The organism is Mariniflexile sp. AS56 (assembly GCF_030552475.1).
Taxonomy (GTDB): domain Bacteria; phylum Bacteroidota; class Bacteroidia; order Flavobacteriales; family Flavobacteriaceae; genus Mariniflexile.
Genome location: NZ_JAUPED010000009.1, coordinates 1 through 57,671, shown reverse-complemented (window position 1 = coordinate 57,671; position 57,671 = coordinate 1). Strand labels below are relative to the sequence as shown.

53 protein-coding genes and 2 tRNA genes (1 of these 55 running past the window's edge) are annotated in these 57,671 nt (G+C 34.1%); 23 read left to right on the top strand and 32 right to left on the bottom strand.

Translation table 11 applies throughout. The features are described from left to right. From Q5N74_RS12145 to mutS, 5 genes are all read right to left on the bottom strand, one after another. Positions 1–2,234, bottom strand: the 5' portion of a protein-coding gene (locus Q5N74_RS12145; RefSeq protein ID WP_304389104.1) for a TonB-dependent receptor. Its footprint begins 781 nt before the window's first position; the window shows 2,234 of its 3,015 coding nt (coding positions 1–2,234); the start codon lies at positions 2,232–2,234; its stop codon lies beyond the left edge, outside the window. A 170-nt stretch (positions 2,235–2,404) separates the two neighbouring features. Next, the gene (locus Q5N74_RS12140; protein WP_304389103.1) at positions 2,405–3,421 is read right to left on the bottom strand and encodes a GntR family transcriptional regulator; all 1,017 of its coding nucleotides are present in this window, start codon (positions 3,419–3,421) and stop codon (positions 2,405–2,407) included. Between the two features lie 364 nt (positions 3,422–3,785). Then, positions 3,786–3,869 (bottom strand) — tRNA-Leu (locus Q5N74_RS12135). Between the two features lie 29 nt (positions 3,870–3,898). Beyond that, a tRNA-Gly gene (locus tag Q5N74_RS12130) sits at positions 3,899–3,970 on the bottom strand. Positions 3,971–4,064: 94 nt separating this feature from the next. Beyond that, positions 4,065–6,677, bottom strand: a complete 2,613-nt coding sequence (gene mutS / locus Q5N74_RS12125) for a DNA mismatch repair protein MutS (protein WP_304389102.1) — start codon at positions 6,675–6,677, stop codon at positions 4,065–4,067. 247 nt (positions 6,678–6,924) lie between these two features. On the opposite strand from mutS, the gene Q5N74_RS12120 reads away from it, so the two are divergent. Further along, entirely contained in the window at positions 6,925–7,461 is a 537-nt protein-coding gene (locus Q5N74_RS12120; RefSeq protein ID WP_304389100.1) for an RNA methyltransferase, read from the top strand. A 49-nt stretch (positions 7,462–7,510) separates the two neighbouring features. Further along, positions 7,511–8,059 (top strand): GNAT family N-acetyltransferase, encoded by a 549-nt coding sequence (locus Q5N74_RS12115; protein ID WP_304389098.1) that lies wholly within the window; start codon positions 7,511–7,513, stop codon positions 8,057–8,059. Positions 8,060–8,112: 53 nt separating this feature from the next. Here Q5N74_RS12115 and Q5N74_RS12110 read toward each other — a convergent pair whose 3' ends face one another. Beyond that, positions 8,113–8,532, bottom strand: coding sequence for a hypothetical protein (locus Q5N74_RS12110; protein WP_304389097.1), 420 nt, complete (start codon positions 8,530–8,532; stop codon positions 8,113–8,115). Positions 8,533–8,882: 350 nt separating this feature from the next. On the opposite strand from Q5N74_RS12110, the gene Q5N74_RS12105 reads away from it, so the two are divergent. Both Q5N74_RS12105 and Q5N74_RS12100 read left to right on the top strand, forming a co-directional pair. Further along, positions 8,883–9,800, top strand: coding sequence for a hypothetical protein (locus tag Q5N74_RS12105; protein ID WP_304389096.1), 918 nt, complete (start codon positions 8,883–8,885; stop codon positions 9,798–9,800). A gap of 151 nt (positions 9,801–9,951) precedes the next feature. Further along, positions 9,952–11,145, top strand: coding sequence for a tRNA modification GTPase (locus Q5N74_RS12100; protein ID WP_304389095.1), 1,194 nt, complete (start codon positions 9,952–9,954; stop codon positions 11,143–11,145). Positions 11,146–11,151: 6 nt separating this feature from the next. On the opposite strand, the gene folK is transcribed toward Q5N74_RS12100, so the two are convergent. Beyond that, positions 11,152–12,282 (bottom strand): 2-amino-4-hydroxy-6-hydroxymethyldihydropteridine diphosphokinase, encoded by a 1,131-nt coding sequence (gene folK / locus Q5N74_RS12095; protein WP_304389092.1) that lies wholly within the window; start codon positions 12,280–12,282, stop codon positions 11,152–11,154. Between the two features lie 72 nt (positions 12,283–12,354). On the opposite strand from folK, the gene Q5N74_RS12090 reads away from it, so the two are divergent. From Q5N74_RS12090 to rpsU, 4 genes are all read left to right on the top strand, one after another. Continuing rightward, complete coding sequence (locus tag Q5N74_RS12090) at positions 12,355–13,059, top strand: queuosine precursor transporter (RefSeq protein WP_304389091.1); 705 nt, start codon at positions 12,355–12,357, stop codon at positions 13,057–13,059. Between the two features lie 80 nt (positions 13,060–13,139). Beyond that, positions 13,140–15,833, top strand: a complete 2,694-nt coding sequence (locus Q5N74_RS12085; protein ID WP_304389089.1) for an AsmA-like C-terminal region-containing protein — start codon at positions 13,140–13,142, stop codon at positions 15,831–15,833. Positions 15,834–15,945: 112 nt separating this feature from the next. Next, positions 15,946–16,809 carry an RNA polymerase sigma factor RpoD/SigA gene (locus Q5N74_RS12080; RefSeq protein ID WP_304389088.1) on the top strand — a complete coding sequence of 288 codons (864 nt, stop codon included), beginning with the start codon at positions 15,946–15,948 and terminating at the stop codon, positions 16,807–16,809. A 30-nt stretch (positions 16,810–16,839) separates the two neighbouring features. Beyond that, on the top strand, positions 16,840–17,034 hold the full coding sequence (rpsU, locus tag Q5N74_RS12075; RefSeq protein ID WP_117174857.1) for a 30S ribosomal protein S21: 195 nt from the start codon (positions 16,840–16,842) through the stop codon (positions 17,032–17,034). A 103-nt stretch (positions 17,035–17,137) separates the two neighbouring features. Here the strand turns inward: rpsU and Q5N74_RS12070 are convergent, their stop codons facing one another. Then, complete coding sequence (locus Q5N74_RS12070; RefSeq protein ID WP_304389087.1) at positions 17,138–17,929, bottom strand: DUF2797 domain-containing protein; 792 nt, start codon at positions 17,927–17,929, stop codon at positions 17,138–17,140. A 43-nt stretch (positions 17,930–17,972) separates the two neighbouring features. On the opposite strand from Q5N74_RS12070, the gene Q5N74_RS12065 reads away from it, so the two are divergent. Together Q5N74_RS12065 and Q5N74_RS12060 are read left to right on the top strand one after the other, a co-directional pair. Beyond that, positions 17,973–19,487, top strand: coding sequence for a GH3 auxin-responsive promoter family protein (locus Q5N74_RS12065; RefSeq protein ID WP_304389086.1), 1,515 nt, complete (start codon positions 17,973–17,975; stop codon positions 19,485–19,487). 145 nt (positions 19,488–19,632) lie between these two features. Continuing rightward, positions 19,633–21,231, top strand: a complete 1,599-nt coding sequence (locus Q5N74_RS12060; RefSeq protein WP_304389085.1) for an OmpA family protein — start codon at positions 19,633–19,635, stop codon at positions 21,229–21,231. Positions 21,232–21,459: 228 nt separating this feature from the next. Here Q5N74_RS12060 and clpX read toward each other — a convergent pair whose 3' ends face one another. The 6 genes from clpX to Q5N74_RS12030 form a co-directional block, all read right to left on the bottom strand. Then, positions 21,460–22,692, bottom strand: a complete 1,233-nt coding sequence (gene clpX, locus Q5N74_RS12055; protein ID WP_304389084.1) for an ATP-dependent Clp protease ATP-binding subunit ClpX — start codon at positions 22,690–22,692, stop codon at positions 21,460–21,462. Positions 22,693–22,765: 73 nt separating this feature from the next. Further along, positions 22,766–23,440 (bottom strand): ATP-dependent Clp endopeptidase proteolytic subunit ClpP, encoded by a 675-nt coding sequence (clpP, locus tag Q5N74_RS12050; protein ID WP_304389083.1) that lies wholly within the window; start codon positions 23,438–23,440, stop codon positions 22,766–22,768. Positions 23,441–23,616: 176 nt separating this feature from the next. After that, the gene (tig, locus tag Q5N74_RS12045; protein ID WP_304389082.1) at positions 23,617–24,945 is read right to left on the bottom strand and encodes a trigger factor; all 1,329 of its coding nucleotides are present in this window, start codon (positions 24,943–24,945) and stop codon (positions 23,617–23,619) included. A gap of 138 nt (positions 24,946–25,083) precedes the next feature. After that, positions 25,084–25,437 (bottom strand): phage holin family protein, encoded by a 354-nt coding sequence (locus Q5N74_RS12040; protein WP_304389081.1) that lies wholly within the window; start codon positions 25,435–25,437, stop codon positions 25,084–25,086. A gap of 36 nt (positions 25,438–25,473) precedes the next feature. Further along, a complete protein-coding gene (locus Q5N74_RS12035) occupies positions 25,474–26,235 on the bottom strand; it encodes an alpha/beta fold hydrolase (protein ID WP_304389080.1) in 762 nt (253 codons plus the stop codon). Between the two features lie 28 nt (positions 26,236–26,263). Then, positions 26,264–26,977 carry a pyridoxine 5'-phosphate synthase gene (locus tag Q5N74_RS12030; RefSeq protein ID WP_304389078.1) on the bottom strand — a complete coding sequence of 238 codons (714 nt, stop codon included), beginning with the start codon at positions 26,975–26,977 and terminating at the stop codon, positions 26,264–26,266. A gap of 176 nt (positions 26,978–27,153) precedes the next feature. On the opposite strand from Q5N74_RS12030, the gene Q5N74_RS12025 reads away from it, so the two are divergent. The 8 genes from Q5N74_RS12025 (at position 27,154) to murI (ending at position 35,492) form a co-directional block, all read left to right on the top strand. After that, on the top strand, positions 27,154–27,813 hold the full coding sequence (locus tag Q5N74_RS12025; protein ID WP_304389077.1) for an acetoin utilization protein acuB: 660 nt from the start codon (positions 27,154–27,156) through the stop codon (positions 27,811–27,813). A gap of 90 nt (positions 27,814–27,903) precedes the next feature. Next, the gene (locus tag Q5N74_RS12020) at positions 27,904–28,788 is read left to right on the top strand and encodes an NAD kinase (RefSeq protein WP_304389076.1); all 885 of its coding nucleotides are present in this window, start codon (positions 27,904–27,906) and stop codon (positions 28,786–28,788) included. A gap of 99 nt (positions 28,789–28,887) precedes the next feature. Beyond that, a complete protein-coding gene (locus tag Q5N74_RS12015) occupies positions 28,888–29,574 on the top strand; it encodes a DUF6089 family protein (protein ID WP_304389074.1) in 687 nt (228 codons plus the stop codon). A 1-nt stretch (position 29,575) separates the two neighbouring features. Then, positions 29,576–30,316, top strand: a complete 741-nt coding sequence (locus tag Q5N74_RS12010; RefSeq protein WP_304389073.1) for an isoprenyl transferase — start codon at positions 29,576–29,578, stop codon at positions 30,314–30,316. Next, complete coding sequence (locus Q5N74_RS12005; protein WP_304389072.1) at positions 30,249–32,870, top strand: outer membrane protein assembly factor; 2,622 nt, start codon at positions 30,249–30,251, stop codon at positions 32,868–32,870. Before Q5N74_RS12010 ends, Q5N74_RS12005 begins: the two co-directional genes overlap by 68 nt. Before the next feature lie 168 nt (positions 32,871–33,038). Further along, positions 33,039–34,058 (top strand): OmpH family outer membrane protein, encoded by a 1,020-nt coding sequence (locus Q5N74_RS12000; RefSeq protein WP_304389071.1) that lies wholly within the window; start codon positions 33,039–33,041, stop codon positions 34,056–34,058. Between the two features lie 30 nt (positions 34,059–34,088). Continuing rightward, a complete protein-coding gene (locus Q5N74_RS11995; protein WP_304389070.1) occupies positions 34,089–34,595 on the top strand; it encodes an OmpH family outer membrane protein in 507 nt (168 codons plus the stop codon). Positions 34,596–34,712: 117 nt separating this feature from the next. Further along, positions 34,713–35,492 (top strand): glutamate racemase, encoded by a 780-nt coding sequence (murI, locus tag Q5N74_RS11990; RefSeq protein ID WP_304389069.1) that lies wholly within the window; start codon positions 34,713–34,715, stop codon positions 35,490–35,492. A gap of 136 nt (positions 35,493–35,628) precedes the next feature. On the opposite strand, the gene Q5N74_RS11985 is transcribed toward murI, so the two are convergent. Together Q5N74_RS11985 and Q5N74_RS11980 are read right to left on the bottom strand one after the other, a co-directional pair. After that, positions 35,629–36,144 (bottom strand): gamma carbonic anhydrase family protein, encoded by a 516-nt coding sequence (locus Q5N74_RS11985; RefSeq protein ID WP_304389068.1) that lies wholly within the window; start codon positions 36,142–36,144, stop codon positions 35,629–35,631. 74 nt (positions 36,145–36,218) lie between these two features. Continuing rightward, positions 36,219–37,220, bottom strand: a complete 1,002-nt coding sequence (locus Q5N74_RS11980) for a type IX secretion system membrane protein PorP/SprF (RefSeq protein ID WP_304389067.1) — start codon at positions 37,218–37,220, stop codon at positions 36,219–36,221. A 171-nt stretch (positions 37,221–37,391) separates the two neighbouring features. Here Q5N74_RS11980 and Q5N74_RS11975 point away from each other — a divergent pair, with 171 nt between their 5' ends. From Q5N74_RS11975 to Q5N74_RS11955, 5 genes are all read left to right on the top strand, one after another. Continuing rightward, entirely contained in the window at positions 37,392–38,294 is a 903-nt protein-coding gene (locus Q5N74_RS11975; protein ID WP_304389066.1) for a NifU family protein, read from the top strand. Positions 38,295–38,341: 47 nt separating this feature from the next. Next, complete coding sequence (locus Q5N74_RS11970) at positions 38,342–38,542, top strand: dodecin family protein (RefSeq protein ID WP_304389065.1); 201 nt, start codon at positions 38,342–38,344, stop codon at positions 38,540–38,542. 140 nt (positions 38,543–38,682) lie between these two features. After that, positions 38,683–40,716 (top strand): thioredoxin domain-containing protein, encoded by a 2,034-nt coding sequence (locus Q5N74_RS11965; protein WP_304389271.1) that lies wholly within the window; start codon positions 38,683–38,685, stop codon positions 40,714–40,716. Further along, a complete protein-coding gene (locus Q5N74_RS11960) occupies positions 40,716–41,069 on the top strand; it encodes a DUF1304 domain-containing protein (protein ID WP_304389064.1) in 354 nt (117 codons plus the stop codon). The genes Q5N74_RS11965 and Q5N74_RS11960 overlap by 1 nt, the downstream gene beginning before the upstream one ends. Positions 41,070–41,153: 84 nt before the next feature. Further along, the gene (locus tag Q5N74_RS11955; protein ID WP_304389063.1) at positions 41,154–41,975 is read left to right on the top strand and encodes a mechanosensitive ion channel family protein; all 822 of its coding nucleotides are present in this window, start codon (positions 41,154–41,156) and stop codon (positions 41,973–41,975) included. On the opposite strand, the gene tsaB is transcribed toward Q5N74_RS11955, so the two are convergent. The 16 genes from tsaB to Q5N74_RS11875 form a co-directional block, all read right to left on the bottom strand. Next, positions 41,972–42,649 (bottom strand): tRNA (adenosine(37)-N6)-threonylcarbamoyltransferase complex dimerization subunit type 1 TsaB, encoded by a 678-nt coding sequence (gene tsaB, locus Q5N74_RS11950; protein ID WP_304389062.1) that lies wholly within the window; start codon positions 42,647–42,649, stop codon positions 41,972–41,974. The genes Q5N74_RS11955 and tsaB overlap by 4 nt on opposite strands. A gap of 63 nt (positions 42,650–42,712) precedes the next feature. After that, positions 42,713–44,080: a TolC family protein gene (locus tag Q5N74_RS11945; protein WP_304389061.1), complete on the bottom strand. Its 1,368-nt coding sequence runs from the start codon at positions 44,078–44,080 to the stop codon at positions 42,713–42,715. 25 nt (positions 44,081–44,105) lie between these two features. Next, the gene (locus Q5N74_RS11940) at positions 44,106–45,230 is read right to left on the bottom strand and encodes an efflux RND transporter periplasmic adaptor subunit (RefSeq protein ID WP_304389060.1); all 1,125 of its coding nucleotides are present in this window, start codon (positions 45,228–45,230) and stop codon (positions 44,106–44,108) included. 17 nt (positions 45,231–45,247) lie between these two features. Continuing rightward, positions 45,248–46,492: an ABC transporter permease gene (locus Q5N74_RS11935; protein WP_304389059.1), complete on the bottom strand. Its 1,245-nt coding sequence runs from the start codon at positions 46,490–46,492 to the stop codon at positions 45,248–45,250. A 2-nt stretch (positions 46,493–46,494) separates the two neighbouring features. Further along, complete coding sequence (locus Q5N74_RS11930) at positions 46,495–47,724, bottom strand: ABC transporter permease (protein ID WP_304389058.1); 1,230 nt, start codon at positions 47,722–47,724, stop codon at positions 46,495–46,497. After that, positions 47,717–48,418 carry an ABC transporter ATP-binding protein gene (locus Q5N74_RS11925; protein WP_304389057.1) on the bottom strand — a complete coding sequence of 234 codons (702 nt, stop codon included), beginning with the start codon at positions 48,416–48,418 and terminating at the stop codon, positions 47,717–47,719. The genes Q5N74_RS11930 and Q5N74_RS11925 overlap by 8 nt, the downstream gene beginning before the upstream one ends. Positions 48,419–48,509: 91 nt before the next feature. Further along, the gene (locus Q5N74_RS11920; protein WP_304389056.1) at positions 48,510–48,728 is read right to left on the bottom strand and encodes a hypothetical protein; all 219 of its coding nucleotides are present in this window, start codon (positions 48,726–48,728) and stop codon (positions 48,510–48,512) included. 31 nt (positions 48,729–48,759) lie between these two features. Then, the gene (locus tag Q5N74_RS11915) at positions 48,760–49,299 is read right to left on the bottom strand and encodes a DUF420 domain-containing protein (protein WP_304389055.1); all 540 of its coding nucleotides are present in this window, start codon (positions 49,297–49,299) and stop codon (positions 48,760–48,762) included. A gap of 48 nt (positions 49,300–49,347) precedes the next feature. After that, the gene (locus tag Q5N74_RS11910; protein WP_304389054.1) at positions 49,348–50,091 is read right to left on the bottom strand and encodes an SCO family protein; all 744 of its coding nucleotides are present in this window, start codon (positions 50,089–50,091) and stop codon (positions 49,348–49,350) included. Between the two features lie 53 nt (positions 50,092–50,144). Next, positions 50,145–50,861, bottom strand: a complete 717-nt coding sequence (locus Q5N74_RS11905; RefSeq protein ID WP_304389053.1) for a hypothetical protein — start codon at positions 50,859–50,861, stop codon at positions 50,145–50,147. Positions 50,862–50,949: 88 nt separating this feature from the next. Further along, positions 50,950–51,330 carry a cytochrome C oxidase subunit IV family protein gene (locus tag Q5N74_RS11900; RefSeq protein ID WP_304389052.1) on the bottom strand — a complete coding sequence of 127 codons (381 nt, stop codon included), beginning with the start codon at positions 51,328–51,330 and terminating at the stop codon, positions 50,950–50,952. Between the two features lie 54 nt (positions 51,331–51,384). Next, positions 51,385–52,365: a cytochrome c oxidase subunit 3 gene (locus tag Q5N74_RS11895; RefSeq protein WP_304389051.1), complete on the bottom strand. Its 981-nt coding sequence runs from the start codon at positions 52,363–52,365 to the stop codon at positions 51,385–51,387. Positions 52,366–52,411: 46 nt separating this feature from the next. Continuing rightward, positions 52,412–52,993 carry a cytochrome c oxidase subunit 3 gene (locus Q5N74_RS11890; RefSeq protein ID WP_304389049.1) on the bottom strand — a complete coding sequence of 194 codons (582 nt, stop codon included), beginning with the start codon at positions 52,991–52,993 and terminating at the stop codon, positions 52,412–52,414. Between the two features lie 2 nt (positions 52,994–52,995). Further along, complete coding sequence (gene cyoE, locus Q5N74_RS11885) at positions 52,996–53,850, bottom strand: heme o synthase (protein ID WP_304389048.1); 855 nt, start codon at positions 53,848–53,850, stop codon at positions 52,996–52,998. Between the two features lie 336 nt (positions 53,851–54,186). Next, the gene (locus Q5N74_RS11880; protein WP_304389047.1) at positions 54,187–55,998 is read right to left on the bottom strand and encodes a M1 family metallopeptidase; all 1,812 of its coding nucleotides are present in this window, start codon (positions 55,996–55,998) and stop codon (positions 54,187–54,189) included. Positions 55,999–56,554: 556 nt separating this feature from the next. Next, the gene (locus Q5N74_RS11875) at positions 56,555–57,343 is read right to left on the bottom strand and encodes a hypothetical protein (RefSeq protein ID WP_304389046.1); all 789 of its coding nucleotides are present in this window, start codon (positions 57,341–57,343) and stop codon (positions 56,555–56,557) included. Between the last annotated feature and the right edge of the window lie 328 nt (positions 57,344–57,671).

The following is a 57,671-nucleotide window of genomic DNA, read 5'->3' as shown; positions in this document are numbered from 1 at the left end:
GAAAAGTTTGTTCCCACACTGTAAGTGAAGTCGCCTTCAGATTTTCTGTAAGTGACATCAAATTCAAATCCATTATTTATTAATGTTCCAGCATTTCTTGTTACAGGCAAACTAACACCTGCAGTTGAAGGAATACTAATTGGAACAAGCGCATCTTCAACATCTTTCGAATAATAATCTGCTGAAAATGTAAGTGCGCTATTTAGTAAAGACATATCAACACCTATATCGAATGTTTTTGTAGTTTCCCATACTAAATTTTCATCAGCTAAAGTTGTTTGTGCTAAACCATTAGCAGTTCCCCCTCCAAAACTTGTGTTAGATTGGTTGGCAAGAAATACCGCTTGAGTTGGGTAAAACACATCTGGATAAGACCCTAATTCACCATAAGACACTCTTAACTTGAAGAAGTTAATCATTTCAGACTTCCAGAAATCTTCATTAGAAATATTCCATCCCGCAGAAATAGCAGGGAAGTAACCTACTTGATTTGCTTTAGCAAACCTTGAGGAAGCATCACGTCTTAAGGTCCCAGAGAACAAATATTTATCATTATAACCGTAGTTTAATCTTCCAAAATAAGATATTAAACCAGCCTCGTTATCTTGACCTAACAATATGTTTTGATCATTTGAAGGTAAAGCACCAACAACTCTAATACTATTTGCGGGCGTACCTTGACCGTAAATACCACTACTTTTTTGATTTTCGATAAAACGTGTATAACCAACTACTGCTGATACTTTGTGAGCTTCATCAATTGTTTTGCTGTAAGACAGCGTCGGCTCAAATAATAAATTAATATCTTCTTGGTTAAATTCAGTAAGATCATTTAAATCATTCACGTTTCTTACAGCATCAACCGTACTCATAAAGTATGTTGGCGTAAATTGAAAACGTTTTTGAGTTGTATAATCTACACCTAAATTAATGCCAGCTGTTAATTCTTCAGTAATTTCATAGTCTAATTTTAAACTTGCAAAAAGTGTACGCGTAGTTTCTAAATTATCTTCTAATGTTGCTAATCCGAATTGATTAACTCCTCCAGGTCCATGAATATTTGTTGATGGCGCTTCAAAACCACCATCGTTAGTCTCATTTCTTAAAGCTACAGTTGGTGCTGTTGTACCATCAAAACCATACCAGTTATTATCTTGTAATTTTCCTTCAGCTAAACCTAAAGATTGAGATACTTTAAATTTTCCAAATTCATGCTCGCTATTCAATCTTGCATTCAATCTTTTAAAGCCTGAACCTACAAGAATACCATCTTGATTAAAGTAGTTTATTGATGAATAGAAAGATGATTTTTCACCACCTCCAGATAAAGAGATTCCATAATCTTCAATAATTCCACTTTGTAAGTTTTCATCCTGCCAATCTGTATCCACACCATTAAATGAAACTGCTGAAGAACTTCCATCATTCACAAAACGTTGATTTAAATAATCGGTGTATTGTTGTCCGTTTATAAAATCTAATTTTTTACTTGGTGTATCAAAACCTATTCTAGAATTGAAAGTAACTTCTAAATCTCTATTTTTTCTACCGTGATTTGTTTTTATTAAAACCACACCATTGGCAGCTCTAGAACCATAAATTGCAGCAGCAGCAGCGTCTTTAAGTACCGAAATATTTTCGATGTCTAGCGGATTTACATAACTCATGTCATCAACAAACAAACCATCAATAATATATAAAGGGTCTGCGTTACTTAATGAGTTTACCCCTCTAATAAAAACGTTTCCTTTAGCGCCAGGTTTACCTCCAGGATTTTCAACTTGAATACCTGTTAATTTACCTTGTAAAGCTGAGGCTGGATTACCAGCTACGGTCGTTGCAATAGCATCTCCTTTTATAGTACCAATAGAACCAGTAAGTTCTCTTTTGTTTGTTGTACCATAACCAACAATTACTACCTCATCTAAAGAAGCAGCAGCTTCTATTAACCTGACGTTAATTGTGGTTTGATTTCCAACCGTGATTTCTTGTGTTTTATAGCCCACATAGCTAAAAACAACAATATCTGTCGCGCTTAAATCACTTAAACTATAGTTACCATCAAAATCTGTAGTTGCTCCCTTTGCAGAGTTTTTTACAATAATGTTAACTCCAGGGAGGGGGAATTGACTATCTGAAACTATTCCTGAAACAGATTGAGTCTGGGCACTAGCACTAATTCCTGTTAAGAATAGGACTAAGCAAAATAATAGTCGTAGTACGTTTTTTTTCATAAGTTATTAATTAAAGTTAGTTTAGTTGTGATACAGTATGCTACTTTTAAAAACAAGTATGCTACAGTATGCTACTTTACAAATATATAAAAAAAATCAATATCACATCAGAATTTAAAAAAAATACTGTGATTTACTTAAAATTCGCTTTGAAATTGACGTTTATTTGACTATAATGATTTTCTATGGATGAGTTCTGAAGGTATAATTTTTCGAGTATGCTCCTTTAATTTCACGTAGTAGGCAGATTCTTTTGCCATTTTCTTAAAGTCGATAGAAATAGTGGTAATCCCTCCAAATATTATTTCTTTAATGGCATTATCGTTATGGGCTAATAACCCAATATCCTTACCAATAATATAGTTTTTAGGTTTACTATCTTTAAGAATCCCCCATAAATCGCTATCATTAATAAAAAAGTATAATCTATCTTTTTTTATACTGCCCGGTTTATATTGAGCCTCTACTTTTCCATTAATATTGAATTCTTTTATAAATCTATTAAAGGCACGTAATATCCCAATAGGATAATCCGAATCGTTTGTAAAGAATAAAACAAATTGTTTGTATTTTTTTATTTCGGTCAGTATTTTTTTTAATTGTTCGAACGTTGAACTTTCAAATTCTTGAGTTATAAACGAATAGTCTTCAGGCAATGAAACTTGTCTATCTATAACTAATAACTTATCTGAAGGAATTTTTTTTAGTAATAAACTGACTTCTGGGAGTTGTATTGGAGCAATAACATACATACCATATCTGCCAGAAATTCTAGCAAGTATATCTGTAAACACATCTAAATTATTATGATGAAAGAATACATTAATAATGTATTTTTTACCTAACTCCTTTCTAAAGGTATTATAAAAATCTTCTTGAAATGTATGAAACGCGTAGAGCACAAGCGCTACCCTTAATTTTGTACCCGTATTAACATCTGCTATATAATAGCCTTTAAAGTTTTTAGATTCTACAATTCCTCTGTCTTTTAACTCTTCGTAGGCCTTAACAATCGTTTTTCTTGCAAAACCAATTTCAGCAACCATTTTATTAATGGAAGGTAGGCGATCTCCTTTTTTCAAATACTTAGCCTCAATTACAGTCTCTATCGCCTTAATTAATTTTTCGTGCTTAGTAAAGCTCGAGTTTTTTTTTAAGTCGTTTATTTTTTCAAAGAGAAATTCCATCAATATATCTATAATTCGTTATGCAAAATACATTATAATTTTTAAGGCTCGCAAATCAATAAAAGAAAAAAGACCCAAACCCGACATACTTAAGAAGGCTACACACAACTTTTTACATAATCCTTCCTTTTTTTAAATTAAGAAATTAGCAATATATCGTCTTACAACTAGTATAAGTATTTAAACAAACCCAGAAGATATGTGAAATTTTTAAAGCAACCACATATTTCAATTACTGTTAATCTGTATGCAGTAATACTAGACAAAAACTTTTATCCTGGTCGGTTAAATGAAGCTTAAGCACACAAACCTTATAAGGTGCCTAAATAAAAAAAGCCTTATCTAATAAAAGATAAGGCTTTAGTACTGAAGACGGGACTTGAACCCGTACGTCCTAATGGACATTGGATTTTAAGTCCAACGTGTCTACCAATTCCACCACTTCAGCAACTTGGTATATTTTTAAGAAAGTTTCAGAGCGAAAGACGGGATTTGAACCCGCGACCCCCACCTTGGCAAGGTGATGCTCTACCCCTGAGCTACTTTCGCAATTTTAATGAACGTGCAACATTGCTATTGCGGATGCAAATTTAGAACTTTTCTAGAAACTGCAAAGCCTTTTCGTAAAAAAAATGAAAAAAATTTAAACTTGCTTTTTCTTGACCAACATTCGCTTAATTTCATTCAATTTCATAAGCGCTTCTACCGGCGTAAGTGTATCAATATCAATATGTAATATTTCCTCTTTTATATTTTCCAATAATGGGTCGTCTAAATTAAAAAAACTAAGCTGCATATCGTCCGTGAGTGTTTTTACCTTATCGGTAAGCTCTTCGCTGGAATGTGACTTCTCTAATTTCTTTAAAATAGCGTTAGCACGATGCAAAACTTGTTGCGGCATTCCCGCCATTTTTGCGACATGAATACCAAAACTATGCGCACTACCGCCTTCAACCAGTTTTCTAATAAAAAGCACATTGTCTTTCAACTCTTTTACCGATACATTATAGTTTTTTATACGACCGAAGGTTTCTGTCATTTCATTAAGTTCGTGGTAATGGGTTGCGAACAGGGTTTTAGGTTTTGCAGGATGCTCGTGTAAATATTCACTAATAGCCCATGCAATAGAAATACCATCATACGTACTAGTACCACGACCAATTTCATCTAACAACACCAAACTTCTTTCTGAAATATTATTCAAAATAGAAGCCGTTTCATTCATCTCCACCATAAAGGTCGATTCACCCATCGAAATATTATCACTCGCACCTACTCTAGTGAAAATTTTATCAACCAACCCAATTCTAGCCTCTTTTGCAGGCACAAAGCTTCCTATTTGGGCTAACAACACAATTAAGGCCGTTTGACGCAAAATAGCCGACTTACCAGACATATTAGGCCCCGTAATCATAATGATTTGTTGGTTGGTTCTATCTAAAAACACATCATTAGCAATATAAGCCTCACCAATAGGTAGCTGCTTTTCTATAACAGGGTGTCGCCCATCTTTAATCTCTAAATCGTTCGACTCATCAAGAACTGGATACACGTAATTATTATCGTTTGCCAATTGCGCAAAACCACATAAACAATCTAACTGCCCAATTAAAAAGGCATTTTGTTGCACTGGTTTTATGTATTGGTTCATCCAAGTGACCAATTCGGCAAACAATTGCTGTTCGATGGCTAAAATTTTATCTTCAGCACCTAGAATTTTAGTTTCATATTCTTTTAATTCTTCAGTAATGTAACGTTCTGCATTCACTAAAGTTTGCTTACGTATCCATTCCTGCGGTACTTTATCTTTATGTGTATTGCGCACCTCAATATAATACCCAAATACATTATTCGAATCTATTTTTAAAGATGTGATGCCGGTACGCTCGCTTTCACGTTGCAACATCTTATCTAAATAATCTTTTCCAGATTTTGACAAACCGCGTAATTCATCCAATTCAGATGAAAAACCTGAAGCAATGGTATGCCCTTTTAAAACATTAACAGGCGCATCTTCATTAAGCATTTCCTTAATTTTCGCACGCAATATGTCGCAACTTTGAAGTGTATCGCCTATAATTTTCAGCGATTCATTATTACAATTACTTGCCAAAGATTTTATGGGCACAATAGCTTCTAATGAATTTTTAAGCTGAATAACCTCGCGCGGATTCACCTTAGCCGTGGCCACTTTAGATATTAAGCGTTCTAAATCGCCAATATGTTTTATATGATTCTGCGTTTTTTGAAGCGTTGTGTTTTCATTTTTTAAATAATGAACGACTTCATGACGCTGTTTTATATTATCAATGCTTTTTAGCGGCAATGCCAACCAACGTTTTAGCAAGCGACCACCCATGGGAGAAATCGTTCTATCAATAATATTCAAAAGCGTTACCGCATTATTATTGGTAGAATTATAAAGTTCTAAATTCCTGATGGTAAATTTATCCATCCACACATAAGCGTCTTCAGAAATTCTAGAAATGGCCGTTATATGCTGAAGTTTATTATGCTGTGTTTCACCCAAATAATGTAGAATGGAACCCGAGGCAATAATACCTTCATCCAAATCTTCAACACCAAAGCCTTTTAACGTTTTTGTCTTGAAATGTTTTATCAGTGTTTCATAGGCATAATCTGTTTGATATACCCAATCTTCCATATAAAACGTATGAAAATCTTTGCCGAAGGTTTCATTAAAGAGCGTGCGTTTTTGCTTAGAAACGAGCACTTCACTTGGGCTGAAATTTTGTAATAATTTATCAATGTATTCCGCATTTCCTTGAGATGTTAAAAATTCACCTGTAGAAATATCTAAAAAGGAAACACCTATATATTTTTTATCAAAATACACCGAACATAAAAAGTTGTTCGATTTCGACACCAACACCTCATCATTAAATGCTACACCAGGTGTCACCAACTCTGTAACCCCACGTTTTACGATGGTTTTAGTTTGCTTTGGATCTTCCAACTGGTCGCAAATAGCAACACGCTCGCCCGCTTTAACCAATTTTGGTAAATAAGTATTTACAGAATGATGCGGAAAACCTGCCAACTCAATTTCACTCTCGCTACCAGCCCCACGCTTTGTGAGCGTAATACCTAAAATACCGGCTGCTTTAATAGCATCTTCGCCAAAGGTTTCATAAAAATCGCCCACACGAAACAACAGCAAAGCATCGGGATACTTAGCTTTAATAGCGTTATATTGTTTCATTAAAGGGGTTTCTTTTTTTGCTTTTTTAGCCAAGGGTAAGTGGTTTTTTAGTGTTATTTTTGCCTCAATAGTTATTGAGTTTGCAAGATTGCTAATGTACTTATTATTTAGTTTTTTATAAAAGAGATAACTAATAAGTTATTTACAATTGTTCACAACTGTTATATTGAAAATGTGCCACAAATACACCAATAAAGGATTGTTGTACGCCAAGCCATTTCTGGATAGAAAGTAAAGCAAATTATTTCGCTACACACATTGACATAAAACAAATAAAAACGTGAGAAAACTAAAAAACAGCGAGTTAGACCGATTAAGTGTTGAAGATTTTAAGGATGTAAAAAAAACACCCATCATTGTGGTATTGGATAACATTAGAAGTCTCAATAATATTGGATCGGTTTTTAGAACCAGCGATGCTTTTTTAGTTGAAAAAATATACCTCTGCGGTATAACGGCGACACCACCACACAAAGACATACATAAAACCGCTTTAGGAAGCACGGACACCGTAGACTGGGAATACGCAGAAAACACCCTAGAATTAATTGAAAAACTGAAGACTGAACAGGTGAAAATCATTTCTATTGAACAAGCCGAAAATGCCACCATGTTAGACCAATTTATACCCGAAACAGACACAACTTATGCTTTAATTTTTGGTAACGAAGTTAAAGGTGTTGCACAAAATGTGGTTAGCGCTAGCGATGTGGTATTGGAAATTCCGCAATTTGGAACAAAGCACTCCTTGAATATATCAGTAAGTTGTGGTGTGGCTGTTTGGGATGTGTTTTGTAAACTGAAAAACCTAAATTAGTAACACAACCATTCGGCACTAAAAAAACCTTTTTCAAACCAGTACAGCCATGGAAATAAAACGTGCCGAAACCAATAACGAACTTCACCAAATATTAGCTTTACAGAAAGAGAATCATTTAGACAACCTATCCGCCAATTCGAAAGCAAACAAAGGCTTTCTAACGGTTATGCATAGTTTCGAGATGCTAATTACAATGAATACTAAAGCTTCACAAATTATTGCAAAAGACGGCGATAAAGTGGTTGCCTATGCTCTTGTTATGCTTAAAGAATTTAAAAATTTAGTACCAGTGCTTATTCCCATGTTTGAAAATTTTGAACAAATAATATTTAAAGGAAGCAAACTAAGTAACTTCAACTATTATGTAATGGGACAAATTTGTGTAGATGATGCCTATAAACGACAAGGTGTTTTAAACAAACTATACTTAAAACATAAAGAAGTTTACTCAAAAATGTTTGATTACTGCGTTACAGAAGTATCATCAAGCAATATTCCGTCTATGTTGGCACATGAAAAAACGGGCTTTAAAACCATTCACACCTTTAAAGATGCGACCGATGAATGGAATATTTTAGTATGGGATTGGAACTAAAAAAAGCCCAAACAGCATTTTACCATTTGAGCTTATTATAGTTTTAAAGTATTTTAATTGCCTTCACTTAGTGAAAAACTTCCATCACCAGTAAAAGACGTTAAAGTTATAGTTACCGTCCAAAGTCCAGGAGCTCCACCTGTGGTTACGCCCGAAATAGAATCTGGAGCTGTAGCACCACTTAAAGACCTGTCCAACACAACACCGCCATTAGCATCTTGAACAACCATTCTAAAAGAACCTTCTACCGAGGTAGAAATATCCGCATTATAATCAGCTGTTGCTAAAGCATTTTGCCACATAAAACTTTTAGTAGCCGTTCCTCCGTTGCTGGAAAAATCGCCATCAATATCTCCATTAAACTCATCAGTATTATTAAACACAACGGTTCCGTTTACAGATACTAACACTGCCGGGGCATCATCATCACTACAACCAACTAAGGTTACAGATGATACGATTAAGACAAGCATAAGTAGGTTTTTAAATAATTTCATTTGAAACATCATTTTTTAATTTTAAGTTATTAATTTAGGGTGCTATAAATTTCCGTAGATAATCAAAAAAAGTAGTAAATTACCCATTCAAACTCAATAGCACAGGCTAAAATACAATTTTTATCGATGAATTGCAACTTTATTATTATTTCATCCTACTATAGATCAAGGAGTAAAGCGAATAATCACCCCCATCTAGATTATAGTTCCCAATATATTTAAAGGCAACATCAACTTCATTCTAATCCTAAAAATCACAACTTCTTTCTTAGTCAGCCTAAAACCAAAACGGCATCTAATTACCATCTAAAATAATCAAATTTTCAATGAACAAACTTTTACTACTTGGAATCGCTCTACTACTTTCAGCTAAACTTTCTGCTCAAATAAACGTAAAAGATTCTACCGTTCAAGTTATTGGATACTGGGAAAAACAAGAAACACAATCTTACACCGTTTCTTACGAAAAAATTAAAGTCAAAAGCAACGACACACTTTCGAGAGACTTAATAACCTACGAAGTGGACATTAAAATACTAGACTCTACCCAGAATTCATATACAATAGAATGGTTTTACAAAAACTATGCTATTGATACAGAGAATGCATTAGCACAAAAACTAGCAACCATATCAAGCGACCTATCTGTAATAATAAAAACAGATGAACTTGGAGCTTTCCTAGAGATCATAAATGCAGATGATATTAAAACCCACTTAGAAAAAGTGACCAAAACATTAAAAGAAGAATTAAAAAACATCCCTAATTCTGAAAAACTAATCACTAATGCCATGAATATTTATACATCAAAGGAATCTATTCAAGCTAATGCCATTAAAGATGTGATGCAATTTTATCAATTTCATGGTGTAAAATATAAACTAGGCGAAGAGCTAGAAGGACTTCTAGAAACCGCTAATAATTATGGGGACAAACCTTTTGACACAAACGTTCGATTTAGCTTAGATGAAATAAACGAAGTGGATGGTAATTCAATTTTTAGATCGAACCATATTATAAACTCAAATCAATTAACAGATGCCACCTATAATTATTTAAAAAACTCCGGGAATTTTGGCGACAATTTTCCGCAGAGAGATAAATTCCCATCATTAACAAACATAACAAATACAGCATCAAGAATACACGGAGAAACTGGCTGGTTAATTTACAGTATCGAAACAAAAGAGATTAGTGCCGAAGCATCTACAAACATTGAAGAACGAATCATTGAGATAATATAACACTACTCACCTTTTAATAAACCACTTATGGCGAACCTAATTTTAATCAATCAAAACCACAAATCTTTCCCAAAATCCATAAATAATCAATTCTATTTTCAATAAAAACTCTAACAGTAACAACCTCACACCAATTTAAGCAACCATAAAAATGAAAAAACAACTATTATTAATTTTAACCGTAATTATAACCACACACTGTTTCTCACAAATTAATTTTGAAAAAGGATACTATATAGATAACAATAACAAAAAAACAGAATGCCTAATTAAAAACATTGATTGGAAAAACAACCCAACAGAGTTCGAATACAAAATATCTGAAAATTCAGACCAATCCAAGGCGACCATAAAACAAGTAAAAGAATTTGGAGTTTATAATTTTTCAAAATATATACGACAAATCGTAAATATGGATAGATCTAGCAGCTCACTAAATAAATTAAGCACTGATAGAAACCCTATATTTCAAGAAGAAGAACTTTTTTTAAACGTATTAATAGATGGACATTCTAACTTATACCAATATGAGGAAGGAAATTTAGTGAGATATTTTTATTCTAAAGAAAGTAGTGAAGATATTGAACAGCTCATTTTTAAAAAACATAAAGTTTCAGGAAGCTTCATAGCTGAAAACAACAGCTTCAGACAACAATTATGGAATGACTTAAAATGCCAAAAAATTTCACTTAATGATATTAAAAAAATTAACTACACTAAGAATGACCTTATAGGTTTCTTCACCCTTTATAACCAATGCCAGAATCCAGAATTACTAGTTACTTTTACAGAAAAACAAAAGAAAGATCTTTTTAATTTAAACTTACGTTTAGGTACAAATAGCTCCTCACTTTCTGTACAAAACGAAGTGAGCACCTCTAGAAACGTAGATTTCGAAAACAAATTAGGGTTTCGCTTAGGAATTGAGACAGAATTCATACTTGGGTTCAATAAAAACAAATGGGCTATAATTATAGAACCAACCTATCAGTATTTTAAATCTATAAAGAAACAAACTAATTCAACGGCTAAAGTAGACTACAAATCAGTTGAATTACCTATTGGAATAAGACATTACTTGTTTATAAATAATAACTCCAAGTTATTCATTAATGGCTCATACATACTTGATTTTTTAGGCAGCTCAACCATATCATACAGCACAGGAGCCGAATTAGAACTAACAAAATCGTCCAACATCGGTCTAGGAATAGGGTTTAAACAAAATGACACATACAGCATTGAGTTTAGGTACCACACAACTAGAGATCTACTAAACACTTATACAGCATATTATTCCGATTACAAAACAGTATCTTTAATATTAAGTTACACTGTTTTTTAAACACAATTATTCACCACAAATCTCACCCAAAATCCATAAATAATCATTTCTATTTTCAATAAAATCTCTATCAGAAATATCAATAATTTTCACGTTAAATTCGTTTTGGGTTTTTAGGAAATCTAAATAGCCTGTATTAATTTTTTCAAGATAGTCGTTATCGATACTTTGTTCGTAATCGCGTCCGCGTTTCTTTATATTCGCCTGCAATCGTTCGGTATTTTGATATAAATACACATACAAATCAGGTTTACGCAATTCTTTGTACATGAGGTAAAACAGCTTTCTGTACAGTTTGAATTCATCTTCTTGCAAAGTCACCTTAGAGAATATAAGCGATTTAAACACATCATAATCACTCACAATAAAATCTTTAAACAAATCGAGCTGAGATAAATCGTCGCTAATTTGCTGGTACCTTTCAGCAAGAAAAGACATTTCGAGCGGAAACGCATAACGCGCAGCATCTTGATAGAACTTAGGTAAAAACGGATTATCAGCAAAACGCTCCAAAATAAGGCGCGCATTAAAATCGTGAGCAATTTTATTAGCTAAACTGGTTTTTCCAGCACCAATATTACCCTCAATCGCTACGTAACCCAGCTTAGAAAAATCGAAAGTTTTATTCGGGTTTTTCAACCAAATATTAATAGGCTCCACAAGGCTATCATCTTCACATTCTTGCAACAACACAGCTACTTCTTTATTTAGTTTAACATGTTTCACTTTCGCTGCAACATCATTAAGTGGCAATAACACAAACTTGCGCTTTTGCATTTCTGGATGTGGTATTTGGAGGCTTTCAGTATTAATAATAGCATCTTCAACAAATACTATATCCAAATCGATACTGCGCGATTCGTAGCTCGATTTATCAGTACGCACACGTCCTAAAACCGTTTCAATAACTAGCAATTCTTGAAGCAATATTTCAGGGTCTAAATAGCTCTCTAACACCAAACAGGCGTTAAAGAAATCGTCGCTTTCAAAGCCAAATGCAGGCGATTTATAAACTTTAGAAATTTGGGTTACGCTTCCAATTCGAATATATATTAAATCGATAGCGTCTTGAAGGTTCTTAAATTTATCCCCTTTATTACTTCCTAATGCGATGTAAAACGTTTTTGCTTGTATCATAAGTATCGGCAAAATAACTAAAACAAATTTTATTCTTTTATATTTACAAGACCTATTTATTCACAATTATAAATGACTTTAAAAGACAAACTTGCTGCTCAACAAATTTACATGCTTTTAGGAGCCCTTTTTATAACATCGTTGGTGGTTTCAAACCTTATTTTTCAGAAATTTTTTTACTGGCATCCCTTTGATATCGAGATTTTTGGAAGTAAATTATTTGTTGTATCCGTAGGAATCCTGCCCTATCCTATCACCTTTTTAATTACCGATTTAATAAGTGAAATTTACGGTAAAAAACGCGCTAACCAAGTGGTAGTCGCTGGTATTTTCGCATCGCTTTTCTCTGTTTTAATTGTTTTTGTAGCAGATATGGTTCCTGCAATTTCAAGTTCCCCCATAGACGACGGCATGTTTTCGCATGTTTTCGGGCGCACCATTTTAGCTGTAGGCGCTAGCATGACGGCCTATTTATTTGCGCAATTTATCGATATTCAAATTTATCATTTCTGGAAACGAATAACCAAAGGCAAACATTTATGGTTACGCAATAACTTCTCAACCTTTTTATCTCAGTTTGTAGATACCTTTTCGGTGGTATTTTTACTATGTTTTTTCGAAGTATTGCCTTGGCACATGTTTAAAGGCTTATTAATTAGCGGTTTTCTTTTTAAAGTACTTATAGCCGTTTGCGACACCCCTTTTTTGTATTTAGGCGTGTTTTTATTTAGAAAACGTTTCAAACTGAAAGAAAACGAAGAAATTAGCCTTATTTAAAACCATAAATGGTTGTTAAATATTCGGTTAACGCTTAGCTTTTGGCTATTTTTGCCAGTAAATTTTTATAAAATTAGGCAATGAAAAAAGCTCTTAAAATCACCGGAATATCCCTACTTATTATTTTAGCCGCCTTAATAGCTAGCCCGTTTGTGTTTCAATCGCAAATAAAAGGCATGGTTAAGCGCTTCATCAACGAAAATTTAAATGCTCAAGTAGAGTTTAGCGACGTCGATTTAAGTTTCATAAAAAGTTTTCCGCAAGCACATGTAAGCGTAAGCGATTTGGCCATAACTAATTTTGAACCTTTTAAAGGCGATACCTTGGTAAGTGCAAAAAACATCGCCTTTACCATATCTATAAAAGAACTATTTAAAAAAGCAGACGAAGCCATTATCGTAAATTCTATAAATGCTGATACCGTTTTGCTAAATTTAATAATCAACGCAGAAGGCGCTACTAATTACGACATCACCAAAGAAAAAGAGAATGCTTCCACCGAAGCGAGTAGTTTTGCTTTTGATATTCAAGATTACAAAATATCAAACAGTAACATTAACTATATAAGTGAAGAGTCTAAAATGATCTTTAAAATTTCTAAATTTAACCATGAAGGTACAGGAACTTTTTCAGCTGAAAAATCAGAATTAGACACAAAAAGTGATGCCAAAGTAAGTTTCTCCATGGATGGCACCAACTATTTAAACAACAACCCCATTAAGCTAGACGCCTTAATTGGTTTAGACTTAGCAAACAGCAAATACACGTTTAAAGAAAACAAAGGCTTTATTAATCAATTACCTATTGAATTTCACGGGTTTGTGCAACTGCTAGAAAACGGACAAGATGTTGATATCACCTTTGAAAATCCAGAATCATCGTTCAAAAACTTTTTGGCTGTAATGCCAGAAGCCTACTCTAAAAACATTGAAAACGTAGAAACTACGGGCGACTTTAAAGTAAAAGGTATTATTAAAGGTATGGTAACCGATGCTACAATCCCAACATTAGATATTAGCATCAAATCGAACAACGCCTCCTTTAAATACCCCGATTTACCAAAACGTGTTGAAAGCATCGTGATTGATACCGAAATTAAAAACACCACCGGAAAAACGGAAGACACCTACGTTGCTATAAACACCTTAAACTTTAAGATAGATCAAGACATTTTCAAATCGAAGGCAACCATAAAAAACATTACCGGTAATATGCTGGTTGATGCAGATATTGATGGGGTACTGAATTTAGCAAACATCGCCAAAGTGTACCCAATCGATTTAAAAACACAATTAAGTGGTGTTTTAAAAGCCAAAGTAAATACCGCTTTTGATATGGAAGCTATTGAAAAAAACGCCTACGAACGTATTAAAAACACAGGAAGTATGGCTTTAAGTGGTTTTAAATATGTGTCCGATGGTTTCAAAAACCCATTAATAATTTCTGATGCTGCCATTACTTTTAATCCGCAAACAGTTTCGTTAAACACCTTCAAAGCACAAACCGGTAAAACCGATTTAAACGCGACCGGTACCATTCAAAATTTATTAGGGTTTATGTTTAGTAACAAAACCTTACAAGGCAACTTCAACTTAACATCGAACACCTTTGCTGTAAACGATTTTATGAGTGATGATGTGCCTGCCTCCACAGAAAACAAAACGGAAGGCGCGAAAAAAACAACCGCCCCCAAAGAGTCTTTAAAAATCCCAGCCTTTTTAGATTGTACCATTAATGCGCAAGCCAATACCGTTCTTTACGATAATTTACAGCTTAAAAATGCCAAAGGCGCTTTAATTATTAAAGATGAGCAAGTACAATTGCAAAATTTCACCACCAATTTATTTGACGGGCAATTAGCCGTTTCTGGTTTGGTTTCTACAAAAACAGATACACCTAGCTTTAACATGGACTTAGGTATTAATGGTTTTGACATTGCCAAATCGTTTCAAGGGATGGAGTTATTCCAAAAACTAGCACCTTTAGCGAAGGTTATTCAAGGAAAATTAAATACAACCCTTAATTTAAAAGGAAATTTGACTGATGATTTTACGCCTAATTTAAATAGTTTGTCGGGTGGCGCTTTAGCGGAAATTCTATCATCAACCTTAGATCCTTCAAATGCTGAATTATTAAGCAAACTTGGAAACTCTTTAAGTTTTATAGATTTCAAGAAACTAAACCTAAACGACTTAAAAACGAAATTTGAGTTTAGTGATGGTAAAGTAAGCGTGAAACCTTTCAAAATAAAATACCAGGATATTGAAATTGAAATTGCGGGCTCGCATGGTTTCGATAAAACTCTAGCGTATAATGCGGTATTTAATGTACCTGCAAAATATTTAGGAAGTGAAATTACCAGTCTTATTGCAAAAATAAACGATCCGGCAGCAAACAACATTACCATCCCTATTACTGCAGCCATTGGCGGTAGCTACACAAGCCCAACGGTTAAAACAGATTTAACAAGCGGTGTTTCTAGCTTAACAAAGCAGCTGGTAGAAATTCAAAAACAAAAATTACTGAATCAAGGTAAAGACAAAGTAAATAATATGCTTGGAGATTTAATTACGGGCAACAAGGCAAAGAAAGATTCGGCCACTACAAAACAAAATAATACTGTTAAAGATGTTCTTGGAGGTATTGTAGGCGGAACTAAAACCACCACGCCTACCGATTCTACTAAAACAAATACCCCAACTACTAAAGATGCAGTTAAAAATGTTTTAGGTGGATTATTAAACAAGAAAAAGCAAAAAGATACAGTAAAATAGACTAAAATAAACTTTTTTGATTGTTTTTACAAGAAAAAACCTTAAAAATTAGGTTCTTCCAATAAAAATACTATATTGGGAATAGTAAGAATTATTAATTTAAAAATAATATATGAGGCAATTAAAAATCACGAAACAAGTTACCAACCGCGAGTCAAAATCACTTGACAAATACCTTCAAGACATTAGTAAAATACCGTTAATCACTGCCGAGGAAGAGGTAGAATTAGCGCAACGCATTCGACAAGGAGATCAAGTGGCTTTAGATAAACTCACGACTTCTAACTTACGTTTTGTAGTTTCAGTCTCAAAACAATATCAAAATCAAGGTCTAACATTACCCGATTTAATTAACGAAGGTAATGCTGGTTTAGTGAAAGCAGCCAAGCGTTTTGATGAAACAAGGGGGTTTAAATTCATTTCTTATGCTGTTTGGTGGATTAGACAAGCTATTCTTCAAGCTTTAGCAGAACAATCTCGAATAGTTAGACTACCTTTGAACAAAATTGGTTCTATTAATAAAATTAATAAAGCTTATTCATTCTTGGAACAGACGCATGAGCGTCCGCCAAGTGCTGAAGAAATTGCCAATACGTTAGAGCTAACCATTAGCGACGTTAAGCAATCAATGAAAATATCGAGCAGACATGTATCCATGGATGCTCCATTAAAGGATGGTGAAACATCGACGCTTTACGACGTTGTAAATTCGAATGAATCGCCAAGACCTGATATGGATTTAATGAAAGATTCCTTAAATTTGGAAATTAATCGCGCATTAAACACATTATCAGACAAAGAAGCCGAAGTAATTAGAAATTATTACGGCATAAGTAACAACCAACCCATGAGCCTTGAAGAAATAGGTGAAGCATTTGGGTTAACACGTGAGCGTGTAAGACAAATAAAAGAAAAAGGCATACGCCGATTGAGACATACATCAAAAAGTAAAGTATTAAAAACGTATTTAGGATAATCCTAAAACACAAACAATTAAAAACCATTTATGTTAAAAATTATTATTAAAGATGGCGAAAACATAGAACGCGCCCTAAAACGTTACAAGAGAAAGCACCGTAACATTAAAGTGATGCAAAATTTAAGAGAGGCTCAGTTTTTCACAAAACCTTCTGTTAAAAGAAGACGCCAAGTACAAAAAGCATCTTATATTCAAAACTTAAGAGATCAAGAAGATATTTAGTAGACACTAAGTCTTTAGATAACACATAAAAAAAGTCCCATTTGCACGATACTGCGAATGGGACTTTTTTAGCTTGACCTCATTAAAGGTCTATATATTCAGGTTACAAACTAATAGTAACCACCAAACCTTCATTAGAACGTACATTAAAAACCGTATCATCTTCAAAAATAAGATACTGTCCCTTTATACCTGTAAGTTTACCTGTATAGCTCTGACTCTTTATCAAATTTAAACTTTTAGGTTTTATAGGATATTTTTCTACAGGGAATTCCAAATTGGTCTCGGTATTCGATTCAATAAAATACGCCTTAGCTTCATCTGGAATGTATTGCTTCAACTTATCACGCCATTGCACCAAATTTTCATCTACAATTTCATTTTTAAGCATGGTTCTCCAATTGGTTTTATCACCAACGTAGTCTTTTAAAGCCACCTCTGTAATACCCGCTAAATAACGGTTTGGCACTTCTACAATCTCAATAGCTTCATGCGCTCCTTGATCTATCCAACGTGTTGGCACTTGGGTTTTCCTGGTTACCCCTACTTTTACGTTACTCGAGTTGGCCAAATAAACAATATGTGGTTGTAGTTGCACTTTCTTTTCATAAGCCAAATCGCGATCTTCTTTATCTAAATGCGCCGTACTTAATTCTGGTCGCATTATCCAATCTGCAGCCTGTGGTATTTCAAAAAAACAATTTTTACAGAATCCTTGACGGTAAATAGGCCTATCTAAACCACAGTTTAAACATTGGTATTTCACAAATTGAATCGTTATGGTTTTATTAAGCAACTGGTTCATATTTATGAAGTCACTTTCAAACACTAAATAATATGCAATGGGAGCAGAAAATTCTGTTTCCATTTTTGTTAAAACACCTTGGTAGGTCATAAAAAAAAGTATTATTTTTAAAAAAAATAAAGATAAAATAAATATGCCAATCCCTATAGTAAATTCCATTGCTTCTTGGTTTCTAAAAAAGCGTTTTCACCAAATTGAATTGTTTTTAAAATACCCCAACGAAGTACAAAACGAATTGCTATTAAGCCTTTTAGACATCGCAAAAGACACTGAAATTGGCAAACAATACGATTTTGCGTCTATTAAAAATTATAAAACTTTTGCTGAACGTATCCCAATCAAAAATTATGATGGTTGGCAAGATGTGATTGAACGCTCTATGAAAGGTGAAACCAACCTTTTTTGGCCTACTCCTATAAAATGGTTTGCAAAATCTAGCGGCACTACACGTGCTAAAAGTAAATTTATTCCCGTAAGTGAAGATTCTCTGGAAGACTGCCACTACGCTGCCAGTAAAGATTTGCTATGCATGTACCTAAACAACAACGAAAACTCCCAATTATTTACCGGCAAGAGTTTGCGTTTGGGTGGTAGTAAAGAATTATCGAGGCAAAACGGAACTGCTTTTGGTGATTTATCAGCCATCTTAATTGATAATATGCCTTTTTGGGCAGAATTCAGCAGTACTCCCAGCAACAAAGTATCTTTAATGAGCGACTGGGAACATAAAATGCAGGCTATTGTAAATGAAACTATAAATGAAAACGTAACAAGTCTAGCCGGCGTACCTTCTTGGATGCTTGTGTTACTTAATAATGTTTTAGAAACTACAGGTAAGCGAAATTTACACGATGTTTGGCCAAATTTAGAAGTCTATTTTCATGGCGGCGTCAGCTTCACTCCTTATAAAGACCAATACAAAAAAATTCTACCTAAAAAAGACTTTAGGTATTATGAGATTTACAATGCTTCGGAAGGCTTTTTTGCCATTCAAGACCAAAACGATTCAAACGAATTGCTACTAATGCTCGATTACGGTATTTTCTATGAATTTATCCCCATGGACATTTACGCGACTGAAGCTGAACAAGCCATCCCATTAAGCAATGTAAAACTAAACCAAAATTACGCAGTTATCATAACTACAAATGCTGGCTTATGGCGTTATAAAATTGGAGACACCGTTAAATTCACCTCCTTAAGTCCTTATAGAATTAAAGTATCAGGCAGAACGAAGCATTTTTTAAATGTTTTTGGCGAGGAACTTATTATAGAAAACGCAGAAGAAGCCTTAAAAAAAGTATGTAAACGTACCAAAGCAGAAATTGTAGATTACACAGCTGCTCCTATTTTTATGGAAGGCAGAGAAAAAGGCGGCCATGAGTGGTTAATAGAATTTAAAACACCCCCGAAAGACATTAATTATTTCATTGAATTATTTGATAATGCATTGAAAGCCCTAAATTCCGATTACGAAGCCAAACGTTATAACAATATCACACTAAACAAACCAAAAATTAATATAGCTCGTAAAAACTTGTTTTACGACTGGTTAAAACAGAACAATAAACTTGGTGGACAGCACAAAGTACCAAGGCTATCGAATACACGTTTATATATAGACGAATTAATTGCTTTAAACTCTTAAGTGAGATTTAATCTCTCGTGAATAATAATTCCCTATAAAACAGATAATTAACGAATATTCACGTTGTTAGTCTAAGAAATTTTAATACATCTGTACTCCGTAATATATTTAGTGACTAAATAACTTTTAATCACTTTTTATCAGAATGAAATCTACTCTCACTATTTTCATTTTCCTTATTACGAATACTATATTTAGCCAAGGTCCTTCAAACTTTGCAGCAAATAATTTTTCATATGAAAACATCTTGTCTACAGCGAAAGCTATAGGCACTAACGGTTTTAATTTTGAACTTTTAGATGCAGGTGTAAATACGGCATATTCTGAATTCGGCTCTAATTTTTTTAGAAACAAACTTATAATGATCTCTTCTAAAAAATTAGGTGCCTTCGCAAAAATAGACCCCAATACACGCGAAGCCTTTAAAGACTTATTTTGTTTAGATATTGCCCCAGATGGACAGTTAAGTTTGCCACTACTTTTTTCTAGAATTCTAAACACTACAGATAGTGAAGATTTATTAAGTTTCTCACCAGATCAAAACACCGTTTACTTTACAAGAAGTCACCATAAAAGCTCATTAGAATTTAAATTATATAAAGCAGTTTTAGAAAGTGATTCCCACGGAAACTGGGTAAGTCAAGAATTATTAGACATCAACAAAACAGGTGTTTCTATTGAAACTCCTTGGGTAAGTCCAGACGGTAAAAAACTATATTTTTCATCGAACATGCCAGGTTCACTAGGAGGTTTCGATCTTTTTGTTTCTGATATAAATACAGATGGAAGTTTAAGTACACCTGAAAATTTAGGAGCTACTATAAACACTACTTTAGACGAAAAATACCCATCACTTTCAAAAGATGGAAAATATTTATATTTCTCTTCTCAAGGACATGAAAACATAGGTGGTTTCGATTTATTTAAGAGTCGCATTCTATCAAGTAAATACAAAGAACCTATAAACCTAGGAAACACAATAAACACATCATACGATGAAGTTGCCTATTTTTTAGCAACGCGAAAGGATGGTTACATATCATCTAACAGACCAAACGGGAAAGGTGGTTTCGATATATATACGGTAACTACCGAAGACGTTGTTCAAAGTTTAAAAGGTAAAATACTGGATTTAGAAACACAGATAAAAATACCCAATGCCATTGTTATTTTAAAGGATGAAGAAGGCATCGAAATCGCAAGAACAACAACACAAAGTGATGCTAGCTACAAATTTGATGTCACACCCTATGAATCATACCGTATTTCTACACTGAAAGACGGATTTGAAAATCATGATTTTGAGTTTATTGCTGATAGAAATTACAGTAGTGCCTATACTAAAAATATCGAGTTATTAACTTCAGCTCCAGTTATCACCAAAGTAGACGAAGAATTAAGACTAGTTGTTGAAAATATTTATTTTGAGTCGGCCAAATACAGCGTAAAAGAAGAATCTCAAATTCCATTAAACAAAATAGTACACTTCCTTAAGGAGCATCCAGATATGAGACTTGCTATTAATGCACATACTGATAACGTAGGTGCGGCTGCTTACAATTTAAACTTATCTGAAAACAGAGCAGCCTCTGCTGTTCGCTATTTAATTAGTAAAGGCATTAGCAAAGACCGACTCGAATCGAAAGGATTTGGAGAAAGCAAACCCTTAGTAGATTGTAAAGACGCTTGTACCAACGAAGACTTACAAACAAATAGACGTGTTGAATTTGTTGTCTTAAACTAACACCATCGACTAAATACACTTCTAAAAGTTTTTGAACGAGTATTTCGTCTTATCGTCTAAAAGCATACAAAACGGTATTGTGAGGTATTAAATTAAGTCTATTTTTAACTAAGTTTAAAAAACTAATTGGAATTCCTCATAATGTCCATTATTAATTAAAATCCATAATAAATAAAAAACCACGCTAATTAGCGTGGTTTTTTTATAGTATAAAATCTAGTTTTTTTTTTAAGAAACTGCTTTCAACTTTTTTAAAGTAGTTTTAACCAACTTCTCTTCAACATACGCTTTAGTAACCTCTAATTTCTTATCCGTACTACTTGGTAGTTCAAACATTGCGTCAGTTAATATTTCTTCACAAAGTGAACGCAACCCTCTAGCACCTAACTTGTACTCAATAGCTTTTTCTACAATATGATCTAAAGCACCATCAGTAATAGTAAAATCAACATCATCCATAGAGAATAATTTTTGATACTGTTTAATGATCGCATTTTTAGGTTCTGTAAGAATCGCTCTTAAGGTTTCAGCATCTAACGGATCCATATGAGTAAGCACTGGTAAACGACCAATAATCTCAGGTATTAAACCAAAATCTTTTAAATCTTTTGGTATAATATACTGAAGTAAATTACTTTGATCTACAACATCATCAGACATAGAAGCACTGTAACCTACTGCTTGCATATTCAATCGTTTAGAAATATGACGATCTATACCATCAAAAGCACCACCTGCAATAAATAAAATATTTTCTGTATTTACTTCAATGAATTTTTGATCTGGGTGCTTACGCCCACCTTTTGGCGGAACATTTACAACAGTACCTTCTAAAAGCTTTAAAAGTGCTTGTTGCACCCCTTCACCAGAGACATCTCTGGTAATAGATGGATTATCACTTTTACGAGCAATTTTATCAATTTCATCAATAAAAACAATACCCTTTTCTGCTTTCTCTAAGTTATAATCTGCCGCTTGTAATAAACGTGTTAAAATGCTTTCTACATCTTCACCTACATAACCTGCTTCTGTTAAAACAGTTGCATCTACTATGGCCAAAGGCACATTAAGCATTTTTGCAATGGTTTTAGCGACTAAGGTTTTCCCCGTACCTGTTTGTCCAACCATAATGATATTACTTTTTTGAATATCAATATCGTCTTTAGTTACAGGTTGTAACAAACGTTTATAATGATTATAAACCGCAACAGACATCACTTTTTTAGTCATGTTTTGCCCAATTATATAATCATCAAGAAACTCTTTTATTTGTTTTGGTTTACGCAGTTTTAGTTCCGCAGATAAATCGCTACTATCACTTTGTTTCGATTCTTCTAGAACAATACCATGAGCCTGCTCAATACATCTATCACAGATGTGAGCATCTAATCCTGCTATTAATAAGCTTGTTTCTGGTTTTTTACGACCACAAAACGAACATTCTAATTCTTCTTTTGCCATTAATCTTTACTTTTTAAGGAATAATTCATATAAATCCCTCTGCAACAATCCTTTAAAGTTACAAATTTTTTATTTAATTACGGGCTAAAATCTCATCAATCATACCGTATTCTTTAGCTTTATCGGCCTTCATCCAGTAATCTCTATCACTATCAGCATACACTTTGTCGTAATCTTGACCAGAGTGTTTACTAATGATTTTGTAAAGCTCTTCTTTTAAAATTAAGATTTCTCTTGCTGTAATTTCAATATCACTCGCTTGTCCTTGAGCACCTCCTAATGGTTGATGAATCATAACACGTGAATGCGTTAAACCACTACGTTTCCCCTTAGCACCTGCACATAATAATACGGCACCCATAGATGCTGCCATACCTGTACAAATAGTAGCTACGTCTGGTTTTATAAACTGCATAGTATCATAAATACCTAAACCTGCATATACACTTCCTCCTGGAGAGTTGATGTAGATTTGAATGTCTTTATTAGCATCTGTACTTTCTAAAAACAAAAGTTGTGCTTGAATAATATTTGCCACTTGATCATTAATGGCGGTTCCCATAAAAATAATACGGTCCATCATTAAACGAGAAAACACATCAAAAATAGCGATGTTCATTTGGCGTTCTTCAATAATATTCGGAGTTAAGCTTGATGGATACATGCTACTCATGATTTTATTGTAGTACGTACTGCTTATTCCTTGATCTTTTATCGCGAATTTTTCAAATTCTTTTGCGTAATCCATAATTGTTTCTTGTTGTTGTTTTAGGTTAAACACCTAATTATCAATTGAATGATTTTAAATTGAAGACTTAAAAACTCCTTTTAATCTTTAAAGCTAAATGTACTCAACAAATTAGGCGCTATAATTAACTAATTATAACGCCTAAATATAATGAATTATTCTTTAAAGGCACTCTATTATTTATCTCCGTAAACTTCTTTTACGAAATTTTCGTAACTTAATTCTTTCACGTTAAGGTTTGCTTTTTCTTTGTAAAGAACCAATAATTTTTGACTAATTAACTGTTCTGAAATACGACGCGCCTCTTCTTGGTTTGATAAAATACGTGCAGCAATATCATCCAATTCTTTATCTGAAGGATTCATTTGACCAAATTGAGCCATTTGAGCCTTAATCATTTCTCTTGAATGATCTCTAATATCATCCATTGTTACTTGAATGTTATTCTCTGTAATTAACTTACCTTCAATCAATTGGTAACGCAAGCTTTTTTCAGACTTCTCGTATTCTTCTTTTGCTTGGTCACTATCTAAAGGTTGTTCACCAGCAGTACGCATCCATTTTTGTAAAAACTCTGCAGGTAAATCGAACTTCGTGTTTTCAACTAAATATTCGGTTACATCGTTTAAAAATTTCTGATCTGCTTGTTGTGTAAACTGCTTTTCAGCATCTTCTTTGATCTTCTCTTTTAATTCAGAAACGGAGCTCACAGTATCTTTACCAAATAATTTATCAAATAATTCTTGATCTAAATCAGCAAGTTCACGTGTGTTAACTTCTTCAATTGTAAAGTTTACTTCTATATCTAAACCATGTATATCATCATGTTCTAGTTTTAGAGCATTCATTAATTCATGATCATCATCATAAAGACCTTTAGTTTGTAATGCAATAACATCACCAGCTTTAGCTCCTATAAATTGCTTTTCTGTAGCTTCTCCTTTAAATTTATCTAAAGTTAAGGTTACTTTATTTTCTATTTCGCGCTCTTCATTTTTAAAGGTACCAGTAATTTCGCTATCCTTTTCTACAGCCGTTTGAGAAACTAATTTCCCATATTGCTTTTGAATGCGCTCTACTTGCTCGTTAATCATTTTCTCATCAGCAACGATATGGTATTGTGTAATAGCATCTTTTGCTTGTAAACTAACTTCAAATTCTGGAGCTAGACCTAATTCAAATTCAAATGAAAGTGTTTCAGCATCCCAGTTTATTCCGTCTTGAGCCTTAGGTAATGGTTGCCCTAAAACATCCAATTTCTCTTCAGTAAGGTATTTATTTAGTGCATCTTGTAATAATTTATTTACTTCATCAACCAACACCGCTTTTCCGTATTGCTTTTTAACCATTCCCATTGGCACTTGGCCTTTTCTAAAACCAGGAATGTTTGCTGTTTTACGGTAATCAATTAAGATTTTCTCCACTTTAGCGCTGTAATCTTCTTTAGCGATATCCACTTTTACTACAGCATTTAATGCATCAACGTTTTCTCTTGTAATATTCATTTTAAATGATATAAAGCCTTTTATAAGGCATTTAACAAATACTATTAATTTTTAAACCCAAATTTTTACCTAAAATTTGGGTTGCAAAAATATAACATTTTTGCAACCCAACAAAGTTTTTAATAGCTTGATTGTAAGCTATTTTTTGCCTTCATTTAAAAGCGAATGCAGAAAGGATTGTAGTATGGAAAGCAAGATACTAAATAGGATCGCTGTCCAGATACTACTTACCGAAAAACCGTCAATTAATTTATCGGCCAATAGAATAATTAATGCGTTAATTACCAGTAAAAACAGACCCAATGTTACAATGGTTATTGGCAATGTTAGAATGACCAAAATTGGTTTTACTAATAAATTTAAAACAGCTAATACAACTGCCACAATAATAGCATTTACATAAACATCTCCCGATAAAGTGACTCCTGGTAAAAAATATGATAAAACAAATACGGCGAATGCGGTTAAAAGTAATTTGAGAAGTAAGCTCATAATATGTGGTTTTTAATAAAAATACAAAATAAATAACTAAACAAACTGCATCACAGCTTCAAAAAAGGCTGTTGGGTTTTCGGCATGCAGCCAATGCCCTGCATTTGAAATCGTAATTATTTCTGCTTTCGGGAAGTGGTTTAAAATAATATTTTCATCACCAACCCCTATATATTCTGAGCGATCACCACGTAAAAACAAAGTGTCTTTTTCAAAAGTTGCTTGCGATGGTAAAGGCTCGCCAACTTCAGCTACTTCTTCCTTTAAAACTTTTAAATTCATACGCAAACCCAATTTTCCTTTTTCAACCCAGTATAGGTTTTTAAGTAAAAATTGACGGGTTCCCATATCGGTAATATACGTGCTTAAAACTTTATCGGCCTCACCTCTGCTTTTTAAAACATCAAAATTCAAGGCACTTAACCCGTTTAAAATAGCATCGTGATGCACCGGGTAAAAACGTGGTGAAATATCGGCAATCATTAATTTTGAAACCAGTTCTGGATATTTCGTAGCAAACAACATGGCTGTTTTTCCTCCCATAGAATGGCCAAGCAATACGATATTTTCAAGTTGATGTGAATCGCAATATTGCTTTAAATCTTCCACTAAAACTTCATAACTAAAAGCATCGTGATGAAAACTATGGCCGTGGTTACGTTGATCGACCAAATGCACTTGATAATTTTGCTCACTAAATTGCATCCCAAGGGTTTTCCAGTTGTCACTCATCCCTAAAAAACCATGAAGAATAACAAAAGGTTGGCCTTCGCCTATAATATTTGAATGTAAAAGCATTTCGATTTTTGATTTACTATTTTTAGACTCACTTAAGTTTTTGAAGATACATTTGGATAACGTTCTCAACACCCAAATACAAACTTTCTGCAATTAAAGCGTGCCCTATGGAAACCTCTAATAAACTCGGAATGTTCTCTTTAAAAAACTTGATGTTCTCCAGTGACAAATCATGCCCTGCATTCACACCTAAACCTAAATTATGTGCTAATTCGGCCGTTTCAACATAAGGCTTTATTGCATCCTTATTTCCCAAACCGTATTGATGAGCGAAGGCTTCTGTATACAACTCAATTCTATCGGCTCCTGTTGCTTTAGCACCTTCAATCTGTTTTAAAATAGGATCGACAAAAATGGAAGTCCTAATGCCGTTTAATTGAAATTCCTTAATCACATCTACCAAAAAATCTTTATGCTTTATGGTATCCCAACCTGCATTACTTGTAATCGCATCTTCCGCATCGGGTACTAAAGTCACCTGTGTAGGTTTTACTTCTAAAACTAATTTCAAAAAAGAATCGACAGGATTTCCTTCAACATTATATTCCGTATAAACAACAGGTTTTAAGTCGCGTGCATCTTGATATCGAATGTGGCGTTCGTCTGGTCTGGGGTGTATTGTCACACCTTCGGCACCAAATCGTTGCACATCTTTTGCAAATTGCACCACATTTGGCACATCACCGCCTCTAGAATTCCTTAAAGTTGCTATCTTGTTAATATTTACACTTAACTTTGTCATGTATCACTGTTTTAAAAGACAAAAATACAAAGTAGAACAGCCATATATGCTTTTTTTTTGATTAATTTGCATTCATATAAATAGGATATTGAAACATGCATAGCTAAATTTTATGACGAAGTAAAATTGACTATATGTATGTAACATCTGAAAAATTAACCCCTAAAAAAGAACAGATGAAACTATCAGAATTTATTATTAACGACATAAAGCCATTAAATAGTGATAGCAAAATAAGCGATTTGCAACAACTATTTAATCAGCTAACCTATTCACATATTCCTATTCAAGATGAAAACAAAATCTATTTAGGAAGTTTTTCTGAAAACGATGCGCATTGCTTCGAAAGTCACAAAACGGTTAGCGACTATAAATATGCTATTGAAAACTTTTTTGTACGCGACTCCACCATGTGGCTCGATGTTTTAGAAGCTTTTGCGGTAAATTCCACCAATATTATGCCCGTTTTAAACCAACAAAACGTGTATTTGGGGTATTACGAATTAAAAGAAGTGATTAGTTTATTTAGCGATTCACCATTTTTCTCCGAGCCAGGAGGCATTTTAGTTATTGAAAAGGGCATTAATGATTATTCTTTTAGTGAAATTAGCCAAATAGTAGAATCTAACAATGGTAGGCTATTAGGTGCTTTTGTATCTAAAATGCAACCCGATTTAGCACAAATAACCCTGAAAATAGGAAATATTGGGCTTAATGATATTATTCAAACCTTCCGCCGTTACAGTTACAATATTGTGTCTGGCCATGAGGAAGACAGTTATATAGAAAGCTTAAAAGAGCGCTCAGATTATTTAAATAAATATTTGAACATCTAATACAGAAACCTCCTATTACAAAAAGTTGGTTTTATTTAAAATGAGTATTGGGAGGTATTAAACATCCCAAAAAACAATAAAAATTCACATATGAAGGTTGCCGTTTTTGGACGATTTTACAATAAAACCACTACAGATTCTGTAGAACGGTTATTTGATTATTTATTAAAGAAGGATGCCGATGCCTATATTGAATCGGAATTCTTCCATTTAATAAAGAAAGAATCTCCAAATTTTGACGCCTACAAATCGTTTAAAACATTCGATACGTTAGACAAATCGTTCGATTTCCTTGTTAGTGTTGGTGGCGACGGTACTATTTTACGCGCCATTACTTTCGTAAAAGACATAGACATTCCTATTATAGGTATAAACACAGGTCGATTGGGCTTTCTAGCGACTATTCAAGTCAATGAGATAGAAAATGCCATTCAAAATATCATAGACGGTAAGTATAAAATTTCAGAACGTAGTTTATTATCTATTGAAACATCCCCAGAAAATGAAGATGTTAAATCGTTAAATTTCGCATTAAATGAAATTGCAGTAAGCAGAAAAAATACTACTTCAATGATTACTGTAGAAACCCATTTAAACGGGGAATACCTCACCTCGTATTGGAGTGACGGCCTTATTGTTTCGACACCAACAGGCTCTACCGGTTACTCACTTAGTTGTGGAGGACCTGTGATAACACCAGACACCAATAGTTTTGTTTTAGCACCTATTGCACCTCATAATTTAAGTGCTCGACCACTAATAATTCCAGATTCAACCGAAATACAATTACGAGTTGAAGGTCGTGAAGAAAGCCATTTAATTTCTTTGGACTCTAGAATCGCCACTCTAGAAAATGGCACCATTATCAAAATTAAGAAAGCCGATTTTAAAATTAAAATGATTGATCTATTAAATGAAAGCTTTCTAGATACGCTTCGTAAAAAGCTCCTTTGGGGCGAAGACAAACGTAATTAGGCAATATTTTTAAAGAAATGCTGTTTTACACTCATACAATTTAGCTCAAATTGTATTAGACATTTCTTATTTATTATATTTGCAAACTTTTGAATATTTATGAGGCATTTAACCATATTAATATTAAGCATTTTAACCATACAACTAAGCCACTCTCAAATTAACGAATTAGGTATCTTTTTAGGGGGCAGTAATTTTATTGGAGATGTAGGTGCAACCGATTATATTTCACCCAATCAATTAGCTATTGGAGGTGTTTATAAATGGAACAGAAGTAAAAGACACTCATACCGTGCCTCATTAATTTTTAGCGAGTTAGAAGGTATCGATGTTAATTCAGACGATCCCAGACGCATTCAACGCGGTTATGAATTTTCTAGCAAAATCATGGAAGTTTCAGCAGGAATGGAATTCACCTTTATGGATTTCAACTTGCATTCAGGAGAAAAAGTAGCAACACCCTATTTATATACAGGAATAAGTATCGCACATCATGACAACCATTATTTTTTAAATGGTCAACAAACCAGCGAAAACAATTCTAGTTGGGCTTATGGCATCCCAATGGCTTTAGGTTTTAAATCAAACTTTTTAGGCCGACTTATTTTAGCTGTAGAAGTGGGCGCACGCCTTACTTTTTCAGATGAACTTGATGGAAGCATCCCAGATGATGCTAGCCATATGCCATACAGATTTGGCAATATAAATAATAACGATTGGTATGTGTTTTCGGGCATTACCTTAACCTATACATTTGGTGAAAACCCATGTTATTGTGTAAATTAAAATGGATTTAAAGGAAACTCTACAAAGCAAAGGCTTACCAAAACACATTGCCATTATTATGGATGGTAATGGGCGCTGGGCAAAACAACAAGGCATGTTACGTGCTTTTGGTCACGAGAATGGCACAAAATCAGTAAAACAAACAGTGGAAGCTTGCGCGGAACTTGGTGTTGAGAACTTAACATTGTACGCCTTTTCTACCGAAAATTGGAACCGTCCAAAACTAGAAGTACAAACCCTCATGAAACTTTTAGTTTCTTCATTAAAAAAAGAAATAAAAACCCTTCAAGAAAACAACATCAAACTAGCTGCTATTGGTAATTTAAGCAGCTTACCCAAAAAAGTTTTTAAAGAACTTCACGAAGTAATCGAGCAAACAAGCGCCAATACTAGGATGACATTAACCCTAGCTTTAAGCTATGGCTCTCGCGAAGAATTGCTAAATACTGTTAAAGAGATTAGTATTAAAGTTAAAAATAATATAATTTCGGCGGAAAAAATTGATGAATCAATTATAAATGAGCATCTTTACACGCGAAATTTACCAGACGTAGATTTGCTTATTAGAACCAGTGGAGAACAACGAATAAGCAACTTTTTACTTTGGCAAATAGCTTATGCTGAATTATATTTTACGAGCGTATTATGGCCCGATTTTACAAAACAGCATTTGTATGAAGCTATTATTGAATATCAAAAAAGAGAACGACGATTTGGGAAAACAAGTGAACAACTTAGCTAATATTTTATCTTTGACAACATTTTTAAAACACGGTATTGCTTTTCTACTAATAATAAGTAGCATTAGTATTCAAGCACAAGAATTACCACACAGCAACGGTAAAAAATACATTCTAGGAGATGTTTCTGTTTCTGGAAATACTTCTTTTAGCGAACAAACCATTATAACTTATTCTGGATTAAGCAAAGGAAAAGAAATGGCTATTCCTGGTGAAGATATTGGTGATGCTATTAAAAAACTTTGGAATTCAAAATTATTTAGTGATATCGAAGTATACATTACTCGTATAGAAGGTGATGTTGCTTACCTAGAAATTAGACTATCCGACCTTCCACAACTTAACGAGTTAAAAATTAATGGTGTTAAAAAGGGAAAACACGAAGGTATTATTAAGGACAGTAAGTTAAACAAAGGTGTAAAAGTTACCGAAAACCTCATTACTACCACAAAAAACTTCCTTACTAAGAAATATAAAAAAGAAGGTTATCTAAACTCTAAAGTACATATCAATACTATTGAGGTTAAAGATTCTACACCAACAGCCAGAGTTAATATGGTTCTTAATATTGACAAAGGTGAAAAAGTAAAAATAAAAGACATTGTATTTACAGGCAACGAGGTGTTAAATGACAAATACCTTCGTAAAAGCATGAAAGGCACCAAGAAAATTAACCGCCTTCGTATATTAAAACGTTCTAAATTTATTGACTCGGCTTATCAGGCAGATTTAGGTCATATTGTAGAAAAATATAAAGAGAATGGTTATAGAGATGCTCGTGTTTTATCAGATAGTATTATTTATAATGATGATAAAAATATCTCTTTACAAATAACGGTTAATGAAGGGCAACAATACACCTTTGGAGACATTACATTTATTGGAAACACTGTTTATTCAAACGAGCAGTTAGCTCGCATGGTGCGTATTAAAAAAGGAGATACCTATAATGGGGTTCTTTTACAAAAACGTATTGCAGACAACTCAAAACCAGATGGCGATGATATTACGAATCTGTATCAAAACAGTGGTTATTTGTTCTCAAGTATCAATCCTGTTGAAGTAAGTGCAGATAATAATGTTATTGATATGGAGATTAGAATTTCCGAAGGAAAGCCTGCCTATTTCAATAACGTATCTGTAGTAGGAAACGATAAAACAAACGATCACGTGGTATATCGTGAAATTAGAACACGCCCAGGGCAACTTTATAGTAAAGCCAATGTGGTACGTACGGTGCGAGAACTTGGTCAATTAGGCTTTTTCGATGCCCAAGAGATATCGCCTAACTTTAACAACCCAAACCCTAACGAAGGTACTATTGATATGGAATACTCGGTGAAAGAAACGGGTTCTAGTCAAATAGAATTACAAGGTGGTTACGGTGGTGGTGGCTTTATTGGTACTTTAGGTTTATCATTCAATAACTTCTCTATTAAAGATATCTTTAAAAAAGACGCTTACAAACCAATACCAATGGGTGATGGTCAAAAATTAGCACTGCGTTTACAAGCCAGTCGTTTTTACCAAACCTATAGTTTTTCATTCTCTGAGCCTTGGTTAGGAGGAAAACGTCCGGTACAATTTTCAACTTCTATATCGCATACCAAACAGTTTTTATATGATTATACGACTGGAAATGCTGATAAATCTAAAAGTTTTAACATCACAGGTATCACCTTTGGTTTAGCGAAACGCTTACAAGTACCAGATGATTTCTTTGTACTATCGCAAGCCGTAAGTTTTCAACGTTACGATTTAAACAATTACAACACTGGTTTATTTACCTTTGGAAATGGGTATGCTAACAACTTATCATACACGGTAGGTTTAAGCAGAGACAACACCAATGTAGACCCAATATACCCAACAGGAGGTTCAAAATTTTCTGCGACAGCAAAATTATCAATTCCTTATTCTATGTTTGATGGTGTAGATTACACCCAATTAAAAGAAGATAGAGAGCAAGCCGTATTAGATCAAGATGCTACAGCATTAGCCGTTATTGATCAAGAGCGTTACAAATGGTTAGAATTTTACAAAGTAAACTTTAAAGGTGATTGGTACACACAAATCACTAAAGACTTAGTTTTAAAACCAAGTGTAGAATTTGGCTACTTAGGCGCTTATAATAATGATAGAGGTGTTATTCCTTTCGAACGTTTCTTCTTAGGTGGAGATGGTTTAGGTAGTTATAGTTTAGATGGTAGAGAGGCTGTTGCCTTACGTGGATACCCGAACCAATCATTATCTGATAATGATGGTGGAACTATTTATAACAAATTCTCGTTAGAGTTACGTTACCCTATTACCTTAAAAGCATCGGCAAAAATTTATGCCCTTGGTTTTATTGAAGGAGGTGCTTCATATAACAGCTTTAGAGATTATAATCCTTTTGATATTAAACGTTCTGCCGGTTTAGGTATTCGCATCTTTATGCCAGCCTTCGGATTGTTAGGTATTGACTTTGGTCATGGGTTTGACCCTATTGAATCACTGGGTGAAACTGGTAGCCATGGATGGGAAACACACTTCATAATTGGACAACAATTTTAATTTGGCACGATTTTTTCTATTAACACTTTGATGATTTAAATGAGAATTAAAATTTTTAAGATTATATTTCGTTAATTTTGAAGATCTAATTCAAAAAAGTGGCAGAATCAGAAAAATCATCTGTCGATTTTTAGAATTTAAAAACAATTAAATATTAAAAACAGACACATGAAAAATAACGTTCTTTTTTTACTGACATTAGTTTTTATGATAAGCTTTTCGGTTAACGCGCAACGCGGTGTTCGAATTGGTTATATCGACACCGAGTTTATTTTAGAAAACATTCCGGAATACCAGGAAGCTACTTCGCAATTAAACACGAAAGCAAATAAATGGAAAAGCGACATCGATGCCCAATTAAGTGCTGTGGAACAAAAACGAAAAGATCTAAGCAACGAAAAAGCACTTTTAACAAAAGAACTTATTGACGAACGCGAAGAAGATATTGCTTTTGAAGAAAAGGAAATTTTAGACTATCAGCAAAAACGTTTTGGACCTAATGGCGATTTGTTTATTCAAAAGAAACAACTGATGCAGCCTATCCAAGATCAAATTTTTGCAGCAGTTCAAGATATGGCCACCACAAAACAGTATGATTTTATTTTTGATAAATCATCAGATGCTGTGATGTTGTATTCAGCAAAACAATATGATTTAAGCGATCAAATTATAAGAAGTATTACGAGAACAGCCAAACGTACACAGGCTCAAAGTAAATCGGAACGGAAAGCTGCTGAAGCAGAAGAATTAGTGCCAGAAATTAATTATGATTTAGAAGCACGTGAAAAAGCCTTGGAGGAGAAAAAAGCAGAACGCGATAGCGCTGTTGAAAAACGCCGACAAGAAATACTAGATGCTCGTGCAGCAAAAGTAAAAGAAGCTGAAGACAAGCGTCAAAAAATATTAGACGAGCGTGAAAAAGCAAAACAGGATAAATTAGATGCCAAAACAACATCTGATACACCTGAAGTAAAAGCAGAAGACACTGCTAAATCTGTTGCAACACCAACGGAAACAGTACAAAAAGTGGAGGCAGTTGAAGAAGTAAAAACACAAGCCCAACTTATTGAAGATAATAGACAGAAAAAATTGGCCGAAAGAGAAGCTCGAAAAAAAGAATTAGAAGATAGAAAAAATAAAATTCTTGAAGAGCGCCAAAAGGCTAAGGATAGTACCGACAACAAATAACAATTTATAACACATTAACACAAATTAAAAATGAAACAATTTAAGACTTTATTATTAGCAACTGCATTATGTATTGGAACCGTAAGTTTCACTAACGCTCAAGGCAAAATTGCTCATATAAATACGCAAGATTTAATTACTGCAATGCCAGAGATGAAAGAAGCACAAAAGCAACTGGAAACTTTAAGCAAAACGTACCAAACAGATATTCAAAGTTCTATTACTGAATTTCAAGCTTTATTAAAACAATACGAAGCAGATGCTGTTAACAAAACAGAAGACGAAAACGCTAAAAGAGGTCAAGAAATTCAAGAAAAACAACAACGTATCCAACAATTCCAAGCTGATGCTCAAAAAGATCTTCAGAAAAAAGAATTAGACTTGTTACAACCTATTACTGAAAAAGCAAAAGCAGCTATTTTAAAAGTTGGTAGAGCTCAAGGTTTTGATTACGTTTTAGATTCATCTCAAGGTGTTACTATCTTAGCTGATGGTAAAAACTTATTAGACGATGTTAAAAAAGCATTAGGTATCTAATCATTTTTACTCTAAATAAAATTTACGAAAAGCTGCCTTTTAAAAGGCAGCTTTTTTATTTTTGTTATACACCCACTCGAACCCATTCGACGGGACAACCGTATTAATATTTAGTTTATGAGCAAACAACCTATTGGTATTTTCGATTCTGGTGTTGGAGGCACTTCTATTTGGAGAGAAATTAATAATCTTTTACCAAATGAAAACACCATCTATTTAGCCGATAGTGCCAATGCGCCTTACGGTTTAAAAACGAAAGAGGCTATTACTAATTTGAGTATTAAAAATGTTGAACATCTTATAAAACAAGATTGTAAACTTATAGTCGTAGCTTGTAACACCGCCACAACTAATGCTATTTCTTTGCTTAGAGACCAATTCAGTATTCCCATTATTGGTATTGAACCCGCTATAAAACCTGCTGCTTTGAATACCCAAACCAAGGCCATTGGTATTTTGGCAACCAAAGGAACGCTTTCTAGCGAGTTGTTTCACAAAACCACAGATTTATTCGCCAGTAACATTAAAGTGGTTGAGCGTATTGGAGAAGGCATTGTAGAGCTTATTGAAAGCGGTCAATTACAATCAGAAGCCATGCGAAGTGTGTTAAAACGCTATTTACAACCCATGATAGATGTTAACATTGATTATTTAGTATTAGGTTGTACGCATTACCCCTATTTAATGCCTTTATTGATAGAATTACTTCCAAACCATGTTAAAATAATTGATTCTGGTCAAGCGGTGGCGCGACAAACCAAAGTGATTTTAGAAAAGCACGATTTATTAAATAGTACGGTAGCAAAAGGTGATTATCAATTTTTTACGAACGGAAAAACCGAGGTGTTAGCGTCTCTTTTAGATAATAAATTTGATGTAGAGTATCTGAATTTTTAAGCTTAAACTATTCACTTGCGTTAGGGATAGTAGTGGAAAGCCCACAGCGACGGAGGAGCGAGGACTTGCAACGTATAGCCCGACCCCTTTTTCGGGGTAACGCCCAAAATAAAAAGATTCCTTTTTTCAAAGGAATTTACTCTTTAAACCAGCTGGAATATTTTATGTAATTATTAGCAATACGGTCTATTTGCCCAGAGATCAACTCTTCACTAACATCTTTAATTTTAACAGCCGGCACACCTGCATAAATACTACCAGATTCCACCCGTGTGTTTTGTGTTAATACCGCACCTGCAGCAATAATACTGTTGCTTTCAATAACACAATTGTCCATAATAATACTTCCCATACCCACCAAAACATTATCATGGATGGTACACCCGTGTACAATCGCGTTATGACCAATAGAAACGTTATTACCAATATTTGTAGGTGCAGTCTGGTAAGTTGCATGTATAATGGCACCATCCTGCACGTTTACTTTATCACCCATTTTTATGTAGTTTACATCCCCGCGAATAACGGCATTAAACCATATACTACACTGAGTACCAGCAACAACATCGCCTACAATAGTCGCGTTTTCGGCTATATAACAATCGTCTGGTAATTGTGGTGCTTTTCCGTTAACAGCTTTTATAATTGGCATCTGCTTAAGTTTTAAAGTTGAAGGTTTTAATGAAATTATGACTTTAAACGGTGTAAGACATCGTACTTGCCTTTTTAATTTACTGCAGGACAGTTACAATCGTAACGCTCTCTTCTACAATTAAAGTTATACCCAAGTGTTAATTGGTGAAAGCCACCATTAGCAAACACAATTGAATTAGATTGGTAGGTATAGTTATAAGCAAACATGAATTCGTTATAATTAACCCCTAGAATAGGCGTAATTTGTTGTAAACGTTGGCTTTTAGTACTTCCTGAGCTGGTATATTCTGCACCATCAAAACTATTTCTGAACGATAAACCTGCCCAAATTTTACCAAATTCCATTTGCTTATAGGCCTTCCCATTCACATCGATTGACGCTTCACCAGTACCGTCTCTGTACTGAAACAAGATTGAAGGTTCGTAACTCCATTCGCTTCCATATTTACTAAACACGTTTCCTACAGATAGTAAATAGCGTCTTAAGTTACTTGTTATATTAGTGTCTTTATTAACTCCTGAATTTTTCAACACATTCTTAATAGTACCATGGGCGTAAAAATCTAAGAAATGATAAGAAAACCCTAAGTCCAAATTAAAATTGGTTTCATTTTGAACAACACCGTCAATAATAGGATCGGGACCATCAAACAGAAAAGAAGTTTCATCTAGCTTATATTGAATAAACCCTGCGCTTAACCCGAAGGAAAGCATGTTTAAATCGGTTTCCGTTCTAGAAAACATCAAGTGATGCGCGTAGGTAACATAAGCACCGGTTTGCGAATGGTATCCATTACTATCAGAATACAAAATACCACCAATAGCAGAGGGCGTATCGCCTATTCGACCATTCATACTTAAAGTGGTTAGTTTCGGGGCATCTTCATGCCCAAACCATTGTTGGCGCGTGGTTAACCTAACCTTTGAACAGTTAGCAATTCCAGCCATAGATGGGTGAATTAAATAATAATTATCGGTAAGATAATCGGTATAGATAGGTAAGCCTTCTTGCGAATTTGTAATATGAGCGCACAACACGCTTACTGCTACCATGAAAATATTTTTTAGCTTCATAAGTTCACTCAGGTTGGTTTGCTAGTATACAAACGCCTTAATTATTAAAAAATTACACAAAAAAGACAGAGCATTAACCACATCCTTTCATCCCTAAAAAAGAGGCAACAAAACTCAAATATATGGATATCTAAAGTTTTCTTTTAGTATTTTTGTAAAAAATTAGCTGAAATGAATACTTTCAAGGTTTCTGTGCAAGAAACATCAAATAACGCCATAATTAAATTCGAACTTAATGAGTTTATTACCAAACATCAAAGTTTTGAATTCAACAATATAGATGAGGCTAAAGCATCGCCTTTAGCACAACAATTATTTTATTTACCCTTTGTAAAAAAGGTTTATATCTCTGGAAATTTCATTGCTGTGGAACGCTTTAGTATTGTAGAGTGGTCTGAAGTTCAAGATGAAGTAGCTGAACAAATAGAAGCTTACTTAAACGATGGTGGCTTGGTGATTGAAGAAACAGCTCAATCAAAAAAAGTACCTGTTACCATTTATGCTGAAAGCACGCCGAACCCATCGGTTATGAAGTTTGTAGCCAATAAAAAAATAGTAACGGCTCTTTTTGAATTCACATCCATTGACGAAGCTAAATTATCGCCATTAGCTACTGAATTATTTCATTTTCCGTTTGTAAAAAGTGTTTTTATTGACGAAAATTATGTGTCTATCACAAAATTTGATATGGCCGAATGGCAAGACATCACTATTGAATTACGTGAATTTATAAGAGGTTATATTGAAGACGGCAAAGATGTTGTATTACCAAATGCGGCTGAAACTTTAAAAAAATCGACACCTCAATTAGATTCTCACTATGAATCTTTAGATGATACGTCTAAAGAAATCATCAACATTCTAGAAGAATATGTAAAACCTGCGGTAGCAAGCGATGGTGGTAACATTCAATTTATATCTTATGATGCCGAAACTAAAAATGTAAGTGTGATGTTGCAAGGTGCATGTAGCGGTTGCCCATCTTCAACTTACACCTTAAAAAGTGGTATTGAAAATATGCTAAAAGAAATGCTAAAAGGCAGAGTTGAAACTGTTGAAGCGATAAACGGATAATTACATAAATTTTATTAACTTTAGTTTTCACTTAAAGTTTTAAAATTATGTCTGTATTAAAAGTTATTGAAATTTTAGCCAACTCAGATAAAAGTTGGGAAGACGCAGCTAGAAAAGCGGTTAAACATGCTTCGAAAAGCGTAAAAAATATTCGATCGGTGTATGTACAAGACCAAAGTGCAAGCGTTACAAATGGTGAAATAACCGAATTTAGGGTAAACCTAAAAATTTCTTTTGAAGTCCATTAACTTTAAACAAAATGATATAAGCGTTCTAAATACAGAACGCTTTTTTTGTGCTTAATTTTCTCTAACTTTGAGTTATGAAACAAATATTACTCCTAGCATTTATTTATATAGTAAGTTGTAAAGGTCAAAACGAAGACGTTATGAGCCACCAATACACCAACGATTTAATACACGAAACCAGTCCCTATTTGCTACAACACGCCCATAACCCCGTAAATTGGAATGCGTGGAATAACAAAACTCTAGCAAAAGCTAAAGATGGAAATAAACTCATACTTATTAGTATTGGTTATGCTGCCTGCCATTGGTGCCATGTTATGGAACATGAAAGTTTTGAAGATAGTTTGGTGGCGCAAGTAATGAACAAACATTTCATAAACATAAAAGTAGATAGAGAAGAACGTCCAGATGTAGATCAAGTATACATGAATGCCGTACAATTAATGACTGGCAGTGGTGGCTGGCCCATGAATGTTATTGCCCTTCCTGATGGGCGACCAGTTTGGGGCGGTACGTACTTTAAAAAAGACCAATGGCTTAGTGCCCTTGAGCAAATTTCAAAACTATATAAAGACGATCCTAAAAAGCTTTATGAGTATGCTGATAAGTTGGAACAAGGCATTAAATCTATAGACGTTGTTGATTTAAATACAGATGAACCCGTTTTTGAAAAATCGTTTCTTGAAACAGCTGTTAAAAACTGGTCTGAGAATTTTGATAATAAAGAAGGCAGCATAGGTTCCGCACCCAAATTTATGATGCCCAATAACTACCATTTTTTATTGCGCTATGCCTGCCAAAACAAGGACGAAAACCTACTCAATTTTGTAAATTTAACGCTTACTAAAATGGCGTATGGCGGTGTTTTTGATCATGTTGGAGGTGGTTTTTCAAGATATTCCACAGATAGCAAATGGCATGTACCCCACTTCGAGAAAATGCTGTATGACAATGCGCAATTGGTGAGTCTATATTCCGATGCCTATCTTGTTACAAAAAACGAATTGTACAAAAATGTAGTAACCCAAACATTAGAACACATAAACCGAGATATGACCACCAAAAATGGTGCCTTCTATTCTTCTTTAGATGCTGATAGTACCAACCCCAAAGGAGAATTGGAAGAGGGTGCTTTTTACGTTTGGCAAAAGGATGAACTTAAAACTCTTTTAAAAGCAGATTTTGAATTGTTCTCGGATTATTACAACATAAACAATTACGGGCTGTGGGAATATGGCAATTACGTACTTATTAGAAACGATGATGATGCTTCCTTTATTGAAAAACATAAGATTTCAGAAGAAACGCTAAACACTAAAGTAAAACATTGGAAAAAAACTTTATTAGAAATTAGAAACAAGCGTTCAAAACCTAGATTAGATGATAAAACACTAACTTCATGGAACGCCCTAATGCTTAAAGCCTATGTGAATGCCTATAGCGCCTTTAACACAACCGAATATTTACAAGCTGCAGAAAAAAACGCCATTTTTATAAAAGAAAATCAACTTCGGAAAGATGGCGGATTAAACCATAGCTATAAAAACGGAAAGAGCACTATAAATGGTTATTTGGAAGATTATGCAGCAACAATCGAAGCCTATATAGCGCTCTATGAAGTCACTCTTAATGAAACATGGCTCACTACAGCTAAAACATTAACCGATTATACCTTCACCCACTTTTTTGATAATTCTAGTAAAATGTTCTTTTTTACATCCAATTCCGATACTGATTTAGTTTCAAGAAGTATAGAATATCGAGATAATGTGATTCCCGCGAGCAACTCCATCATGGCCAAAAACCTGTTTAAATTATCGCATTATTTTGATGATGAACACTATAAAATCACAGCTACAACCATTTTAAATAATGTAAAACCCGAAATACAAGACTACCCTTCAAGCTATTCGAATTGGTTAGATTTAATGATGAATTACACCAACCCATATTACGAAGTGGCTATTGTGGGTAAAGATGCTAAACAAAAAATAGTCGCATTAAACAAAACATACTTACCTAATAAACTAATTGCTGGTAGTACAACAGAAAATAATTTACCCCTATTAGAAAACAGATACGCCCCCAATAGAACCTTAATTTACGTATGTGTAAACAAAGCTTGTAAACTTCCTGTATCTGAAGTAGATCAAGCTATTAAATTCTTAAAATAATGACTTATTTAACTAATCTTTTAGTTGCCTTTGTTTCCCTAGAACACACGTATTTCTTAATTCTAGAAATGTTTTTATGGACAAAACCCAAAACAATGAAAGCCTTCGGATTAAAATCTAAAGAGTTTGCAGAAGAAACCAAAGTACTTGCCGCCAACCAAGGTTTATACAACGGGTTTCTAGCTGCTGGTTTGGTGTTTTCAATCATTCAAGAAAACATACAAACGGCTTCATTTTTTCTAATCTGTGTTATTATTGCTGGTATTTATGGCGCATATTCTACCAAGAAAACAAAATTGTTTTATGTACAAGCAGTACCTGCTATTCTGGCATTATTAAGTAGCTTTTTATAGAATTTTAACGATTATTTCACTATAAGAACTAGTAAAAAGGCTATAATAGCTTTAGTTTTGCATTTTAAAAATTTAAAAACACATATGAATTTAGAAAACATCGACGCAGAAAAATGGCTTGAATTAGCTTTAGAATATGGACTAAAAATTCTTGGAGCTATAGCCATTTGGATTATTGGTTCTTGGGTTATTAAAAACCTATTAAAAAGCGCAAAAAAAGTAATGACTAAAGGAAGTTATGATGAAAGCCTTAAAAAGTTTTTATTAAACTTAACTAATTGGACTTTAAAGATCATTTTAATTATAGTTGTTTTAGGAACTGTTGGCGTAGAAACCACATCTTTTGCAGCCATTTTAGCCGCTTTAGGATTGGCTATTGGTTTAGCGCTTCAAGGTTCTTTAGCAAATTTTGCTGGTGGTGTCCTTATTTTAATAATCAAACCATTTAAAGTTGGAGATTTTATTAAAGGTCAAGGCATTGAAGGTACCGTAAAGGAAATTAGCATTTTCAACACAAAATTAGCGACTCCAGGAAACCAGATAGCGGTTATTCCAAACGGAAAATTATCTAATGATAATATTATTAATTTTAGTGAAGAAGGCACTAGAAAAGAAAATTTGATTTTTGGTATAGGCTATGATAGTGATATTAAGCTTGCTAAAGATGTATTGCTCAATTTAGTGAATGAACAAAAAGAAGCACTTCAAATAGAAGGAAAAAAACCAATGGTAGTCGTTTCAGAATTAGGTGACAGTTCTGTGAACTTAAGTTTACGTTATTGGGCCAATAATGAAGATTTTTGGAATTTACGCTGGTTAGTTTTAGAAGAAGGTAAAACCCGACTAGAAACGGCTGGAATAGAAATTCCTTATCCACATCAAGTGGAGATACAAAAGCAAGCTTAGGCTTTGGGCTTAGGTTTTAAAGCCACAAAATCTTTTAAATAATAAGGTTCAAAATAGGCGACATCTTCGGTGTCGCTTTTTTTGTACTTATTAAAAGCCAATAAGCTCATCTCACTTGCCGATGGTAATTTATCTTCAATAAAAATAGCATTGGGGTGATTGATTAAAGCCTTTGTTTTTTCAACACCATTACCCACAAAATACACTTTGCCTTCTTTTAGATAATCCGCATAAGCGTTTTCATCTAAAACTTGTGCTTCAGTTTCTTTTATTTCTTCGTGATTTGAATTAAAAATAGCAGCGTAGACCTCCAAGCGTCTGGCATCTAACATGGCTACAATAACACCTTCTGTGCAGATTACTTGATGCGCCAAAGCTTCCAAAGTAGGCACAGAAATTAATGGTTTATCTAATGCAAAACAAAGTCCTTTTGCTGCCGATACCCCTATACGTAAGCCTGTATACGACCCAGGACCTTTACTTATTGCCACAGCATCCAAGTCTTTTGAAGTAATGCCTGCTTCCTTTAAAACAGCATCAATAAACACATGCAAGCTTTCCGCATGCGAATAGTTTTTACTATTATCCTCCTTTAAAACTACAGTTTCTCCGTTTCTTGAAAGTGATACTGAACAATTGGTTGTTGCAGTTTCTATATTAAGTATTAGTGCCAAAAAGATTGTTTTTAAAAATAAATTCCCGCTTTGGCGGGAATTACAAAATTAAAGAAATATTATTTAATCTAATGTTATTGGAATGCCATAATAAAATTCTAATAACTTCGATTTAAATACAAAGTTGTATTTCGAGTTTGCTAATGTCGATTGAGCACTTATTAAACGGTTTCTCACTTGTTCAAATTCAAAAGAAGTGGTTACACCTTGACTATAACTTTCTTTGGCCGTTCTAAACGCTTCCTCTTGCGCTACTAACGACGCGTTAGAGGCTTGGTATTGATTCAAAGCGGCTCGCGCATCTAAATAGGCATTCTCGATGGTAGAACGCAAATCTTGCTTTGCCTGTTCTAAACCATAAGCCGTACGTTTACTACTAATAATCGCTCTATTAACACTTGCTCTTGTTCTATTACCATTAAAAATAGGCACACTTATACTTACACCTACGTTATAACCTAAGTTATTATTAAACTGTGTTCCAAAACCGTTTGGAATGGAGCTGATGGTTCCTGTATTAGGATCAACAATAGTCCGTCTATCTTTTTCCCCCAAGGTGTGTTGATACGAGGTACCTAAACCAGCACCCAAACTTACTGATGGATAAAAAGCGCTTTTTGCCATTTCAATATCTAATTCAGAATTTTCGATATTAATTTCAGCGGCGCGTATTTCGGGTCTATCACCCAGGGCTTTATTAAATATTTGATCGGTATCATTATAAAGCAATTCAACGGAAGACAAATTGAAAGTAACCTCTTCAACATCAAAACCTCTATGAGATATTTGTAATAATTGGGCTAAATTCAACAATGCCAAATCAATGCTGTTTTGAGCATTAATAAGCTGCTCTTTATTACTTGCCAATTGCGCCTCCACATCTAGCAATGCCGATTTTGGCTGCGAACCTTCATTAAATAACACCGTAATGCGCTCCACTTGTTGCTGGGTAACTTTATATTGCTCTTCCGCAATTTTATAATTTTCTTTATTTAATAAAGCGTTTAAATAACTGTTTACCACAAATAACGAAATATCATCTTTCAACTTTTGAAGTTGCACTTTACTAGATTCTAATCCTAATTTTGCTTGTTTGTATAAATTGGTGTTTCTAAAGCCATTAAAAATGGTAACACCTGCATTCACACTTAAACTCGACCCGAAAGTATTGCTAGAAATACGACTTCCGTCTTGACCAATATAGGAACCGAAATTAAAATTCCCTGAAGTTGATCCATTTACCGATGGCAAAAAATTACCAATGGCACTCGTAATATTTTCTTCAGCAATATCGGTATCTAGTTCCGACTGCTTTACGGTAATATTGTTTTCAAGCGCGTAATCGACACATTCTTGTAAGGTCCATTTTTTATTTTGTGAAAATGAGGATAAACTCACTAAAAACACCACTACAAGTAAGCTGTTTTTCATTCTAAATGTTTTAAAAATCATCCTATTATTTTCTTGGTTTTTCATCTTCCTCATTATCTTTTGAAGCTTTGTTCCAAACTTTTATTTTATCGCCTTTCTTAACGCCTTCAGTAATTTCAACGTTTATACCATCAGACAAACCTAAAGTTACATCTTGTTTTTTGTACTTGCCCTCACCTATTTGTAATTCCACAAAAGGTTTCTCAGTAATTCTATTGTACTGCAATAAAGCTTCTCGAATCGCTAAAACACTGTCTTTACTTTCAATATCAATTTCAGCATTGGCACTATAGCCTGCACGAATATTACTTGTATCATCTAAAGTAACATTGGCTTTAATGGTGAATTGCACTGCGCCATTTTCCTCGATACCTCGTGGTGCTACAAAGGTAAGTATGGCCGGAAATTCCTTTTCGTTGATGGCTCCCAAAATAACTTTGATTTCTTTACCTTCTTTTAATTTTCCAACTTCGGCTTCATCTACTTTCCCTTCAAAAATCATATTGCTCATATCGGCAATAATAGCGATCGTGGTTCCTGCATTGAAATTATTACTTTGAATCACTTGATCACCTTCACGTACAGGAATTTCTAAAATAGTCCCTGCAATTTGTGCTACAATATTGGTGTTTGCTGAACTACCTCCAGAAATAGACCCCCGTTTTATAATTTGGTAATCGTTTTGTGCCTGTGTAAGCGTTTCTTTGGCTTGATTAAATGCCAACTCGCTGTTTTCAAAATCTTGTTTTGAAATAACACCCTTCTCAAAAAGTGATTTATTTCTTTCGAATAGTACTTTGGAATTATTGAAAGAAAGCTTCGTTGACGAAATTCTACTACTTGCACTTACCAAACTTTGCTCGTTGGGAACGACTCTAATCTTAGCAATTAAATCGCCTTTTTTAACCAAATCGCCTTCTTCCACAAGAATTTCATCTACAATACCAGAAATTTGAGGCTTTAATTCAATTTCTTCTTCAGGATTCAATTTCCCCGTGGCTACGGCTTTCGTGTTTATAGACGTATGAAAAGGTTCTTCAACTTTAAAATCTTCAATAGCTTTAGAATTGGAGTCTTTAAAGTACTTTAATACAAATGCTAATAGTACGATAACAACTAATACTAAAATAATTTTTACTTTTTTATTCATTTGGTTATGCTTATTATTTATTCTTCTCTTAATGCTTCTATAGGCTTGATACTGGTGGCTTTAAATGCTGGAATTAATCCAATTAAAGTACCTAATACCACTAATATGATAAGTGCGATAAAAACTACGGCGATGGATACGGATGCGTTTACCAGAGTTGCTTCGGCTCCTTGACCGAAAAAGTGATCTAAAATAATTAAAATCCAACCTCCAGTAATGATGCCAAATAGGCCTGCAACCAATGTTAAGAAAACGGCTTCTACTACAATTTGCCTTTTAATTTCGAAAGGTGTTGCGCCCAATGCACGCCGTATTCCTATTTCCTTTGTGCGTTCTTTTACGGTTATAAGCAAGATATTACCAATGGCAAACACCCCTGCTATTAAGGTTGCAATACCCACAAACCATGTTAAAAACTGCATCCCCGTTAAAAACCCTGTAAGTTTCGCGAACTCTTTTCCTAAGTTAAAACTGCGGAAGGCTTGCGAATCCTTCGGGTGGATATTATTTAGGTTTTTAAGAAGCAGTTTGGAATCTTCCTCAATTTGTTGAATGTCGTATTCCGGTTTCCCAGTAATCATTAAAAAACCTATTTTTTCACCTTTATTATAAACTTGCTGGAAGGTTGAAAATGGAATATGTACATCTTCACTAGGTCCGAAATTCATAGTACCCGTTTGGTAAACCCCAATAACTTTATAATTTATACTGTTAATTTGAATGTAAGTACCAATGGCATCTTCTTCCTTTTGAAAGAGTTGTTTATAAATATCATCTGAAATTACAGCTACTTTTTTTCTGTCTGAAATATCATTTTGATTGATAAATCGCCCATGAATTAATTTCTTCTTTTTAACCTTATCTAGAATTGGGTAATCGCCCATAATACTAAATCTTCCGGAAAGAAAATTTCGAACAACTAGGCTTTGAGTAATATTTCTTGGAACAACAAATTCAATACCCTCTACATTTTCTTCAACTTTTTTAATATCGGTTAAAGTTAATTGCACCCGTTTCCCCTCTTGAAACCCTTTAAAAGGCATGCTGGTGGTGTTTCCCATAACAAATATGCTATTGGTTGCAAAATCGCCAAACAAACGGTTAAAGGCATTTTCCAAACCACGTGCAGAACCTAATAGGCCTATCAACAATAAAATACCCCACCAAACACCAACCATGGTTAAAATAGACCTTAGTTTATTTTTACTAAAGCTATCAAAAACTTCTTGCCAGGTATCTCTATCTATTAAAAATTTAAACATGTTTAATCATTTCGTAGTGCTACAATGGGTTTAATTCTAGAGGCTTTAACGGCAGGTAAATACCCTGCAATGGCTCCAGCTGATATCAGCGTAATGGTAGCACCAATTACCAAACTATTACTTACACCTGGGTCTTTTATAAAATATTCTTTTAAACTAGGGCCCGCAAGTTCTAAGACGCCAACCCCTAGAAGTAAGCCCACATAACCTGCAATGGCTGTAATAAGTATAGATTCTATTAAAATTATGGATACAATCGATTTTGGCGACGCCCCTAAAGCTTTACGAATACCAATTTCTTTAGTACGTTCTTTTACTATAAAAATCATGATATTACTCACCCCAACTATACCGGCTATAAGGGTTCCGAAACCAATAACCAAAATAATAACGGTGAGGCCAGAAGTCATAATATCTATTTGCTTGGTGCCCTGCGCCATGTTTTGTACTCGAATCGCCCTCTGGTCGCTGCTCGCAACAGAAAAACGCTCCTTTAATTTTTTAGTAATGGTATTACCAAATAACAAGGCGGCATCCGAACTCATTTCTGGGTTATACGTAAGATGCAGAAAATCGATCTCTTCATGTTTCCCATAAACTTGTTGCGCGGTGGATAGTGGCATGTAAATCACATTCTCTTCGTTGTAGCCTTCATCATCTGTGAAAATCCCAACTACTTTATATGAAATACCACTCAAGTTAATATACTTACCAACCGCATTCGTTTTTGAAAATAAATCATCGTCTATCACCTTCCCAATAACAACGACTTTCGATTTATTATCAATATCGTTTTGATTGATGTAACGCCCTTCCTTAACAGCATTGTTTTCAATAAACATGTATTCCGGGTGGATGGCCCTTAGGCCGTAACTATTCTTTTTCCCTTTATAGGAAGCATTGACTGTAATATTTACTTTTGAAGTAATGAACTGAACTTTATCTCCAAATTCCTCTTTAATAAAATCGCGTTCTTCATTTTTAAATTGAATGCGTCTACCTGCCTGAAGCCCTTTATTAGCCTTTGTAGTCATGCCAGGGTATATCACGATGGAATTTACAGCATCTGTACCAAACGCTTCTTTAAAGGTGTTTTGAAGCCCATTAGCAATACCAAATAGAATGGTGAATAACAAAATAGCAAATGCCACAGTAAACCCAGAAAGTAAACTTCGGGTTCTGTTCTTATTTATACTTTGAAATATTTCTCTCCAAAGATCTAAATCAAACATACTGTTCGGCTCTTACTTGGGTTACTTTAGTATCTTCAATAATAACACCGTCACGTAGGCGTACAATACGTTTACACATATTGGCAATATCTTCTTCGTGAGTTACCATTAAAATCGTTTTACCTTCATCATTAAGCTGCTGAATAAACGCCATAATTTCATGAGACGTTTGTGTGTCTAAAGCACCCGTTGGCTCATCGGCCAATAATAATTTAGGATTTGCAGCCAAAGCTCTGGCAATGGCAACACGTTGGTTTTGACCACCCGATAATTCTTTTGGTAAATGTTGCGCCCAATTAGCCAGTCCTACTTTTTCAAGATGAAACATCGCTAATTCTTGACGTTCTTTTCGCTTCATACCTTGGTAGTACAATGGTAAAGCGACATTCTCAAGGGCATTTTTATAATTTATAAGGTTGAATGATTGGAAAATGAACCCTAAAAACTTGTTTCTATAAACGGCTGCTTTCTTTTCTGTTAAGTTTTTAATAGCTAAACCATCTAAAATATACTCCCCTTCATCAGCCTCGTCTAGCATACCAATAATATTTAACAAGGTAGATTTTCCAGAACCGGAAGATCCCATAATGGCTACCATTTCACCTTCTTCAACAGAAAGATCAATACCTTTTAAAACATGTAAACTGGAATCGCCTATAGGATAGGACTTGTGTAACTGGCGTATTTCTAACATTCTTTGATTGATTAATCAAGCTTTAAAACAGCTTAACAATTAGACTCATACAACAAAGAAATGTTACATAATTTGGTTAAAAAAATTTTTGTTACTTTTTTAACGTCTTATATTTCATATAAATAAAGTAGCCAATACCACCAACCAGAATATAAGGTACGGCCATTAAATACACAATACCGTCATTAATACCTTCTGCGGTTGTTTGGCCTTCTTCACTTTCTAAAACAGCACGACACATCGCACATTGCGCATTACTTTCTAAATAAAAGAAAAGAGAAAAAAGAAGAAAGATGATTTTAGTTTTCATTTTACAGATTGCTTCGTTCCTCGCAATAACGTTATACATAGTAAGGTGAAATCATAATATAAACAATGACACCGGTTACCGCTACATATAACCATAAAGGAAAGGTTATTTTTGCTATTTTTTTATGCTTTTCTATATTATTGGTTATCGCTCTCACATAAGTAATTAGTACAAATGGAATGACGATAATAGACAATACAATGTGTGTTAATAAAATAAAATAATAGAGATACTTAATAGTACCTTCGCCTCCAAATTTAGTAGAATCGCTGGTCATGTGGTAGGCGATATACATAAGCAAAAAAGAAACTGAAAGCAAAATGGCCAGCTTCATTAATTTTTCATGGTTGGCTCTATGTCCTTTTTTAATTTGAATTACTGCTACGATTAGCACCAAGGCCGTCAATCCATTAATGCTCGCATAAATAGGTGGTAAAAACGATAAAGGTTCCACATTAGGAATTTTAACACCAAATAAAATAGCCACGGCTACAGGTATTATTACAGATAAAGCTACAATTAGTTTATTGTACTTCTTATCGTCTAAAATTTCGTTTTGATTGTTATTCATTGTAAGCATATTATAAGCAACCTTCCTACTTGGGGTAAGGCAACACGTTTATTCACTAAGTAATTTTTTAATATCGGCTTTTAAGGCTGTGATTTCTTCTGGAACACCATCTTCATCTACTTTTTCAGTTTCTGAAACAATGCCTCTATAATAAATAATAGGATTCCCAAATTCATCTTTTCTAGAACGGATAAATCCATTTTTATCAATTAAAGCAAAATTACCAGAATGCTCAAAACCACCTACGGCATCTTCCTCTTCAGCTGTATATAGATTAAACCCTTCATTTGAAAGTTTGAATATAGCATCTCTATCACCCGTCATTAAATTCCAATTGGGGTTGGTTACGCCATAATCTGTTGCATAAGCCTTCAATATTTCAGGTGTATCGTGTTCTGGGTTTATGGTGAATGATGCCACTCCAAAGTTTTCAAAACCTTTAAATGCATTTTGAATTTGAATAAGGTTCGCATTCATTCGAGGGCAAATAGTTGGGCAGGTGGTAAAAAAGAATTCTACAACATACACTTTACCTTCATAATCTTTATTGGAAATGGTTTTCCCATCTTGATTCGTAAACGAAAACTGAGGCACTTTCTTAGCAACTCCATTTATTTCTATAAAAGCTAAATCGGATACCTTTGTTTTATCATTAGCGAAATCGCTTCTGCTTTCATTTCTAGTAACATCACTATTAGAAATGCGGTCTACAATTTTTGGAACGAAAATGATACCAAACACTAGGATGATTAGCGAAATACCTATGTATGAATAATTATTTTTTTTGCTCATTGCTTTTATAGTCTGTTTTACTTCTTTGGGTTTCTACAACCCTAAAGGAGTAATTAATGGGTTGCTTCTTTTAAATCGTTAGCTCTTCGTGTGGACGAATCGAATTCACCTTTTCTTATTTGTCTGTATTCAGTAAATAATATGCGTAAATCATCACTCATCTTATTTTTAATTTCGGCAACTTCAATACAGTTATACGAACTTAAAATGTAGGTTGGTGTGTTTTTTGCGATTTCGTTATCGGTTCTATCATCCAACCGGCCTCTTTGGTTTAAATCTTTATCAATTATAAACACCTCGTTTGTTGCTAAATCGCGCGTTAAGCTTGTTTTACTTTTCAAACTTATAAATACATTTTCAATCGCATCCCGTTCACCAAAAACAAAATGCCAAAACCTTAAATCTTCATAACCACTAATTTCAGAAATAAGTTCATCAACAGCTGCTTCGGTTCCTTTCGGCATTAAAACAACGATTTGAAATTTTTTAAAACCCTTAAAATTATCATACACCAATTCTTTTAGATTAGAGGCCACGATATTATTAGCCATCGGGTTTGTTCCTAAAAAACCTAGTATGGTGATGTGATCTTTTAAAACAATATCATCTTTAGAATTTGAATCGAACTGATTAATTTCTAAAACCGATTGGTTAACAATATCAAGCGGTGTATAATTATGTGTCGCTGGGTATAAAAACAACAAAAAAGTAACAGGAAGAAAGAATAAGATTCCTAAAATTAAATACCGACCTGCTTTTTTATAGTTCATTAAAAACTTGTTTTTTCATTAAAGTGCAAAAATAAAAAAAGACGGTTTAAAAACCGCCTTTATATATCTATTTAACTATTTTAATAAGTTAAAAGTCTCTTTTTATATACCCATTATCATATACATTAAAAACGTAACCGCCTTCTTGTAATAAAATGAATATTAAATATAGAATTAAAAAGATTGCTGTCCAAACTACTGCTCTTCTTAAACCCGCAGTTTCGTCGCGCATGTGCATAAAATCCCAAGTAATATAGTATGCTTTTACTAAGGTTAGGATAATGAAGATCCAGTTAAGACCTTTCATGCCTAATACATGCCCCATTAAAGATTCTGGTTTGTAGATACCCAATACAACTTCAACAGCCGTTATAATGGTTAAAAAGATTAAAACACCCCAAATTTTCTGAGTATTAGATTTAAACTTAACTAAACCTCTAAATATTTCTAATTTATGTGCGTGTGCCATTTTATATGATTTTAAGATTTCCCTTTACAAGGAAATAATACTATTTATTCTTAATTAAACTAGGTAGAAGAATGTAAATACAAATACCCAAACTAAATCTACAAAGTGCCAGTATAACCCCACTTTTTCAACCATTTCGTAGCTTTTACGTTTTTCATAAGTTCCTAATATCACATTAAAGAAAATGATGATATTAATGATTACTCCCGATAGTACGTGGAAACCGTGAAACCCTGTGATGAAGAAAAAGAAATCTGCAAATAATGGCGAACCATATTCATTCTCTTTCAAGTTAGCACCTTCAACAACATGTTTACCATTTGCTTTTAGTTGTTTTATAGACTCTGCTCTATCAAGCACTGTTTTGTGACCGTGCTCGTTAAGTATTTGAGTTCTTACTAAAACATTATCATGTTTTTCTAAACCGTGAATAACCTCTTCAACTGTATAAGTTGGTAAGCTTCCTTCGCTTACAAACCAGATACCGTTTTTTTGCTCTTGTTGTACACGCTCATGCTCGCCTGCTTCAACAAAATCTCTTAAGGCTACACGATGCCCGTCTGTATCAACAAACTGCAAGATATTACCACCTTTTGTTTGTACAGCACCATAATCACCTTGAATAAACGTAGCCCACTCCCAAGCTTGAGACCCTACGAATATGATACCACCAATAATGGTTAAAAACATATAAATAGTAACCTTAGCTTTATTTAAGTGATGCCCTGCATCTACAGCTAATACCATAGTTACAGACGACATAATAAGTACAAACGTCATGAACGCCACATAAATCATGGGTAATTCTTGACCGTGTAAAAACGGTACGTGTGTAAAAACTTCATCGGCTATTGGCCATGAATCAATAAATTTGAATCTTGAAAATCCGTAGGCAGCTAAAAACCCCGAAAAGGTTAATGCATCTGAAACGATGAAAAACCACATCATCATTTTACCATAACTCGCTTTTAAAGGCTCATTGCCTCCTCCCCAAGTTTTATCTTCTGTTCCAGTGTTTGCAACTGTAGTACTCATATATGTTGGTTGTTTTTTAAAAGTTGGACAAAAATAATCAATTTATTTATCTTATAAAATATAAAAATAAAAAGAGATACACCCATAGGATGTCTATAAAATGCCAAAAGGTTGCTGCTAGTTCAAAACCAAGCATTTTTGTGGGCGTATACTTTTGTTTAAAATGATTATAAATTACCACCAATAAGCAAATTAGTCCTACAATAACGTGCAAAATATGAACAATTGCAATTAAATAGATGTAAGACATGGTAACATTACTGGTTGGACCGGTAAAATTATACCCCATGTCAATAATATTTTGAAAGCCTACAAACTGGTAATTAATAAATAAAAATCCTAAAATTAGCGTCACGACTAACCAAAGCATAGTCATTTTTCTATTATTACTTTTTAAAGCATTTTTCGCCAAAATAAACGATATACTGCTTATCATTATTATAACGGTGCTAATTATAAAAGCATTTGGTAATTGAAATTCTTTTAACCAATCGGGTCTAGAGCTACTTACTACAAAAGCACTCGTCCATCCTGCAAACGACATAATTAATGAAATGATACCAAACCAAAGCATCATTTTCTTGGCTCTGCCATGTTTTTCTTCTAAAGTACCCTGCGTAAAATCCATGGTTATCTTATAAATTTATCTATTACGTACACAATTTGCACTAATGTAATATATGAAACACTTGCTAGCATTAGTTGTTTTGCTGCTTTCTCGGTCATTTCTTTAAACAATCGAATGGCGTAATACAACATACCTAAACCTAGTATAAATACTAAAATGGCTGCAACTATCGATAATTGTAAGCTGCCCGTAAACCCGAAAACGGGAATTATAGACACTAATATTGTCCAAATAGTATACATAACTGTTTGTACCGCCGTTCCTTTATCTTGTTTTCCTGTAGGCAACATAAAAAAGCCACCTTTTTTATAATCTTCATATAAAAACCAGCCTATAGCCCAAAAATGAGGGAACTGCCAGAAAAATTGTAAAGCGAATAAAGTACCTGGCTCAATACCAAAATCATCGGTAGCTGCTACCCAACCTAACATAAACGGAATCGCTCCGGGAATCGCTCCAACAAAAACCGATAAAGGCGTTTTCGTTTTTAAAGGCGTGTAAACACAGGTATATAAAAAGATAGAAATAGCACCAAACATAGCTGTTTGCTTGTTTATGCTGTATAAAATAATAATTCCTAGAAGAGTAAAAACAGTAGCGATAATAAAGGCGGTAGTTACAGACATGCGTTCCGCAGGAATGGGTCTGTTCTTGGTACGATCCATAAGCGCATCCAAATCTTTCTCAATAATTTGATTAAATGCGTTCGATGCTCCTACCATAAAGTAGCCACCAAGCGCCAATAAAATTAAAGTTTTAAAGTCGACCGTATCGACACCAAGCAAATAACCGGCAACGGACGAAAACACCACACTTAATGCCAATCGCATTTTAGTGATTTCCTTAAAATCTGACATTACAGAAGGTCTAGTTCCCGACGTTTTTGAATTGCTCAATAGTATATTTACTTAACCGCTTAATATAGCGAGTGCAAAGATACTTTATTAAAGCATTTTGAGCAATGCTTTTTATTGGTAATTTATTTTGAGAACCGAATACGGTTTATTTGGGAGTTACCACAAGGGTCGGGCTATGCGCTACAAGTCCTCGCGCCCCCTAAAAAAGCGGGGTCGCTGTGGGCTTTTCACTACTATCCCTAACGCGGAAAGCTCGTTTTAATGAAGCTTATATTAAAGAAAGAAAATCATGACGGTTCGTAAACTCGGTCCATATAATGCCGTTTACATTGTTAGCTACAGTTTTATTTCCAAAAGATTATTAGTATTATCAGAATCGGGATAATGGGTTGTGACCAATTGAATAAACACTACATTTTTAATAGTTTCGATATCAATTGCTATAGCATTATCGTCCTGAGACCAAACCTGAGCGGTCCTTTCAATTAACTGTTCCGTACCATCTTTGTACGTAAGTTTTAGAATTATTGGCAATGGTAATCCTCCTCGGTTCTTGATGGTAACCTTTGAAGTGTTTTTGTCTAAATCCGACAACCCCAAATCGCCATATCCCGGTTGAAATATCCATGCATTCCAGAACCAGTCCAAATTTCGATTGCTTATTTCACTAAAAGTGAACATAAAATCATAAGGCGTTGGATGTTTTCCTGACCAACGTTCCATATAGCCTTTCAAACACTTTTCAAAAACTTCTTCACCAAGCAAGTTTTCCAATGTGAAATACATAAACGCTGATTTTCTATAAGCCAATTGCGTATGGGAAGGCTGATAAGTTAACAAATAGCCAGGAGTAATAAGAGGAACATTCCACATAGAACCTGCCGATTTATTAAGGTCATTCAAGTTCCTGTTTAGTTCGGTATTTTCATCTTCACCTCCTTTGTAATAGGATTGTATGAACTTTGTGGTAAAAAAAATAGCCCATCCTTCTTCCATCCAAGAGTATTTAACTTCGTTTATACCAAGGAAGAATGGGAAATAACTATGTGCGATTTCATGGAAAGTTACATCTGTATTTTCTACCTCCCTGCTACTTAAACCATTATTTGCCATCATTGGAAATTCCATGCCGCCAAATTCGGGTACACCAATAAAAGTAGTAAAACTTGAATAGGGATAAGTCACTCCCGGAGAAGTGTTTGATAAGAACGTTAAGCTTTTCTCTTGCGCCTCTAACAGTCTTTCAGCAGTAGTATTTCCATCGACATCATAAACCAAATTAGACATAACCTCTTTGTCATTAACAATTACGGTTTGACTTTTCCATTTAAATGTATTACTCACCCCAAAAGCAAAATCTTTAACATTCGATGCCTGATAGTTCCATATTTCGTGCCCTTCACTTTCTGTTGGAGAATTATTACCTTCAATTATAGTAACTGGCTTACGTGAAGTCTTGGCCTCTCGATATCGCTTTAGCTGCTGATCTGAAAATACTTCCTCAGGATTTTGCAAACTTCCTGTTGCCCAAACATTATAGCCATTAGGGACTGTAATTTTCACATTAAAGTCAGCAAAATCAGTATTAAACTCTTGTATTCCCAAAAATTCAATTTCGTCCCAATTATCTATATCATCATATCGGGCAATTTGCGGGTACCAATACCCCACGAATACGCTCTTCTTGTCATAAGCTCCGATTCGGTTAACATATTTGGACGGCATCTCTGTAGTCCATTCCATATTTAATGTTACACCATTCTTGGGAGGTAAAGGATTGGGAAGATGTACTTTTATGTAGGTGGCAAAATGCTCTACATCAGGGTTGTTTTCGATGGAAACGGAAACATTGTCTATGGTCAAATTAGTTATCACCATACCATCTGTAAGTGTTTCCAATGGAACTTGATTTGATCTTGGCATCCCCTTTTTATAATGATTCGGGTAGGTTTTAATTACAATCGATCTTAAACTATCAGGACTATTGTTGGTATACTCAATTTTTTCAGCACCCTTTATTTTCCACGAACCTGGTTCTATTTCTGCTGTAATAGTGTAAGAGCTAAAATTTTGCCAATAAACTTCACCCGGGCTGCCATCATAGGCCCTTGTATTATTTGCATATGCGGCTTGGAATTCAACTGGCATATATAAACTGCTCTGGGCAGCCAACTTTGACGATATCACTAAAAGTGTAAGAAGTATTTTGATTTTCATATTCTGCTCCTACTAAAGGATTTTTATTATAATGATTCGTAATTGTTTAAATATAGGAATTATCAATAATGAGTTATTTTCGTTAAAAAAAGTTTTTATTTCTGTCTATCGAAGATTGTATCTAATAGTTTTGGGCATGGTTAGTTGCGTGTTTGAGTAACTAATTTAGCAAATAAATAACAGATCGAATATTCCGCAGGAATGTTTGTAAGTAGGCAGTGACCAAGCAATTAATTAAATACGACTTCACAACTGGTTTTATTTTTATAAAACTGGTTTTAAATTATTCAATTCTTCTCTTTTCTTGATACCGTATAGTTTTCTTCAATACTTCCTTCCATTCAAGAATCTCTCTATAAAGGTCCCGCTAACCAAATAGTGATACCTTAGAAAATCAACTACTTGAATTTCTAAGCCCAACATAAAAGTGTCTAATATTTTTGAAGAAAGGATTTGGTTTTTACCTCAGTTCTTTGTTGGTAGTAGTTTATTCTCCATCAACTTCTATTATGATTAAATCATCATTATAAACGGTTCCATTCATTAATTGCGGAGAACAATAGAGACCAAAATGGGCTTGAGATAACTTATTAGTTGTATTTTCAATTTTTGCATGTGAAACTAATTGTCCGTTTTGCCAAACTTTTGCATATCCCCCATTGCTTAGATCCAAATATACTTTGAGCTCAACCCATTCTTTTTGAGGGAAAATATTACTTGAAGTTTGAAATTCATGTTCTTGTTCATTCTGATTAGGTACATTTTGTAAATGTACATAACCGTCATGAGATAAATTTACCAATATCGTTCTATCCCAGTTGTCAGACTCGTCATCTGTGAATGTTGCAAAGCTAAACCAATCGTCTTCTCCTCCAGTTGTACTTGCTTGCAGGTCCATGTCTAACCATACCCAAAATGTTATATAACACGGCGATATAAATGAACCGCCGATTGTATTTTTAAGTTGAATAGTTGGGTAACCTCTATGGTTATTATTTTCTGTAATTGAAGGAGGATTGGCGCCATCTATCCAAGCCCTATGAGAATAAATTCCGCTATGAACATTTGAGTCTGATAATTCATGAAAACTTGTTCCCATATGTCCTTGAGGTGTTATATAAAATCCATCAAAATCATTCACACTTTCAAACGCGCTTATGAACTCTCTTTTTTGAATATTAGAGGTATCGTCAATAGGATTTGAGTCTTTATCACAAGAATGAAATGATAGACTTATTAATAGAACTAATAAATTTATTCCAATTATTTTTATCATAATCATTTTTCAAATTACTACCAACGTTTATCTTTAAGGAAAGTTGCGTGTTTGTGTGCGAGGATTTTCCGAAGGTAAATCGGAAGCAAGCAAACGAGCAACTAACATTGGTTTAGCTAAAAATAGCAATTTTTTATACACGGCTTGTTGGGCATAGTTTTTTATTCGGTTTCGTTCATTATTTCATCAATTAAATGACTTTTCCATACTCTTCCAAGTTGAGAACCAATTCCAGTTTCGGAAAGTCGACCTGTAAGCTTCCCCTATAACCGAACTGTTTAAAAGTGTAAAATAATTATTAATTTTAAACAGTATTATGAGAAAAAGT

Excerpts from the sequence above, each read along its gene's own strand:
- Q5N74_RS12000 (WP_304389071.1), top strand. The coding sequence starts at position 33,039 with ATGAAAAATAACGTTCTTTTTTTACTGACATTAGTTTTTATGATAAGC.
- Q5N74_RS11925 (WP_304389057.1), bottom strand. The coding sequence starts at position 48,418 with ATGTTAGAAATACGCCAGTTACACAAGTCCTATCCTATAGGCGATTCC.
- Q5N74_RS12025 (WP_304389077.1), top strand. The coding sequence starts at position 27,154 with ATGAAACTATCAGAATTTATTATTAACGACATAAAGCCATTAAATAGT.
- cyoE (WP_304389048.1), bottom strand. The coding sequence starts at position 53,850 with ATGTCAGATTTTAAGGAAATCACTAAAATGCGATTGGCATTAAGTGTG.
- Q5N74_RS11985 (WP_304389068.1), bottom strand. The coding sequence starts at position 36,144 with ATGCCAATTATAAAAGCTGTTAACGGAAAAGCACCACAATTACCAGAC.
- folK (WP_304389092.1), bottom strand. The coding sequence starts at position 12,282 with ATGATACAAGCAAAAACGTTTTACATCGCATTAGGAAGTAATAAAGGG.
- Q5N74_RS12070 (WP_304389087.1), bottom strand. The coding sequence starts at position 17,929 with ATGACCTACCAAGGTGTTTTAACAAAAATGGAAACAGAATTTTCTGCT.
- Q5N74_RS12010 (WP_304389073.1), top strand. The coding sequence starts at position 29,576 with ATGGATTTAAAGGAAACTCTACAAAGCAAAGGCTTACCAAAACACATT.
- rpsU (WP_117174857.1), top strand. The coding sequence starts at position 16,840 with ATGTTAAAAATTATTATTAAAGATGGCGAAAACATAGAACGCGCCCTA.
- Q5N74_RS11890 (WP_304389049.1), bottom strand. The coding sequence starts at position 52,993 with ATGGATTTTACGCAGGGTACTTTAGAAGAAAAACATGGCAGAGCCAAG.
- Q5N74_RS11980 (WP_304389067.1), bottom strand. The coding sequence starts at position 37,220 with ATGAAGCTAAAAAATATTTTCATGGTAGCAGTAAGCGTGTTGTGCGCT.
- Q5N74_RS11900 (WP_304389052.1), bottom strand. The coding sequence starts at position 51,330 with ATGGCACACGCACATAAATTAGAAATATTTAGAGGTTTAGTTAAGTTT.
- Q5N74_RS11910 (WP_304389054.1), bottom strand. The coding sequence starts at position 50,091 with ATGAGCAAAAAAAATAATTATTCATACATAGGTATTTCGCTAATCATC.
- clpP (WP_304389083.1), bottom strand. The coding sequence starts at position 23,440 with ATGGATTACGCAAAAGAATTTGAAAAATTCGCGATAAAAGATCAAGGA.
- Q5N74_RS12105 (WP_304389096.1), top strand. The coding sequence starts at position 8,883 with ATGAACAAACTTTTACTACTTGGAATCGCTCTACTACTTTCAGCTAAA.
- Q5N74_RS12015 (WP_304389074.1), top strand. The coding sequence starts at position 28,888 with ATGAGGCATTTAACCATATTAATATTAAGCATTTTAACCATACAACTA.
- Q5N74_RS12100 (WP_304389095.1), top strand. The coding sequence starts at position 9,952 with ATGAAAAAACAACTATTATTAATTTTAACCGTAATTATAACCACACAC.
- Q5N74_RS12110 (WP_304389097.1), bottom strand. The coding sequence starts at position 8,532 with ATGCTTGTCTTAATCGTATCATCTGTAACCTTAGTTGGTTGTAGTGAT.
- Q5N74_RS11960 (WP_304389064.1), top strand. The coding sequence starts at position 40,716 with ATGACTTATTTAACTAATCTTTTAGTTGCCTTTGTTTCCCTAGAACAC.
- Q5N74_RS11920 (WP_304389056.1), bottom strand. The coding sequence starts at position 48,728 with ATGAAAACTAAAATCATCTTTCTTCTTTTTTCTCTTTTCTTTTATTTA.
- Q5N74_RS12030 (WP_304389078.1), bottom strand. The coding sequence starts at position 26,977 with ATGACAAAGTTAAGTGTAAATATTAACAAGATAGCAACTTTAAGGAAT.
- Q5N74_RS12020 (WP_304389076.1), top strand. The coding sequence starts at position 27,904 with ATGAAGGTTGCCGTTTTTGGACGATTTTACAATAAAACCACTACAGAT.
- clpX (WP_304389084.1), bottom strand. The coding sequence starts at position 22,692 with ATGGCAAAAGAAGAATTAGAATGTTCGTTTTGTGGTCGTAAAAAACCA.
- Q5N74_RS11945 (WP_304389061.1), bottom strand. The coding sequence starts at position 44,080 with ATGAAAAACAGCTTACTTGTAGTGGTGTTTTTAGTGAGTTTATCCTCA.
- Q5N74_RS11895 (WP_304389051.1), bottom strand. The coding sequence starts at position 52,365 with ATGAGTACTACAGTTGCAAACACTGGAACAGAAGATAAAACTTGGGGA.
- tig (WP_304389082.1), bottom strand. The coding sequence starts at position 24,945 with ATGAATATTACAAGAGAAAACGTTGATGCATTAAATGCTGTAGTAAAA.
- Q5N74_RS11915 (WP_304389055.1), bottom strand. The coding sequence starts at position 49,299 with ATGAATAACAATCAAAACGAAATTTTAGACGATAAGAAGTACAATAAA.
- Q5N74_RS12090 (WP_304389091.1), top strand. The coding sequence starts at position 12,355 with ATGACTTTAAAAGACAAACTTGCTGCTCAACAAATTTACATGCTTTTA.
- Q5N74_RS11930 (WP_304389058.1), bottom strand. The coding sequence starts at position 47,724 with ATGTTTGATTTAGATCTTTGGAGAGAAATATTTCAAAGTATAAATAAG.
- Q5N74_RS11975 (WP_304389066.1), top strand. The coding sequence starts at position 37,392 with ATGAATACTTTCAAGGTTTCTGTGCAAGAAACATCAAATAACGCCATA.
- Q5N74_RS11935 (WP_304389059.1), bottom strand. The coding sequence starts at position 46,492 with ATGTTTAAATTTTTAATAGATAGAGATACCTGGCAAGAAGTTTTTGAT.
- murI (WP_304389069.1), top strand. The coding sequence starts at position 34,713 with ATGAGCAAACAACCTATTGGTATTTTCGATTCTGGTGTTGGAGGCACT.
- Q5N74_RS12115 (WP_304389098.1), top strand. The coding sequence starts at position 7,511 with ATGGAAATAAAACGTGCCGAAACCAATAACGAACTTCACCAAATATTA.
- Q5N74_RS11880 (WP_304389047.1), bottom strand. The coding sequence starts at position 55,998 with ATGCCAGTTGAATTCCAAGCCGCATATGCAAATAATACAAGGGCCTAT.
- Q5N74_RS12065 (WP_304389086.1), top strand. The coding sequence starts at position 17,973 with ATGCCAATCCCTATAGTAAATTCCATTGCTTCTTGGTTTCTAAAAAAG.
- Q5N74_RS11905 (WP_304389053.1), bottom strand. The coding sequence starts at position 50,861 with ATGAACTATAAAAAAGCAGGTCGGTATTTAATTTTAGGAATCTTATTC.
- Q5N74_RS12080 (WP_304389088.1), top strand. The coding sequence starts at position 15,946 with ATGAGGCAATTAAAAATCACGAAACAAGTTACCAACCGCGAGTCAAAA.
- Q5N74_RS11995 (WP_304389070.1), top strand. The coding sequence starts at position 34,089 with ATGAAACAATTTAAGACTTTATTATTAGCAACTGCATTATGTATTGGA.
- Q5N74_RS12005 (WP_304389072.1), top strand. The coding sequence starts at position 30,249 with ATGAAGCTATTATTGAATATCAAAAAAGAGAACGACGATTTGGGAAAA.
- Q5N74_RS11940 (WP_304389060.1), bottom strand. The coding sequence starts at position 45,230 with ATGAATAAAAAAGTAAAAATTATTTTAGTATTAGTTGTTATCGTACTA.
- Q5N74_RS12140 (WP_304389103.1), bottom strand. The coding sequence starts at position 3,421 with ATGGAATTTCTCTTTGAAAAAATAAACGACTTAAAAAAAAACTCGAGC.
- Q5N74_RS11965 (WP_304389271.1), top strand. The coding sequence starts at position 38,683 with ATGAGCCACCAATACACCAACGATTTAATACACGAAACCAGTCCCTAT.
- Q5N74_RS11875 (WP_304389046.1), bottom strand. The coding sequence starts at position 57,343 with ATGATAAAAATAATTGGAATAAATTTATTAGTTCTATTAATAAGTCTA.
- Q5N74_RS11955 (WP_304389063.1), top strand. The coding sequence starts at position 41,154 with ATGAATTTAGAAAACATCGACGCAGAAAAATGGCTTGAATTAGCTTTA.
- Q5N74_RS11970 (WP_304389065.1), top strand. The coding sequence starts at position 38,342 with ATGTCTGTATTAAAAGTTATTGAAATTTTAGCCAACTCAGATAAAAGT.
- Q5N74_RS12085 (WP_304389089.1), top strand. The coding sequence starts at position 13,140 with ATGAAAAAAGCTCTTAAAATCACCGGAATATCCCTACTTATTATTTTA.
- Q5N74_RS12040 (WP_304389081.1), bottom strand. The coding sequence starts at position 25,437 with ATGAGCTTACTTCTCAAATTACTTTTAACCGCATTCGCCGTATTTGTT.
- Q5N74_RS12035 (WP_304389080.1), bottom strand. The coding sequence starts at position 26,235 with ATGCTTTTACATTCAAATATTATAGGCGAAGGCCAACCTTTTGTTATT.
- Q5N74_RS12060 (WP_304389085.1), top strand. The coding sequence starts at position 19,633 with ATGAAATCTACTCTCACTATTTTCATTTTCCTTATTACGAATACTATA.